Raw genomic sequence first — 55,966 nt, 5'->3', positions numbered from 1 at the left:
ACGCACTCCTGCTCGGTCGGCAGGCACCCGTGCCCGCAGGTGTTGTACGTCGCGATCCGCAGGTCGAGGGGGCGCCGGTCCGGCCGGGGCTGCGCGTTCGCGGGCGGCGCGAGCAGCGCCGCGCCGCACCCGGCGGCCGCGAGCACGGCGGCCAGCCGCGCGGCGGTCGAGCGGGCGGGGGGACGGGGTTTCCTCATGTCGCGTGGGGGCCTTCCCATGTCGGCTGCGTCACATTAACGTTAACGTGATCGTTCACATACCTTCGATGTCCTGCCGTCCGCCTGTCAAGAGCCGAAAAGGAATCGGCCCGGCCGTCCGAACGAGCAGACGGTCGGGCCATCGGCGTGCCCGGAAACGCGCGCGATCGGCCGTTGCGGCGCCGGAACGCGGAGCGGCCCGCGGCCGGCTCGGGGAGAGCCGGCCGCGGGCCGCCGGGAATCGGGGGACCGCTCAGGTGCTGCCGGTCATCTCGATCTCCTTGATCTTCGGGTCGTTCTCGTCGGCGAGGTAGTCGGCCTCCTTGGTCGCGTCCACCCCGTCCTTGAGGTTCGCCGCCCGGCAGACCACCGTGCCGACCACCGCGACGACCACGTTGACCAGCAGCGCGATGACGCCCACGTAGAGGGTCATCTTCGTGTCGAAGCCGAAGTCGCTCAGCGGGTAGGCGGAGCCGCCGAAGTGCTCCTTGCCCTTGGCCGGGTTCGGGATCTGGTACAGCAGCGCCAGGCCCACGAGCAGGCCCGCCGCCCACCCGGCGATGAGCGCGCCCCGGTGGAACCAGCGCGTCATCAGGCCGAGCGCGACCGCCGGCAGCGTCTGCAGGATGATCACGCCGCCGATCAGCTGCAGGTCGATGGAGAACTGCGGGTCGAGCATCAGGATGCACGCGACCGCGCCCGCCTTGACGACCAGCGACACCAGCTTGCTGACCGTCGCCTCCTGCTTCTCCGTCGCGTTCCGGTTGAAGTACTCCCGGTAGATGTTGCGCGTGAACAGGTTCGCCGCCGCGATCGACATGATGGCCGCCGGGACGAGCGCGCCGATGCCGACGGCCGCGAAGGCGACGCCGGCGAACCAGTCCGGGAACATCTGGTCGAACAGCACGGGCACGACCGTGTTGCCGTCCGCCTCGCCGTCGTGGCTGACCGGCTTCACCCCGGCGGCGATCGCCATGTAGCCGAGCAGCGCGATCAGGCCGAGCACGAGGCTGTACGCCGGCAGCGCCGCCATGTTCCGCTTGATCACGTTGCGGTTCTTGCTGGCCAGGACGCCGGTGATGCTGTGCGGGTACAGGAACAGCGCCATCGCCGAGCCCAGCGCCAGCATCGCGTAGTTCAGCTGGTTCGAGCCGTCCAGCAGGATGCCGTCCCCGGGGTTCTCCGACGCGTCGAACTTGGCCTGCGCCGAGTCGAAGATGTCGCCCCAGCCGCCGAGCTTCGCGGGGATGTACAGCACCGCGACGATGATCACCAGGTAGATCAGGATGTCCTTGACGAACGCGATCAGCGCCGGCGCCCGCAGCCCCGACTGGTAGGTGTAGGCCGCCAGGATCACGAACGCGATGATGATCGGCCAGTGCCCGTGCACGCCCATCGCCTTGAGCACGGCCTCGATCCCGACGAGCTGCAGCGCGATGTACGGCATCGTCGCGACGATGCCGGTGATCGCGATGGCCAGCGCCAGCGTCGGGGAGCCGAACCGCGCCCGGACGAAGTCCGCGGGCGTGACGAAACCGTGCACGTGCGACACCGACCAGAGCCGGATCAGCACGAGGAACACCAGCGGGTACACGACGATCGTGTACGGGACCGCGAAGAAGCCCGCCGCGCCGGCGCCGAACACCAGCGCGGGAACCGCGACGAACGTGTACGCGGTGTAGAGGTCGCCGCCGATCAGGAACCAGGTGATCCAGCTCCCGAAGCTGCGGCCGCCCAGCCCCCACTCGTCCAGGTTGTCCATCGTCTCGGCCTTGCGCCACCGCGCCGCGACGAAGCCCATCCCGCTGACCAGAAGGAAGAGCACCGAGAAGATGACGATCTCGGTGATGTGATCGCTCGCCACCGGCTCAGCCCCGCTTCCTGGTCATGCGGTACACGATGACGGTGCACGCCACGCCGAGCGGGATGAACATCATCTGCATCCAGTAGAAGGCGGGGACACCGGCCAGCCGGGGCGAGTCGCTGTTGTAGAAGAAGGTCAGCAGCGGCACGACGACCGGCACGATCAGCAGCCAGTTCCACGGGCTGCGGTCCGAGCGGGGCTCCCCGGCCGATGCCGGGGTCTCCGGTTCGTCGGGTCTTTCCTTCGAGGTCAAGGGGGTCCTCCTCGTCGCGGACGATCGGCGCCCGGCCCGTCCGGATGGCGAGACGGGGCCGTGTCACGGGTGAAACCGGGTGAGCGTACCGTGACGGGGGTCACGGGTCGATATCGGTCGCGCCACGACTTGAGTGGAGCGTTCCGGTCCGCGTCGCCGCAGGTGGCGCCGCACTTTCTCCGCCTGTCGACCCGGGGTGCCGCGACCCGGTAGGCTCGTCGCATGCGAACCGTGCCCCGCCGAATCACCGGCCAGTGGTGGTGGCGCCGCTAAGGCGGCGCCGGTTCGTGCACGTTCCAAAACCAGGCGACCGCCCTCACCCGGCGGTCGGTGACCTCTCGTCCGTCCGGTGCAGGGCCCGACGATGAGGGGCCACCGCGGTGGAGACCGTCTCACAACAGCCGACGACCGGCGAGTTCGTCACGGCCGGGGGCGTACGGGTGACCCGTACCGCCGCGCCCGTCGACCCCGAGCGCAAGTCCGACGTGCTGAACGCGCTCGTCGCCGCCGTGGGGGAGCGGCGCGGCGGGGTGCTCAGCTCCGGCATGGAGTATCCCGGCCGGTACAGCCGCTGGCACATGGCGTACGTCGACCCGTGCCTGGAGATCGTCGCGCGCGGCCGGACGGTCGCGGCGCGGGCCCTCAACGGGCGCGGCCGGGTCGTGCTGCCCGCGGTCGCCGAAGTGCTGCGCGGGACGGGCGAGGTGCGGGCCGACGGGCCCGGCGAGTGCGCGGTGTTCGTCCCGCCCACGGAGGAGTTCTTCCCCGAGGAGGAGCGCAGCCGGCAGCCGACGGTCTTCACCGCCCTGCGCGCCGTCGTCGACCTGTTCCGCTGCGACGACCCGCACCTCGGCCTGTACGGGGCGTTCGGCTACGACCTGTCGCTGCAGTTCGAGCCGCTGCGACCGCGCCTGGAGCGGCCGGACGACCAGCGGGACCTCGTGCTGCACCTGGCCGACGAGATGGTCGTCGTGGACCGCAAGCGCGAGACCTCGCACCGCATCTCCTACGACTTCGAGGTCGGCGGGACCGCCACCGCCGGGCTCCCGCGGGACACGGAGCCGACGCCTCCCGTCGTCCCGGCGGAACTCCCCCCGCAGCCCGTTCCGGGCGTGTACGCGCAGATGGTGCGGGACGCCAAGGAGCGGTTCGTCCGCGGCGACCTGTTCGAGGTGACGCCCGGCCACGCCATGCACGGCCGCTGCGACTCGCCCGCCGCGTTCTTCGAGCGGCTGCGCGAGACGAACCCGGCGCCGTACGAGTTCCTGTTCAACCTCGGTGACGGCGAGTACCTGGTGGGCGCGTCGCCCGAGATGTTCGTGCGGGTGACCGGCGACCGCGTGGAGACCTGCCCGATCGCGGGGACGATCAAGCGCGGCGGCGACGCGCTGCAGGACGCCGAGCAGATCCGCACGATCCTGGCGTCGGCGAAGGACGAGTCCGAGCTGACGATGTGCACGGACGTGGACCGCAACGACAAGTCGCGGGTGTGCGTGCCGGGCAGCGTGCGGGTGCTGGGCCGCCGGCAGATCGAGATGTACTCGCGGCTCATCCACACCGTGGACCACATCGAGGGGCGGCTGCGGCCGGAGTTCGACGCGCTCGACGCGTTCCTCACCCACATGTGGGCCGTGACGGTGACCGGGGCGCCGAAGACGTGGGCGATGCAGTTCATCGAGGACCACGAGGACTCGCCGCGCCGCTGGTACGGCGGCGCGGTCGGGTTCGTCGGGTTCGACGGGTCCATGAACACCGGCCTCACCCTCCGGACGGCGCAGATCCGCGACGGCGTCGCGACCGTGCGGGCGGGGGCGACGCTGCTCTACGACTCCGACCCCGACGAGGAGGAGCGCGAGACGCACCTGAAGGCGAGCGCGCTGCTGGGCGCGCTCGCGGCGACCGCGCGGGACGGCGCGGAGCCGGAGGCGGACCGGGAGCCGGAGCCCGCGCCGGAGCGCCCGGGGGACGGGCTGAAGGTGCTGCTCGTCGACCACGAGGACTCGTTCGTCAACACCCTCGCCGACTACTTCCGGCAGCACGGCGCCGGCGTGGTCACGCTCCGGCACGGCTTCCCCGCGCGGCTCCTGGACGAGCACGCCCCCGACCTGGTCGTCCTGTCGCCGGGGCCGGGACGCCCGGACGACTTCGCGACGCGGGACCTGCTGGACGCCCTGGACGCCCGGGGCCTGCCCGTCTTCGGCGTCTGCCTCGGCCTGCAGGCGATGGTCGAGCACGCGGGCGGCTCCCTGGACCTGCTGCCCGAGCCGTCGCACGGCAAGCCCGGCCAGGTGAAGGTGACCGGCGGCGGGCTGTTCGAGGGGCTCCCGGACGAGTTCACCGCCGCCCGCTACCACTCGCTGCACGCCACGCCCGACCGGGTGCGGGGCTTCCAGGTGACGGCGACCACCGGGGACGTGGTGATGGCGATCGAGAACGCGGAGCGGCGGCGCTGGGCCGTCCAGTTCCATCCGGAGTCGATCCTCACGGCGGCGGGCGGCGCCGGGCACCGCATCGTGGCGAACGTGCTGCGGCTCTGCCGCTGACCGTCTCCGGTCCCGGGCGGGCGGGCGGCCCGGTCCGCCGCCCCCTCCGGAGTGATGAACCGAACATCGTTCCGGAGGCGGATTGCGGACTGCCGAAAATGGTCCTTGAGGTGCTGACTTCGTCCGGTCCGGCACGGCAGAATCGGGGTTCGGCCACCGCGCCGCTCGCGGCGCGCGTGATCGCCGTTATCCCGGCGGAGGAGGGAGGCGCGCTCCCTCCTCCGCGTCGGCGGCCATGGCCCGGGGCCTCCTTTGCCGGGCACAGAACCCGGTTTTCGGTCGGCCGGATCGAGTTGGGTGTTTCGTGGTCATCTACCGGGGGACCCCGGAGCCATGATGTTCATTCTTTGGCTCATCGCGGTGATCCTCGTGATCGCCGGCGCTTACGTCCTGATCGCCCGTCGCGACCTCCTCTGGGGCATCGTCCTCATCGTCGTCGGCCTGCTCGTCGGCCCCGGCGGCGTCAGCATCTTCGGCTGACGCCGGAGAAGATCTCCGGCGGCCCGGCCGAAGACTGACGCGCGCTGTCAGGTTTCGCTGCCAGCATCGGCGGCATGAGCGAGCACGAAACCGAGAGCGCGCCGCTGGCGGGGAAGGTCGCGCTGGTCGCCGGCGCCACCCGGGGCGCGGGCCGCGGCATCGCCGTCGAGCTCGGCGCCGCCGGAGCCACCGTGTACTGCACGGGACGGACCACCCGGTCCGCGCGGTCGGAGATGGACCGTCCCGAGACCATCGAGGACACCGCCGAGCTGGTCACGGCGGCGGGCGGCGAGGGGATCGCCGTCCGGGTCGACCACCTGGACCCCGCGCAGGTGGACGGCCTCGTCCGCCGCATCGACGGCGAACGGGGCCGGCTCGACGTCCTGGTCAACGACATCTGGGGCAGCGACCACCTCTTCGAGTTCGGCAAGCCGCTGTGGGAGCAGTCGCTGGAGAACGGGCTGCGCATGCTGCGGCTCGCCGTCGACACCCACGCCGTCACCAGCCACACGGCGCTGCCCCTGCTGGTCCGCGAGCCCGGCGGTCTCGTCGTCGAGATCACCGACGGGACCGCCGAGTTCAACGCGGACTACCGCAAGGACTGCGGCTACTTCTACGACCTGGCCAAGACCGCCGTGATCCGCATGGCGCTCGCCCAGTCCGTGGAGATCGCCCCGTACGGCGGGACGGCCGTGTCGGTGACGCCCGGCTGGCTGCGATCGGAGGCGATGCTCGAGCACTTCGGCGTCACCGAGGACACCTGGACCGACGGGACGGCGAAGGACCCGCACTTCGCGATCTCCGAGACGCCCGCGTTCGTCGGCCGCGCCGTCGCGGCCCTCGCGGCCGACCCGGAGCGGGCCCGCTGGAACGGGACGTCGCAGTCCAGCGGCGGGCTCGCGAAGGTCTACGGGTTCACCGACGTCGACGGCAGCCGGCCGGACGCCTACACCTACATCACCGAGGTCGCGATGGCGGGCAGGCCCGCCGACGTCACCGGCTACCGCTGACCGGGCCCCGCGCCGTCGGCGCCACCGGCGGCACCGTCGTCGGCACCGTCCTTGGAACGCCGTCGCAGATACCGCCGTCCCCGCGGCCACCGCCGCCGCCCGGCCGCGCGTACAGCGCCGCGAGCCGGGCGGCGGTCTCGGCCATCCGCGCCCGCAGCTCCGGCGGGCCCAGCACCTCGACGTCCGCGCCGAGGATCCGCATCTCGGTCGCCGCGACGTCGAGCGACTCGACCGGCAGCACGGTCGTCCGCCACCCGTCCGCGTCGGGCTCCCCGGCCGCCTCGACGGCCCGGCGCACCGCGTGCTCGGTCGCCGCGAACCGCAGCCGGCGCATCCCCTCCGGGCCGAGCCGCACGGTGATCTCCTCGTGCAGCATCGACCGGGCGAACGCGTCCGCCTGCTCCCGCCAGTACCCCGCGAGGTCGAACCCCACGTCGCGGTCGAACGTCGCGCCCGTCGGCGCCACCGCCGCGATCCGGTCCACCCGGTACGTGCGGCCCCGCCCGTCGACGAGCGCCACCAGGTACCAGGTGCCGTTCTTCAGGACGAGCCCGTACGGGTCGGCCGTCCGCGTCACCTCGCCGTCCTTGCGCCGGTACCGCAGCTCGACCTCCGCGTCCGACCACACGGCGGCGGCGAGCCCGCGCAGCAGCGGCGGAGGCGCCGGGGCGTGGAACCAGCCGGGCGCGTCCAGGTGGAACCGCTGCCCGGCGCGGGCGGGCGCGTCCCGCAGCGGGCCCGGCAGCGCGGCGAGCACCTTCAGCTCGGCGGCGGCCACGGCGTCGGCGAGGCCCATGTCCCCGGCCGGGCCCGGCAGGCCCGACAGGAAGAGCGCCTCGGCCTCCTCCCGGCTGAGCCCGGTCAGCCGGGTCCGGTACCCGGCGACGAGGCGGTAGCCCCCGGCGCGGCCCTGCTCGGCGTACACCGGGACCCCGGCGGCCGAGAGCGCCTCGACGTCCCGGTACACGGTCCGCTCCGACACCTCCAGCTCCCGCGCCAGCTCGGCCGCCGTCATGCGGTCGCGCGACTGCAGAAGCAGGACGAGGGAGATCAACCGGGACGCGCGCACACCCCCATCGTGCCCGCTCCGGGGGAACTTCACAATTTCGTGGCAGGTTCGCCCGGTTTCCCTGTTCCGGCCGCTCGTGCCGCTGTTAGCGTCGCCGCGTGCTGACCCAGACCACGTCCATCGAGGCTTTCATCGACGCCCTGCCCAAGGTCGAACTCCACGTGCATCTCGTGGGCTCGGCGTCCGTCCCGACCGTCCTGGAACTCGCCCGCCGGCACCCCGACGGCGGGGTGCCCGTGGACGAGCGCGAGCTGCGCGCGTTCTACAAGTTCACCGACTTCCCCCACTTCGCCCAGGTCTACGACCGGGTGAACCACCTCGTCCGGACGCCCGAGGACGTCGCGACGCTCGTGCTCGGCGCCGCCCGCGACCTCGCCGCCCAGAACGTCCGGTACGTCGAGCTGACCGTCACCCCGCAGGCGCACACCCGCGCGGGGATCCCGCACCACGCGGTGCGCGAGGCGCTCGACATCGCCGCGCGGCGGGCGCGGGAGCTGCACGGCATCCAGGTCGCCTACATCTACGACATCCCCGCCGACTTCGGGATCGAAGGGGTGAAGGGCACCGCCACCGCCGCGCTGGAGCACCCGGCGGAGGCGCTCGTCGGCTTCGGGATCGGCGGCATCGAGCAGATGCGCGCCGCGATCCGCGACGAGATCCGGGACGCGTTCCGCGCCGCCCGCGCCGCCGGGCTCCGCAGCCTCCCGCACGCCGGCGAGATGACCGGGCCCGAGACGATGTGGGAGGCCATCGAGCACCTCGGCGCCGAGCGGCTCGGGCACGGCATCGCCTGCGTCCGCGACGAGCGGCTGATGGCGCATCTCCGCGACACCGGCACGCCCCTCGAGGTCTGCCCGACCTCCAACGTCTGCACCGGCCAGGTCGCCGCGCTCGCCGACCACCCGCTGCCCCGCATGCTGGAGGCCGGCCTGTTCGTCACGCTGAACAGCGACGACCCGCCCATGTTCGACACCACGCTGACCGGCGAGTACCGCGCCGCCGCCGCGGCGTTCGGGCTCGGCCGCGCCGAACTGGCCGCGCTCGCCCGCAACGCCGTCGCGGCGTCCTGCCTGGACGGCGCCGCCAAGCGGGCCCTCACCGCGGAGATCGACGCCCTCGCCTGAGGCCGCCGCCCGCGCCCGTCAGCCCCACGCCATGCGGCGCCAGGGGCTGGCGGGGTCTTCGGCGAGGATGCGGTGCCCGACCACCGAGCGCGCGTACCACTGGCCGAACTCGCCCTCGTCGAACCGCAGCATCCGGCCGAGCACGTACCCGGCGGAGAACGACTCCCACGACGAGTACACCTGGTGGGCGCGGCGCCCGGCCGTCAGGACGCACCGCTCCGCCTCGTCGGCCTCGCAGAACCCGGCGCCCAGACCCCAGCGGGCCATGTTCACGGCGCGCCCGAAGTCGTAGCCGTACACGCTCTCCACCAGCTCGTCCGGCCCGAGGAGACCGTCCGCGCGGAACCGCTCCTCGTACCGCAGGACCAGCCCCGACATCTCGATCACGTTCCGGGTGGTCGCCTCCGACACGTTCCGCTCGGCGCACCACCCGGCGATCGCGGCCCGCCACGAGGCCGGCTCCATGCCGGGCGCCCGCCGGTCGAGGACCATCTGGATGCCGGGGTCGGAGTTCTCCGCGTCCAGCAGCGCCCGGACCTGCTCCCGCCAGCCCGCCGCGTCGGTCACGCCCCAGTCGCGTTCCAGCAGCGCGCGGTCGTCCCGCGATCCCGGCTCGCCGAGCGTGTTCCACGCGACGCCGTTGCCGACGGCCAGGTGCGCGCCCACGCCGAGCGCCGCCGCGAGCGCGCCCCACCCCGCCCCGTTCGGGTCGGTGACGAGCACGTCGAAGTCGCGGTCGGGCCGCCGCTCGGCGTCCGCCAGCAGGCGCGCGACCCGGCGGTGCCCGTCGCCGTCCGGCGCCAGCCGCCCCAGCAGGTCGCGCAGCGGTTCCACCGCCGCGCGGGGCCCCGCGTCCTCGACGATGAGCCGCGCCGCGTGGACGCCCGCGACGTCCGCGCGGCGGTCGTCGCCCAGCGTGCGGAACGCGGCCATCGCCGCCCACGCCCGCCGCGCCGCCTCGCCCGCGCGCCCGGCCGCGGCCAGGACGTGCGCGGCGTGCCCGTCGAGCGCCGCGCGCAGCTCCCCGCCCGCCGGACCGGCCGCCTCCTCGGCGGCCGCGAGCACCCGGAGCGCGTCGTCGACGCGCCCGGCCGCCGCGAGCGCCCGCGCCCGGCGGGCCGCGACCCCGGCCGCGGCGGCCCGGTCGCCGCGCGCCGCCAGCCGTCCGGCGGCCTCCCCGAACGCCTTCGCGGCCTCCTCGGGGCGGCCCTGCCGCTCGTACTTCCGGGCCCGGTCGAGCAAGGCGCCCGGATCGGCATCGATCGTCATGGTTTCCTCCGGGCGACACCGTACCGAGCGGAGCCGCGCGGAGCGGCATTCTTCGCGGACGCGCCGTTCCGGACGTCCGCGCCGGGGGCCGCGGCACTGCGGTGCCGCGGTCAGGCGCGCGCGGTGATCTCCACGCGGGTGTCGTGGAAGACCGGTCCCGCGCCGAGGTCGGTGTCGCGCTCGGCGACGACCGCGTTGGCGTTCGAGCCGCCGGAGAACTTGGCCCAGTGCCCCTTGCTCGTCGCCGCGACGCCCGGCCTGACCTGGTCGGTCACCCGCAGGACCGCGTCGAAGCCGCCCCGGTCGTTGGCCACCCGGACCGGCTGCCCGTCCGCCAGGCCCCGCGCGGCGGCGTCGTCCGGATGGAGCCGGACGGCCAGGCCGCCCGACCGCCGCCGCAGCTCCGGGTTGTTCGCGAACTGCGTGTTCAGGAACTCGTGCGAGGCCGCCGAGATCAGCGCCAGCGGGTACCGCGCCGCCCGGTCCGGGTCGGCGACCTCCGCGGGCGGGACGTACGCGGCGTCGCGGGGGAACTCCAGCCGCCCGGACGGCGTCGGGAACCCCTCGGCGTACGGCAGGAACGGGTCCGGCACCGACATGCGCACGAAGCCCTCCTTGCGCAGCCGGTCCAGCGTGACGCCCGCCATCCACGGATGGCCGGACGCGACGAGCTGCTCGGCGAGGCTCTCGTCCGAGTCGTACAGGCTCGGCTCGGTCAGCCCCATCCGCCGCGCCAGCCGGCGGAACGTCTCCGTCGTCGGCAGGCACTCGCCGGGCGGCGCCACCGCCGGCTCGTTCCACGTCAGGTACAGGTGCCCGTAGCCCTCGTGCAGGTCCATGTGCTCGTGCTGCGCCGTCGCCGGCAGCACGATGTCGGCGTAGTCGACCGTGTCGGTCGGGAACTGCTCCAGCACCACGGTGAACAGGTCCTCGCGCGCCAGGCCCGCCCGCACCCGGTTCTGGTGCGGGGTGCTGCCCACCGGGTTCGCGGCGATCACGAACAGCGCCTTGACCGGCGGGTCCTGGACGTCCAGGAGCGCCTCGCCGAGCCGCGTCATTGACAGCGTCCGCACCGGCCCCGGCCGCAGGTCGTCGCGCCACAGCGCCGCCTTGTCCAGCCGGTTGTGGCCGGACGTGGAGAACGCCAGCCCGCCGCCGCGCCGCGCCCAGTCGCCGGTCACCGCCGCGAACCCCGCCAGCACCCGCAGCGCCGTCCCGCCGCCCGCGTGCCGCTGGAGCCCCTGCGTCGCGCGGATCGCGGTCGGCCGGGTGCGGGCGATCCGCTCGCCGAGCGCCGTGATCCGCTCCACCGGCACCCCGGTGATCCGCGCGGCCCGCTCCGGCGGGAACTCCGCGATCCGCTCGCGGAACTCGGCCCAGCCCGCCGTGTGCTCGCGCAGGAACCGCTCGTCCTGGCCGCCCGCCGCCACGACGACGTTCAGCAGCCCGAGCGCGAGGGCCGCGTCGGTCCCGGGGAGCGGCGCGAGGTGCTCGTCCGCCTGCTGCGCGGTCCGCGTCCGCACGGGGTCGATCGCCACCAGGTGCGCCCCGGCCTTCCGCGCGTCCTGCACGAACTTCCACACGTGGTGGCCGCTCGTCAGCGGGTTCGAGCCCCACAGCAGGATCAGCCGCGCGTGCGCGAGGTCCTCCGGGTCCATGCCGCCCGCCGAGCCGACGGTCGCCTCCATGCCCGCGGCGCCCGCCGCCGAGCAGATGTTGGCGTAGTGCGCGGACGCGCCGAGCACGTTGAAGAACCGGCGCCCCGAGTACCCTTCGAGGCCCTGCAGGTAACCCAGCGTCCCGGTGCCCCAGTACGGCCAGACCGCCTCGCCGCCGTGCTCCCGCACGGCGTCCCCGAGGCGCTCCGCGATCTCGTCGAGCGCCTCGTCCCACGAGATCCGCTCGAACCGCCCCTCGCCCTTGCGGCCCACCCGCCGCATCGGGTGCAGGATCCGGTCGGGCTGGGCCGCGCGTTCGAGCCACCGGTTCACCTTCGCGCACAGCGCGCCCCGCGTGTACGGGTGCTCGGGGTTGCCGCGCAGCCGCACCGCCTCGCCGTCCCGGACCGTGACCACCCAGGAGCAGCCGTCGGGGCAGTCCAGCGGGCAGGCTCCCAGCACCTTCAGTTCGGGCCCCATCAGCCGCTCCTCTCCGGGACGCGCCCCGTTCGTGCGACGTCCGTCGCGTCCCTCCGACCCCGGACGAATCCCTCCAGTGTGCGTCATACATCAGCAGCGTGGCACCTCGACGCACCTGACGACCTCTGGGGAGCCCATGTCGCGGGCACGCGGCGATGATGGTTTCCTTAGGGCGACCGAAGCGGAGCGTAGGGGGATGCGAGAGTGAAGAGCGTCGAGCCCGAGGTGTACCTCGTCGCACGGCCGGAGCTGGACTACGAGGAGGTCGCCCGGTACCTGCGGGACGTGGGCGGGGAGAGCTGGCTGGCGCGGCTCGACCGCGGCGAGCTCGACGCGGAGCTGAACGACCCGCAGAACCTCGCCGAGTTCGCGGGCCGCCTGTGCTACCGCTCGTGGGAGCCCGGCCTCAACCCCAACGTGACGAAGGTCCGGACCGACCAGGGGCAGTACCTCGAGAACATCCTCCGCAGCCTGCACGGGTCGGTGCTCGAGCACGTCAGCTTCAGCTTCGTCCTGCACAACTGCAGCCGTGTCCTCACCCACGAGCTCGTGCGGCACCGCCCCGGTGTGGCGATCTCGCAGGAGTCGCTCCGGTTCGTCCGGCTCCAGGACATCCCGTTCTGGTTCCCCGAGTGGGCCCGGGAGGACGCGGAGCTGATGGAGCGCGCCACCGCCCTGCTCGAGCAGATGGAGGAGTTCCAGGGCTGGATGGCCGACCGCTTCGGCCTGGACGACGAGGGCGTGCCGTTCAAGGAGAAGAAGCACAAGACCTCGTTCATGCGCCGCTTCGCCCCGGAGGGCGTCGCCACCGGCCTCGTGTGGACGGCCAACGTCCGCACGCTGCGGCACACCCTGGAGAACCGCACGGCCCCCGGCGCCGAGGAGGAGATCCGCCTGCTCTTCGGCAAGATCGGCGAGGTGATGCGCAAGGAGGCCCCCGACCTGTTCGGCGACTACGTCGTCGAGGACGGCGCGTGGGTCCCGCAGTGGCGCAAGGTCTGACCTCGTAATCCGCGGAAGACCGCGCCCGGGGGTGGGCGGCGGCTTCCGGGTGGGGGAGGCTTGGGCGGTATGACCGACGTCGAGATTCCCACCGGAGCACGCGACCTCCCCGGGTACCTGGCCGTCCCCGAGGGCGAGGGCCCCTGGCCCGGCGTGGTCGTCCTGTTCGAGGCCCTCGGGGCGACCGCGGACATGCGCGCCCAGGCCGACCGCTTCGCCGCGCACGGCTACCTCGCCGTCCTGCCCGACCTGTACGGCGGCGCGCCGTGGCTGCGGTGCGTGTCCAAGGCGATGCGGGACATGCGCGCCGGGCGGGGCGCGACCTACGACGCGATCGAGGCGACGCGGGCCTGGCTGGCCGGACGCGCCGACTGCACCGGCGCCGTCGGCGTGTGCGGCTTCTGCATGGGTGGCGGCTTCGCGCTCGTCGCCGCCGCCCGGTACGACTTCCGGGCCGCCGCGGTCAACTACGGCATGCTGCCCCGCCGTCCGGACGAGGCGCTGCGGGACGCGTGCCCGATCGTCGCCGGCTACGGCGCCGCCGACCCCACGCTCCGCGGGGCGGCGCGGAAGCTGGAGCGGGTGCTGGCGGACGCCGGCGTGCCGCACGACGTGAAGGAGTACCCGGGCACGGGGCACGGCTTCCTCACCGACAGCGAGCCGCCGGGCCCGCTCGGCCCCGTCTCGAAGATCGTCTTCGGTATGGGCAAGGGCCGCGAGAACGCGCCCGACGGCTGGTCCCGCATCCTCGCGTTCTTCGACGAGCACGTCCGCGAGTGACCCGGGGCGCGGATACCCCGGCCGGACCGTCAGGGGCTCAGGACGGCCTGGGTCTGCGTCACCTGCGCGACGCGGCGGCCCTCGCCGTCGTGCAGGTCGGTCTGGACGACGACGACCGTGCGGCCCGCGTGCAGCGGGCGGGACGTACCGCGGACGCGGCCCTCGCGGACGCCGCGGAAGAAGTTCGTCTTGGACTCGAGCGTCGTGGTGGACGCGCCGTCGGGCAGGTTGAGGAACGCGCACGCGGCGCCGAGGGTGTCGGCGAGGGCCATGAGGGCGCCGCCGTGCAGGACGCCGCCTGCGGTGCAGCGGTCGGGCGCCCAGTCGAGGCCGCCGGTGACCTCGTCGGGGCCCGCGGTGTCGATCTCGACGCCGAGGGCGCGGGCGAACGGCATCGCGTCGACGAGCAGGTCGGGACTGGGCTGCATGGTTCCTCCTCCGGACTGCGGACCGGGCCAGCCTCGCGACCGGGCGGCGGCGCGTCCATTACCTCCGACGTCATCGCCGCCGTGACGTGCGGGCCGGTAGCGTCGGTGCGGTGACGACGATCATGAACGAGGTGCGGCCGGTCGGGGAGCGGCTGCGGGCGTGGCGGCAGCGGCGGAGGCTGAGCCAGCTCGAGCTGGCGTCCGAGGCGGGCGTGTCGACGCGGCATCTGAGCTTCGTCGAGACGGGGCGGTCGGCGCCGAGCCGGGAGATGGTGCTGCGGCTGGCCGAGCACCTGGACGTCCCGCTGCGGGACCGCAACCTGCTGCTGGTGTCGGCCGGGTACGCGCCGGTGTTCGAGGAGACGCCGATCGAGGAGCCGCGGATGGACTCGGTCCGGGCGGCGCTGAAGCAGGTGCTGCGGGGGCACGAGCCGTTCCCGGCGGTGGTGGTGGACCGGTTCTGGAACCTGATCGACGCGAACGGCGCGGCGGCGCTGTTCATGGACGGCGCGCCGCCGGAGCTGCTGGAGCCGCCGCTGAACGTGCTGCGGCTCAGCATGCACCCGGACGGGATGGCGAAGAACATCCTGAACCTGGCGGAGTGGCGCGCCCACATGATCGACCGGGTGCGGCGGCACGTCCGGCTGACGGCGGACGCGTCGCTGGCGCAGCTGTACCGGGAGCTGCGCGACTTCCCGGGGGACGTCGGCGAGGCGATCGCGCCGCCGGCGGACCACGAGGTGTTCGTTCCGCTGCGGATCCGCGTGGACGACCGGGATCTGTCGTTCTTCAGCACGATCGCGACGTTCGGGACGCCGGTCGACATCACGGTCGCGGAGCTGGCGATCGAGTCGTTCTACCCGGCGGACGCGGAGACGAGCGCCTATCTGCGGGAACGCGCGGGCTGGTGAGGCGGCCGCGCCGGGTGCGCCCTCTTGCGGCGGGGGAGGCGGGACGACAGGGTGGGGGGACTCTCCTGACGGACGAGCCGCCCGGCCGCCGACACCGGCCGGGAGAGGGGAACGACCCATGTCAGAGCCCGGCCGGATGCCGCTCATCGGCATCACCGCGTGCCAGGAGCCGGCGCGCTGGGGCATGTGGGTGCGGGAGGCGGCGCTCCTGCCGGTCCCGTACCCGCGGTGGGTGGAGCGGGCCGGCGGCGTGCCGGTGCTGCTGCCCCCGGCGGCGTCGCTGCGCGGCGTGGGCGCGCTGGTCGAGCGGCTCGACGGGATCGTCCTCGCGGGCGGCGGCGACGTGGACCCGGAGCTGTACGGGGCGGAGCGGCACCCCGAGACGGATCCGCCGCAGCCGCAGCGGGACCGCTTCGAGCTCGCGCTGGCCCGGGCCGTGGTGGACGCGGACGTCCCGTTCCTGGGGATCTGCCGGGGCCTGCAGATCCTGAACGTGGCGCGGGGCGGGACGCTCGTGCAGCATCTGCCGGAGGCGGTCGGGCACGAGGGGCACGCGCCGGTGCCGGCCGCGATGGGGGCGCACGCGGTGCGGATCGCCCCGAACAGCCTGATCGGGAAGGTGCTCGGGGAGTCGGCGGACGTGCCGACGCTGCACCATCAGGCGGTGGGGCGGCTCGGGAAGGGGCTGGCCGCGGTGGCGTGGGCGGACGACCAGGTCGTCGAGGCCGCGGAGGTGCAGGGGCACCGGTTCGGGGTGGCCGTGCAGTGGCATCCCGAGGAGGGGGACGACGGCCGACTGTTCGAGGCGCTGGTGTCGGCGGCGCGCGGCGGGTAGCGGTTGGCGTCCCGAGGGCGGGGAAGACGAACCGGTAGTTTCCGTCGCTTCCCCCCGGAGGTCGCCGCATGCCGCTGCACCCGCAGACCGTGAGCTTCCTGCAGATGCTGCGCAGGTGGACGGCGGTGCCCCCGGGCGAGCCGGAACCCACGATCGAGGAGATGCGGGAGCGGGTCGGCGCGGTGTTCCCGGTGGGGCGCCGCGAGCTGCCCTTCGTGGACGACCTGGCCGTGCGGGGCCCGGACGGTCCGGTGCCGGTGCGGCTGTACCGTCCGGCGGAGGGGCCGCTGCCCGCGGTGGTCTACCTGCACGGCGGCGGCTGGGTGCTGGGCGGGGTCGAGAACGTGGACGGCCTGTGCCGCGGTCTCGCGGCGGACGCGGGCTGCGCCGTGCTGAGCGTCGGGTACCGGCTGGCGCCCGAGCACCCGTTCCCGGCCGCGGTGGACGACGCGTGGGCCGTCGTCGCGGCGGCCGTCCGGGAGCCGGGGCGGTTCGGGATCCGGCCGGGACCGGGGGCGGTGGCGGTGGCCGGGGACAGCGCGGGCGGCAACGTCGCCGCGGCGGTCGCGCTGCTCGCCCGCGACCGGGGCGTCGGGCTGGCGCACCAGCTGCTGGTCTACCCGGTGACGGACACGGCGCGGGACGCCCCGAGCTGGCGGGAGTACGGCAGCGGGTACGGGCTGGACGCCGCCGCGCTGTCCCGGTTCATGGACCTGTACCGCGGCGGCGCCGACCCGCGGGATCCGCGGCTGGCGCCGCTGCGCGCCCCCGACCTGCGCGGGGCCGCGCCCGCGACGGTGATCACCGCGGAGTACGACATCCTGCGGGACGAGGGCGAGGCGTACGCGCGGCGCCTCGCGGCGGCGGGGGTGCCGGTCGAGCTGCGGCGCTACGACGGGGTGGTGCACTCGTTCTTCCTGATGCCGGAGGTCTTCGACGCCGGTGCCGAGGCGGTGGCGTACGCCGTGGCACGATTGCGAACGGCATTCGGTCACTGCGAGCGGGAGGCGTCATGAGCGACCGGTACGGGACGTACGAGCGGCTGCGGATCGACTGGGCGGCGCCGGGGGTGCTGCGGGTGACGCTGAGCGCGCCGGGGCGGCTGAACGCGGTCGACACGGTGGGGCACGGGGAGCTCGCGCGGATCTGGCGGGACGCGGACGCCGACGACGAGGTGCGCGCGATCGTGGTGCGCGGCGAGGGCGAGGCGTTCTCGGCGGGCGGCGACCTGTCCATGATCGAGGAGATGATGGGCGACCACGCGGCGCGCCGCCGGATCATGCGGGAGGCGCGCGACATCGTGATGAACGTGATCGACTGCGCGAAGCCGGTGGTCAGCGCGATCCAGGGCCCGGTGGTCGGCGCGGGGCTCGCGGTGGCGCTGCTCGCGGACGTGTCGGTGGCGGGCCGCTCGGCGAAGATCATCGACGGGCACACCCGGCTGGGCGTCGCGGCGGGCGACCACGCGGCGATCGTCTGGCCGCTGCTGTGCGGGATGGCGAAGGCGAAGTACTACCTGCTGCTCAACGACGTCCTGACGGGCGAGGAGGCCGAGCGGATCGGCCTGGTGTCGCTGTGCGTGGACGACGCCGAGGTGCACGACCGCGCGCTGGAGATCGCGGGGCGGCTGGCCGCCGGGCCCGCCGAGGCGATCCAGTTCACCAAGCACGCGCTCAACAACTGGCTGCGCTCGGCGGGACCGGCGTTCGACGCGTCGCTGGCGATGGAGTTCTTCGGGTTCACCGGACCGGACGTGCGCGAGGGCGTGGCGGCGCTCCGCGAGAAGCGCTCGCCCGAGTTCGGCTGACCGCCGGTCCGGGCACGCCCGCCGGTCCCGCGTCAGCCGAACCGGCGGGCGAGCGCCTCCAGGCCCGTCGCGTAGATGCCGAGTTCGAGCGTCCGGCCCATGGCCAGTTCGTCGGCCGTGTCGGCGGAGAAGTCCGCCGACCACTCCACGAACGCGCGCCCGGCGCCGGCGGAGGCCGCGGGCCCGCCGGGTGGGCCGGCGACGGGGGAGACCCGCAGCCGGCCGCGCACGTCCCGCACCGGCAGCGGGCACTCGAGGATCTCGTAGCGGTAGGCGCGGCCGGCGTCGTCGAGGGCGGTGAGGCGCTCGCGGAACACCGAGTCGCCGGGGCCGATGAGGCGGCGGACGCAGCCGACCCGGTCGGCCGGGCCGCCGTCCTCGATGACCCCGGTCTCCACGCCCGGCAGCCACTCCGCGGCGTTCCCGAAGTCCCGCAGGTAGGCCCACACGTCGTCGGCGGTCGCGTCGATCACGGCGCTGGCGTAGGACCTGGGCATCGCGGTCTCCTCGGGCGACGGGGGCGCTGGTGCCCCTCATGCTCGCCCCGCCGGTGTGATCTTGGCAACACCCGGCGGCACCGGATCTCAGTACGAGCGCGGCAGCCCCAGTTCGTGCTGGGCGATGTGGGCCAGCACGAGCTCCTCGGCGACGGGGATGTTCTTGGCGATGCGGGCGTCGCGGAACATCCGCGCGACCGGGTACTCCAGCGAGTACGCCATCCCGCCGTGCGTCTGGAACGCGCGGTCGGCCGCCTGCCACGCCGCGTCCGCCGCGGTGAGCTTGGCGATGTTGGCCTCCGACCCGCACGGCCGGCCGCGGTCCCACAGCCAGGCGGCCTTGTAGGTCATCAGCCGGGCCAGCTCGACCTGCGCCTTGATCCGGGCGAGCGGGAACGCGATGCCCTGGTTGGCGCCGATCGGCCGCCCGAACGGCGCCCGGTCCCGCGCGTAGTCGCACGCGATCCGCAGCACCAGCTCGCCGGAGCCGACGCCGCCGGCCGCCGCGAGGATGCGCTCGGGGTTGAGGATGTCCCACAGGACGGCGAAGCCCTGGTCGGGCTCGCCCAGCACCCGGTCGGCCGGCACGCGCACGTCGTCCAGGAAGACCATGCTGGACGCGACGGTGTTCGTGCCGAGCTTCGGGATCGGCTGGTAGGTCAGCGTGCCCGCCTCGACGGCCTCCTTGATGTCCACGAGCAGGACGGTGAAGCCCGCGGTGCGGGGGCGCGCCTCGGCGGCCGGGATCGTCCGGGTCACGAGCACGAGGAAGTCGGCGCGCTCCATGCCGGAGATCCAGATCTTCTGGCCGGTCACCAGGTAGCCGTCGCCGTCGCGGCGGGCTTGGGTGGAGATGTTCATCGCGTTGCTGCCCGCGTCGGGCTCGGTGATCGCGAAGCAGGTCTCCAGCTCCCCGGCGGCGATCTTCGGCAGGAACTCGGCGCGCTGCGCCTCCGTCCCGTGGCGGGCGATGGTCAGCCCGCCGAACGCGGGGGTGAGCAGGTACATGAACGACGCGGCGCCGCCCGCGCCGCCCTCGGCGAGCGACTCCAGCGCGACCGCGAGCTCGAGGAGGCCCTGCCCGGCGCCGCCGTGCTCCTCGGGGATCGCGAGGCTGTGCCAGCCGCCCGCGACCAGCTCCCGCCACACCTCCTCGGGCCACCGCTTCTCGGCGTCGCACCGGCTCCAGTACTCCTGGTCGTACTTCCCGGCGATGGCCCGCACGCCGTCGCGCACCGCGATCGCGCTCTCCGGCAGGTCGAAGTCCACGCAAGCCTCCTGGCGTCTGTCCTGTTCGGCGTCCGATCAGGCCGGGCGCCCGATCAGGCCCCCCACCGTAGCCGATGTGGTAAGTGGTCACTGACATCGGGGCGGCGGCCATTGAACCCTCCCGTCCCGGGTAGGCGGGACGCGACGACAGGGGACCGGGGAGACGACGCGGAGGTTCGGATGCGGGTGCGGGACGGCTGGACGCTGGCGGGCGGCCGGTGGAGCGGCGGCACCGGGGACGAGACGTTCACGGTGGCCGACCCGGCGACCGGCGAGCCGGTGGGGGAGGTGCCGGTCTGCTCCGCCGCCGACGTCGAGGACGCCGTGTCCGCCGCGGCCGCCGCCGCGCCCGGCTGGGCCGCCGTCCCGGCCGCCGAGCGCGGCGCCGCGCTGCACGCCGCGGCGGACGCCGTCGAGGAGCGGGCCGACGAGCTGGCCGCGCTGGTCACGACCGAGATGGGCAAGCCCGCGGACGACGCGCGCGGCGGCGTCGAGGCCGGGATCGGCACCCTGCGGCAGTACGCCGAGCTGGGGCCGCTGCACCGCGGCCGCAGCCTGCAGGGCGGCCCGACGGCGACCGACCTCATGGTCCGCGAGCCGCGCGGCGTCGTCGCGGTGATCACCCCGTGGAACGATCCGGTCGCCATCGCCTGCGGGCTGATCGGCGCCGCAGCCGTCACCGGCAACGCGGTGGTGCACAAACCGTCCGAGCGGACCCCGCACGCCGGCGCGCTGCTCGCCGAACTGCTCGCGGGCGCCCTGCCGGACGGCGTCCTCAACCTCGTCACCGGCGACGGCCGCACCGGCGAGGCGCTGGCCGCCGACCCGCGCCCGGACGTCGTCGCGCACGTCGGCTCCACCCGCGCGGGCCGCCGCATCGCCGAGCTGGCCGCCCGCAACGGCGCGAAGGCGCTGCTGGAGAACGGCGGCACCGACCCCCTCATCGTCGACGCCGGCGTCGACCCGCACCGGGCCGCCGAGCAGGCCGCCGTCGGCTGCTTCGCGAACGCCGGGCAGATCTGCACGTCCGTCGAACGGATCTACGTGCACGAGTCGGTGCACGCCGGCTTCCTCGACGCGCTCGCCGAACGCGCCCGCGCCATGCGCACGGGACCGGGCTTCGACCCCGCCACCGAACTCGGGCCGCTCGTGGACGAACGGCACCGCGCCCGGGTGCACGAGCACGTCGAGAAGGCCGTCGCCGACGGCGCCCGGGTCCTGGCCGGGGGCGCGGTCCCGGACGGCCCCGGCGCGTTCTACCCGGCGACCGTGCTGGACGGCTGCACCGACCAGATGGCGGTCATGGCCGAGGAGACGTTCGGGCCCGTCGCGCCCGTCCGCGCCGTCGCGTCCTTCGACGAGGCCCTCGACGCCGCGCGCCGCGCCCGGCACGGCCTCGCCGCGACCGTCCTCACCCGGGACATGGCGCACGCGCGGCGCGCCTGGCGGGACCTGCCCGTCGGGACCGTCAAGGTCAACGCGGTGTTCGGCGGCGCCCCCGGCGGCGCCGCCACCCCGCGCGGCGCCTCAGGGGAGGGCTTCGGGTACGGGCCCGAACTGCTCGACGAGATGACCGCGGTCAAGGTCGTCCACATCGAGGCCGCGCCCTGACCCCGGCCGGGCCTCACCCCTTCACGGTGAGCAGCGGCCGCAGCTCCGCGACCGGCGACGCGACGCCGCCGCCGTGCAGCGCCGACACGACCGGGCCGATGTCCTTGTAGGCCCACGGCGCCTCCTGCTTCAGGTCGCGCCGCCACGCGGCCATGACGTCCGCCCGGCGCGCCGCCCGCGGGTCGCGGTGGTCCAGCGGCGTCACCACCCGGAACTCCCGCAGGAACGCGTCCAGCTCGGCGTCGCCGCCGCGCGCCGCCGCTCCGCGCGGCACCCGCCGTCCGGCGCCGTGGCACGCGCTCGCGACCGTCCGGGCGTCGCCGTGCCCGCGCAGCACGAAGCTGGACGCGCCCATCGACCCGGGCACGATGACCGGTTCGCCCCACATCGCATACGGTCCGCCCGCCATCTCCGCGTGGCCGCCCGCCGGGGTCGCGCCCTTGCGGTGCACCGCCCGGCCGCCGTCCCGCCAGAAGAGGTTGTGGGGCGCGTCGTACAGGAGCCGGGCGTCCGGGCCGCCGCACTCGGCGGCGAGCCCGGCGCGCATCGTCAGCGCGAGGAAGAACCGGTTGCCGAGCGCGAAGTTGGCGGCGTTCCCGAACGCCTCCAGGTAGCGGCGCCGGTCCGGCTCCGAACGCTCGTCCAGCAGGAACGGCAGGACGCCGTTGCGCGGGCGCGGCAGGCCCTTCGGCCACCGCGCGCGGAGCCGGTCGAGCGCGGTCGCGTTCGCCTGGTGCCCCAGCGACAGCGACCCGCTGTGCACCATCACCGTCACGGTGCCCGGCGCCAGCCCCCACGCGTGCGCGGCGGCCGCGTCGTGGACGCGCGCCACGTACTGCAGCTCGGCGAAGTGGTTGCCGCCGCCGATCCCGCCGATGACGCCGTCGTGGCTCGGCTCGTCCGGCGCCCCGCCCGCGCTGCCGATCCAGTCGGCGAACGCCTCCGCCGTCCCGACGGGCAGCCCGGCGCAGTGGACGCGGTCGAGGCAGTCCTCGGCGTCCTCCGGGCGCAGCCCCGCCCAGGGCGCCGGGCCGGTCGTCAGCAGCCCGGGCAGGCCGTCGCGCAGCAGCGCCTCCCGCTGCAGCGGGGTGAGCGCGATCCGGCGGCCGCCCTCGAAGAACAGGTGCCGCAGCCGCCGCTCGAGCCCGTCCAGCCGGGCCCGCACGCGGTCGGCGTCCAGGCCGGTGACCTCCAGCCGCATGCCGCAGTTCACGTCGTTGCCGACGGCCTGCGGGAGCAGCGCGTCCCGCACGTCCAGGACCGTCCCGATCGGGATCCCGGCGCCCTTGTGGAAGTCGGGGGTGAACGCGGCGCGGGCGATGCGCGGCTCCCCGACCGGGCCCGGCGCGGCCTCGGCGAGCCGCTCGAGGGTCCGCGCCGTCTCCAGCAGGTCCAGCGCCTCGGTGACGGCGGCCGGTTCCAGCGGGACGTCCGCCCCCGCGCAGATCTCCGCGGGGACGCCGTGGGGGTTGGGCAGCGTGAGCCAGTGCCCGCCCGTGCGGACGAGTCGATGATCTTGACGTGCGGAATGGACCGCGGGCATGGAAGCCTCCGGGTGACGGCCGAACACGGAAAGGAGCCGTCCGCGCGAAGGGCGCGACGGCGGGACGGGCGCCCGTCCGGGGCGCACCGGTCTCCTCGGGTTCAGCAGCCGCGAGGCGGGGGAGACGCTACCGCGCGCCCCCGGCGCCGTCATCCGGTTTTCCGGCGGCCAGGTAGCCCGTCACCATCCGGGCGACGGAGCGGGCCGCGCGCTCGGGCGGCCCGGACGGCAGCATGAGGTGGCTCATCGTCAGCCGGACGGCCGCGTCCGCGACCTCGGCCAGCGCCGCCGCGTCCAGATCCGGCCAGTGCCGCATCGCGTGGTCGGCGAGCCGCGCGCTGGCGGTGAACAGCAGCGGCTCCGCCTGCGTCGTCAGCAGCGGCAGCAGCTCCTCCCCGCCGGCCCCCGTCAGCACCGCCTTCTTCAGCTGGTCGTCCGCCGACGTCTCCAGGGTGTACCGCACGGCCGCGACCACCGCGTCGAACAGGTCGGCGTGCTCCGACAGCACCCGGTCGATGCCGTCGAGGTACCGGTCGTTGTCGCGGATCACCACCGCCTGCGCCAGGCCCCACTTGTCGCCGAACTCGTTGTAGACGGTCTGCCGGCTCACCCCGGCGGCGGCCGCGACGTCCCGCATGCGCAGTCCCCGGTACCCGCGCTCGACCAGCAGCGCGGCGGCGGCGTCCAGCAGTGCTTCGCGCACGGGACGGTCGGCGGTGCCCATCAGCGTTCCTCCGGATGCTGGACGCGTCGACCGCGACGCGGTCGGCGGTCGGTGGGCCCCCATTATCACCCGGCCCGCTTCCCCGGTCTCCGGCCAGGCGCCCGCCGCCCGGAACGCGGGCGGGCGGTGCGGTCAGCCGGCCGGGAGGCGCGCCTCCGGTGCGCGCGTGCCCCGGTACGCGCCGCGTGCGCGGGCGTCGGCCCGGACCTCGGCGGGCGGGCCGCTCGCGACGACCCGGCCGCCGTCCAGGACGTGCACGACGTCGCAGACGCCGAGGACCGGTTCGAGGTCGTGCCCGGCGACCAGGACCGCCAGGCCGTCGGCGGCGAGATCGCGCAGCAGCACCTCCAGCGCGCGGGACCGCCGCTCGGGCAGGCCCGTCCACGGCTCGTCGAGCAGCAGGACGGACGGGTCCGCGGCGAGAGCGCGCGCCAGTTCGGCCAGCCGGGCGACGTCCGGCGGGACGGCGCGCGCGGAGCGGCGGGCGTACTCGCCGATGCCGACGCGGGCGAGCAGCTCGTCGGCGCGTCCGGCCGCGTCCCGGCGGGCCGCGCGGCGCCGCCGCCACCGGTCCCGCGCCGTCCGGCCGGGCTGCTCGCGGGCCGCCGCGTGCCGGACCGCGGCCGTCCGGACGGCGTCCCGCACGGTCGCGCCGCCGAGCGGGCCCGGACGCTCGAACGTGCGGGCGACGCCGCGGCGGGCGCGCTCGCGGGCGCCGCCGGTGAGGTCGGCGCCGCCGAGTCGGACGGTGCCCTCGCTGGGGCGGCGCAGCCCGCTGATGACGTCGCACAGGGTGGTCTTGCCCGCGCCGTCCGGGCCGATCAGGCCGGTGACCGCGCCGGCGGGCGCGGCGAGCGCGGCCCGGTCCACGGCGGTGAGCGCGCCGAACCGGACGGTCACGCCCGACACGAGCAGTCCTCCGGCGGTCGGGGACATGGCGGTGGGGAGCATCCGCACCTCCCGGCGGGGCACGAGGACGGCCGTGACCCGGATCATGTGATCTAGATCACCGGTTCCTCACCTTACTGAGGAGGCGGCGCGGCGGCAACGCCCTCCGCGGGGCCCGCGGCGGCGCCGGAACCGGCGATCTCGCCGAGCCGTTCGCGGCGCCACTCCTTGACCCCGGCGACGAACCCCTCCACGTCGGCGGCCTTGCCCGAGGCCATCTGGTCGAACCAGTCCGGGACGTACCGCTCGAACCGCCCGTCGCCGATGACCTCGAGGACGGCCGCCGCCACATCGCCCGGCGGGCGGGCGTCCGCGAGGTCGCTCAGCGGCTCCTCCTCGCCGGGCCGCGCGTCGAACAGCTCCGTGCCGCCGATGAGCGCCGGCTGCACCACGTGAACCTGCACGCCCGTGCCGTCCAGGTCGACGGCCATGCTCTCCCAGAACGCGGTCAGCGCGGCCTTCGACGCGGCGTACGCGGCCTCGTGCGGCGGGCCGAGCCGCGCCGCGACCGACCCGATCGCCACCAGGTGCCCGCGCCCCCGCGCGACCATGCCGGGCAGCACCGCGAGGGTGAGCCGCACGGCCGACAGGTAGTTCAGCCGCAGCACCTCCTCGGCGTCGGCGGGCGCCAGGTCCAGGACGTGCCGCCGCTTCGGCGCCCCCGCGTTGTTGACCAGCACGTCGACGCCGCCGAACTCCGCCTCGGCCGCCGCGGCCAGCGCCGCCGCGGCGTCCGGGTCGGCCAGGTCGGCCGGCCACATCGCCGAGCCCGGCGCGTGCTCCCGGCACCGGGCCAGCACGTCCGCCAGCCGGTCCGCGCGCCGCGCCGTCAGCCCCACCCGGGCGCCGGCGGCGGCGAGCGCCTCCGCGACCGCCGCGCCGATCCCCGACGAGGCGCCCGTGACCAGCGCCGACCGTCCCGCCAAAGTCACCATGCGGCGAACGTGGCACAGCCGCGGGCGGCCCGGCAAGGCGCATCGCCGGGCCGGACCCTGCCGTTACCCTCGCGCCCGCCTCCGGTGCCCGGGCCCGCCCGGACGGGGTGCCCCTGTTGACGCCCGTGCGCGCGGGTTCCTAGGGTGGACCTGCCATACCGACCGGTTGGTATGTCCGATGGCGACGCCGCGCCGCCCGACACGCGGCGCCGCCCGACACCGCGCGGAGGTCCGCCCTGTGAGCACAGCACCGCCCGACGCCGACGAGCTGGACAGGAGGGTCGACGCCTTCCTCGCCGAGCACGACCCCGCGGCCGCCGAGCCGGGAGAGTTCCTCCGGGCCCGCTACGACGCCGGCCTGGCGTGGGTCCACTACCCGGAGGGGCACGGCGGCCTCGGCGCCCCCCGCGCCCTCCAGCCCGCCGTCGACCGGCGGTTCCGCGAGGCGGGCGCCCCCACCAACCAGCCCGAGCGCAACGGCATCGGCCTCGGCATGGCGGCCCCCACGGTCCTCGCGTTCGGCACCGAGGAGCAGAAGCGCCGCTTCCTGCGCCCCCTCTGGACCGGCGAGGAGATCTGGTGCCAGCTGTTCAGCGAGCCCGGCGCCGGCTCCGACCTCGCCGCGCTCGGCACCCGCGCCGTCCGCGACGGCGACCACTGGATCGTCAACGGCCAGAAGGTCTGGACGTCCATGGCCCACGAGGCCCGCTGGGCGATCCTGGTGACCCGCACCGACCCCGACGTCCCCAAGCACCGCGGCATGACGTACTTCGTGTGCGACATGACCGCGCCCGGCGTCGAGGTCAGGCCGCTCCGGCAGATCACCGGCGAGGCCGAGTTCAACGAAGTCTTCCTCACCGACGTCCGGATCCCCGACGAGCACCGCCTCGGCGAGGTCGGGGACGGCTGGCGCGTCTCCACGACCACCCTCATGAACGAGCGGGTCGCGATCGGCGGCGCCGCCGCGCCCCGCGAGGGCGGCATGATCGGCGTCGTCGCGAAGCTCTGGCGGGACCGCCCCGAGCTGCGCACCGCCGGGCTGCACGACGCCCTGCTGCGGCTGTGGGTCGAGTCCGAGGCCGCCCGCCTCACCGGCGAGCGGCTCCGCCAGCAGCTCGCGGTCGGCAAGCCCGGCCCCGAGGGCTCGGCCGCCAAGCTCGCCTTCGCCGACATCAACCAGCGCACGTCCGGGCTCGAGCTGGAACTCCTCGGCGCCGACGGCCTGCGCTACGACGACTGGACGATGCGCCGCCCGTCCGAGGTCGACTTCACCCGCCGCTCGCCCGGCTACCGGTACCTGCGCGCCAAGGGCAACTCCATCGAGGGCGGCACCTCGGAGATCCTGCGCAACATCATCGCCGAACGCGTCCTCGGCCTGCCCGGCGAGATCCGGGTCGACAAGGACGTGCCGTGGAAGGACCTGCCGAAGTGACCGACCTCCTCTACACCGAGATCGAGAACGACCTGCGCGCGAGCGTCCGCGAGGTCCTCGAGGACAAGGCCCCCTGGACGGCCGTGCTCGCCGGCACCGAGAAGGACGAGCCGCACGACGCCGCCCTGTGGACGGCCGTCGCCGCGCAGCTCGGCTGCGCCGGGCTGCCCGTCCCCGAGGACCTCGGCGGCGCGGGCGCGAGCTGGCGGGAGACCGCCGTGGTGATGGAGGAGCTGGGCCGCGCCGCCGCGCCCGTCCCGTTCCTCACCAGCTCCGTCGTCGCCACCGCGGCGCTGCTCGCCGCGGGCGAGCGGGACCTGCTCGGCCGGCTCGCCGCCGGGGAGGCGATCGCCGTCCTCGCCGTCCCGTTCGCCGCCGCGCCCGGCGCCGACCCGGCGGCCGGCCCCGGCGCGCCGACCCTGTCCGGCGGCGCGCTCACCGGCGCGGTCGCGGGCGTCGCCGACGGCATGGCCGCCGACGTGCTCCTCGTCCCGGCCGCCGGCGGGCTGTACGCGGTGGACGCCGCCCACGCGCGCCGCACCGCCGTGACGTCCCTGGACATGACCCGCCGCCTCGCCGACGTCGCCTTCGACGGCGCCCCGGCCCGGCCGGTCGCCGACGGGCCGGACGCGGTCCGCGCCGCGCTGCTGACCGGTGCCGCGCTGCTCGCCTCCGAGCAGCTCGGCATCGCCGAACGCTGCCTGGACGACACCGTCGCCTACGTCAAGACCCGCTACCAGTTCGGCCGCCAGATCGGCTCCTACCAGGCCCTCAAGCACCGCCTCGCGGACCTGTGGACGTCGATCACGCAGGCCCGCGCCGCCGCCCGCTACGCCGCGTCCTGCGCGGCCGCCGCGGACCCCGACCTGCCGGTCGCCGCCGCCGTCGCGCAGGCGCACTGCTCGGCCGTCGCGGTCAAGGCCGCCGAGGAGTGCGTGCAGATGCACGGCGGCATCGGGTTCACGTGGGAGCACTCGGCGCACCTGTTCCTCAAGCGGGCCAAGGCCGACTCGATCGCGCTCGGGTCGCCCGACCGGCACCGCGCGGCGCTCGCCGCGCTGGCGGACCTGCCGCCCGCCTGACGCCGCCCCGCCGCGGGGCCGCCGGTGGGACCGGCCGGGCCGGTCCTACCGGTCGAGCCCGAGCCGGCGGCCCAGCCGCCGGAACCGGGACTCGTCCGGGACGTGCTCCGGGCTCGCGCCCCCGGCCGCGAGCCGCTCGAGCAGCGAGTCGAACGCGGGCGGGCCGACGCACACCAGCGTCGCCCGGGAGCGGCGGGCGCAGTGCAGCCGCACCGACGGGCGCACCAGCCGCGACAGCACTCCCCGGCGGCCGTGCCCGACGACGAGGATGTCGTCCTCGCCCGCGAGCCGCACCAGCGTCGCGCCCGGCTCGCCGACCAGGGCCAGCGCCGTCATGTCCACGCCGTCCGGCGGGCCGTCGCACACGTCCGACAGCAGCCGGGCGATGAGGTCCGCGCCGGAGCCGCGCAGCGCGTCGGTGACGCCGCAGCCGAGCTGCCCGGCCGCCGACACGTGCGGGGGGAGCGGGGCGGCGTGCGCCACCAGCAGGGGGAGCCGCCGCAGCCGCGCCTCGCCGATCGCCCAGGAGAGCGCACAGCGCGCGCCGGCGGAGTCGTCGACCCCCACCACGACACGGGGGCCGCCCTCCGGCCTCACGATCACGGTCCCTCCTGAAGCCTGCGGGGTGAGGTGGTTCACCTTACATTGAAGGAATACCCGCCTCCGCGGAAGTGTTTCGCCTCGGTTCACCTCCGGTTCTCGGCGATTCCGCCGTTCCGGGCGGCGGCGCGCGCCCCGCTGGACCGCCGGGCGGCGGCCCGGCAGACTTCCGCCATGGGCACACCGACGCCGGCCGCATCCGGCGCCTCCGACGAGCACGTGCGCGGCGGCGCGGACGACGGCACCGCGTGCGCCGTCGCGCACGGCGACGTCCGTCCCGGGACCGGCGACCGCACCCTCGTCGCCGTCTTCGCCACCCCGGTGGCCGAGCACCTGCTGAGGTACGGCGCCGACCTCGGGTACCGCACCTTCCTCGTGGACCCCGACGAACGGCGGGACGGCGCGGCGGCGCTCCCGCCGCTGGACGCCTCGGCCGACGTCGTCGTCACCGACCACCACCGCCCCGAACTCGGGCGGGTGCTGGCCGCCGTGCTCACCCAGCCCGTCCGCTGGGTCGGCGTGATGGGCAACCCGCGCCACCCCGCCCCGCACATCCCCGCGCTCACCGAACTCGGCGTCCCGTACGACGACATCGCCCGGGTGCGCCGGCCCATCGGCCTCAACATCGGGTCCCGGACGCCCGCCGAGATCGCCGTCGCGACCCTCGCCGGGCTGATCGCCGACCGCAACGGCCGCCCCGGCGGGTTCGAGTTCTGACCCGTCCACCGGCTGCGCCGCAGGTCAACCGCGTAGGATGGAGCGGCGCACGGGTTCTGTCGGTGGGGCGGTCTACGGTCGGGACGAACGGGCGGCCGCCGGCCCGCGCCGCCGCGAGGTACATCGCCGAGCGAAGGTGACGACGACCATGCCAGCCGACCGCACGCAGCAGAAGAACGCCGCCGCGACCGTGGACGACCGCGCCCCCGCGGGCGGCCGCGCCGCCGCGGACGACCGCGCGTTCCTCGACCAGGCCGACCCCTACCGGCGCGAGCTGCTCGCGCACTGCTACCGGATGCTCGGGTCCATCCACGACGCCGAGGACCTCGTCCAGGAGACCTACCTGCGGGCCTGGAAGTCCTACGAGCGCTTCGAGGGCAGGTCCTCGCTGCGGACGTGGCTGTACCGCATCGCCACCAACGCCTGCCTCACCGCGATCGACCAGCGCGGCCACCGGCCCATGCCGTCCGGGCTGGGCGCCCCGAGCGACGAGCCCGAACGGCCCGTCGTCGCGTCCCCCGAGGTGCCGTGGCTGGAGCCCGCCCCCGACGCCGTCGTCGCCGCGGACGCCGCCGACCCGGCCGCCATCGTCGCCGCCCGGGAGAGCACCCGGCTCGCGTTCGTCGCGGCGCTGCAGCACCTGCCCGCCAAGCAGCGGGTCGTGCTGATCCTGCGGGACGTCCTGAAGTGGCGGGCCGCCGAGGTCGCCGAACTGCTCGGCACCAGCACCGCCGCCGTCAACAGCGCCCTGCAGCGGGCCCGGGAACGCCTGGAGCAGGACGGCCCCGCCCGCGACGAGCTCGTCGAGCCCACCGACCCGTCCGTCCGGAACCTGCTCGACCGCTACGCCAAGGCGTTCGAGGACGCCGACATCGCCGCGCTCCTCGAACTGTTCAAGCAGGACGCCGTCTGGGAGATGCCGCCGTTCCCCGAATGGTTCGTCGGCGCCGAACCCATCGTGCGGCTCATCACCGCGCAGTGCGCCCCCGAGCCGGGGGAGCTGCGCATGCTCCCGTCCGCCGCGAACGGCCAGCCCGCGTTCGGCCTCTACCGGCGCGACGAGGAGGGCGTGCACCGGCCGTACCAGCTGCAGGTCCTCTCGATCACCGCCGACGGGGTCGCGCACGTCTCCGCGTTCTTCGACACGTCCCTGTTCCCGCTGTTCGGCCTCCCGCAAAGCGCCTGACCGGAGCGCTGTTCTTCCGTTCAGCGGAAAACGATGTCCACGGCCTCCGCCGCCGGCTGCCACTGTGGTGACCGGCGGTTCCGGCGGCATGGCCGGGCGCCGCCGGAGCGGAATGGGAGGCACATGGACAAGGTCGTGCCCTCGGCGGCGGACGCGGTCGCCGGCATCGGCGACGGGGCTTCGCTGGCCGTCGGCGGATTCGGGCTGTGCGGGGTGCCCGCGGTCCTGATCTCCGCCCTGTACGAGCGGGGCGCCGGGAACCTGACGGTCGTGTCGAACAACTGCGGGCTGGACGGCCGGGGCCTCGGGCAGCTCCTCGCCGCGGGGCGGATCGCGCGGGCGATGGGCTCCTACGTCGGCGAGAACAAGGAGTTCGCCCGCCAGTACCTCGCCGGCGAGATCGAGGTCGAGCTGATGCCGCAGGGCACGCTCGCCGAACGGCTCCGCGCGGGCGGCTCGGGCATCCCCGCGTTCTACACCCCCGCGGGCGTCGGCACGATGGTCGCCGAGGGCGGCATGCCCTGGCGGTACGCCCCGGACGGCACCGTCGCGGTCGCGTCGCCGCCCAAGGAGGTCCGCGAGTTCGGCGGCCGCCGGTACGTGCTCGAGGAGAGCATCACCACCGACTTCGCGCTGGTGCGCGCCGCCGTCGGCGACCGGCACGGCAACCTGGTCTTCGACAAGGCCGCCCGGAACTTCAACCCGCTCGCCGCGATGGCCGGGCGGATCACGGTCGCGGAGGTCGAGCGGCTCGTCGAACCCGGCGAGCTCGACCCCGACGCCGTCCACCTGCCCGGCGTGTTCGTCCAGCGGGTGCTGGAGCTGACGCCCGAGCAGGCGGCGGACAAGCCCATCGAGAAGCGGACGGTGCGCCCCGCCGCGCCGGCGGACGGGGAGGGCGCCTGATGGCCTGGTCCAGGAACGAGATCGCCGCGCGCGCGGCGGCCGAGCTGCCCGACGGCGCGTACGTCAACCTCGGCATCGGCCTGCCCACCCTGATCCCCGGGTACGTCCCCGAGGGCCGCCACGTGACGCTGCACGCCGAGAACGGCGTCCTCGGCGTCGGCCCGTACCCGGCCGAGGACGAGGTCGACCCCGACCTGATCAACGCCGGCAAGGAGACGGTCACGGCCCTGCCCGGCGCGGCCTGCTTCGACTCCGCCCTGTCGTTCGGCATGATCCGCGGCGGCCACATCGACATCGCCGTGCTGGGCGCCATGCAGGTCTCCGCCCGCGGCGACCTCGCCAACTGGTCCGTCCCCGGTAAAATGATCAAGGGCATGGGCGGGGCCATGGACCTGGTGCACGGCGCCCGCAAGGTGATCGTCGTGATGAGCCACACCACCCGCGACGGCGAACCGAAGATCGTCGAGGAGTGCGCGCTGCCGCTGACCGGCGCGGGCTGCGTCGACCGGATCATCACCGACCTCGGTGTCGTCGACGTCGTCCCGGACGGCTTGGCGCTGGTCGAGACGGCGCCCGGCGTGACCGCCGACGAGATCCGCGCCGCGACCGGACCGCGGCTCCTCGCGCCCGCCGCAGCAGAAGGGACCCCGGCATGACCCACCCCCCGTACCTCCACCCCGGGTACAAGAGCACCGCCCTGCGCGCGCCCGGGCGCGAGCTCGCGATGCCCGGGCTCGGGCCCGACAGCGTCGAGCTGACCTCCCCCGTCTTCGGGCACCAGGAGCTCGGCCGCCTCGACTGGGACCTCACCCGGCAGCACCCCGGCGAGCCGCTCGGCGAGCGCATCATCGTCACCGGCCGGCTGCTGGACACCGCCGGACGCCCGATCCGCGGCGCCCTCGTCGAGGTCTGGCAGGCCAACGCGGCCGGACGGTACCTGCACGCGGGCGACCAGCACCCCGCGCCGCTCGACCCCAACTTCACCGGCGCGGGCCGCTGCCTCACCGACGACGACGGCCGCTACCGGTTCGTCACGATCAAGCCGGGCGCCTACCCGTGGCGCAACCACCGCAACGCCTGGCGGCCCGCGCACATCCACTTCTCGGTGTTCGGGACGGCGTTCACCCAGCGCCTCGTCACCCAGATGTACTTCCCGGGCGACCCGCTGTTCCCCTTCGACCCGATCTTCCAGTCGATCCCCGAGCAGCGGGACCGGGAGAACCTGATCTCCCGGTTCGACATGGAGACCACCGAGCCGGAGTGGGCACTGGGCTACCAGTGGGACATCGTGCTCGGCGACACCCCGATGGAGGACCGATGACCGAGTCGACTCCGCTCCGCCCGTCCCCGGTCACCCCGTCGCAGACGGTCGGCCCGTTCTTCGGGTACGCGCTGCCCTACGAGGAGGGCCCCCGGGTCGTCCCCGACTGGCGGCCGGACGCGATCCGGGTCCGCGGCACCGTGTACGACGGGGCCGGCGAGCCGGTCCCGGACGCGCTCGTCGAGATCTGGCAGGCGGACGGGAACGGCGTGATTCCGGCCGGGCCCGGCGGCCGGGTCCGCGACGGCCACGACTTCTCCGGTTTCGGCCGGTGCGCCACCGACCCCGCGGGCGGCTACTGGTTCAGCACCGTCAAGCCCGGCGCGGTCGGCGGCGGCGCCCCCTACATCGCCGTGCTGGTGTTCGCGCGGGGCCTGCTCAAGCCGGTGTTCACCCGCCTGTACTTCCCGGAGGACGAGGCCGCGCACGCGTCCGACCCGCTGCTCCGCGACGTCCCGGCCGAGCGCCGCGGCACGCTGGTCGCCGAGCGGACGGCCGAACGCGAGTACCGGTTCGACGTCCGCCTCCAGGGCGACGGGGAGACGGTCTTCCTTGCCTTCTGACCACCGGCCGGAACAGGGGACGGCGCCCGGCACCGTGTCGCCCGACGCGGGGCTGCTGTCCCCGGTCCGCGCCGCCACCCGGACCGAGGCGGCCACCGGCGACTCCGCCTACCTGGCGGCCATGCTGGACGCCGAGGCCGCGCTCGCCCGCGCGCAGGCGGGCCTCGGGATCGTCCCCGCGGACGCGGCCGCGGCGATCGCCGCGGCCGCCGACCCGGCCCGGTTCGATCTCGCCGGCGTCGCCCGCCGCGCGCGCGGCGCCGGCAACCCGGTCGTCCCGCTGGTCGCCGACCTGCGCGCCCTCGCCGGGGCCGCGGGCGAGCACGTCCACCGGGGCGCCACCAGCCAGGACATCGTCGACACCGGCGCGATGCTCGTCGCGTCCCGCGCCCGCCGCGTGATCCTCGCGGCGCTCGACGACGCCCTCGCCGCCCTGGCGGACCTCGCCGGGCGGCACCGCGACACCCCGATGGCCGCCCGCACCCTCGGCCGGCACGCGCTGCCGACCACGTTCGGCGCGAAGGCCGCCGGCTGGCTGCTGGGCTGCCTGGAGGCCCGCGACCGGCTGGCCGCGGCGGCGCTGCCCGTCCAGCTCGGCGGCGCCGCCGGGACGCTCGACGCGTTCGGCGACCGCGGCGCCGACCTCGTGGCCGCGTTCGCCGCCGAGACCGGCCTCGACGCGCCGGTCCTGCCCTGGCACACCCGCCGCACCCCGGTCGCGGACCTCGGCGCCGCGCTCGCGGTCACCGCGGGGGCCCTCGGCAAGGCCGCCACCGACGTGTGGCTGCTCGCGCAGAGCGAGGTCGACGAGGCGGCCGAGGCCGCCGGACCCGGCCGCGGCGGCTCGTCGGCGATGCCGCACAAGCGCAACCCCGCCCTGTCCGCGCTGATCCGGTCGGCGGCGCTGCAGGTCCCCGCGCACGTCCAGATCCTGCACGCGGCGCAGGCCGCGCCGCACGAGCGTCCGGCGGGGGAGTGGCACGCCGAGTGGCAGCCGCTGCGCGAGGCGCTGCGGCTCACCGGCGGCGCCGCCGAGACCGCCGCCGAACTGCTCGGCGGCCTCGAGGTCGCGCCGGACCGGATGCGGGCCGGCCTCGACGCCCTCCTGGCCGTCCTCGGCCGTGACCCCGGGCCCGGCGCCGCGCCCGCGCTCGTCGACCGGGCCCTCGACACGTACCGCAGGAGCCGCGCATGACGCCCACCGACCCGTCCGCCGACCCGTCCGCCGGCCGCACCCCGCCCGGCCCCGCCCGCGGCGGGCGGGCCGCGTACGTCCCGCACCACCGCGTGGAGGGCCCGCCCGGAGCGCCCGTCCTCGTCCTCGGGCCGTCGCTCGGCACCACCATGGACCTGTGGCAGCCGCAGCTCCCCGAACTGACCCGGTCCTGGCGGGTGCTGCGCTACGACCTGCCGGGCCACGGCGGCTCGCCCGCGCCGGGCGGACCGTTCACCGTCGCCGACCTCGCCGACGGCGTCGCCGCGCTGCTCGACCGGATCGGCGCCGCCGAGGCCGCCTACGCCGGGGTGTCGCTGGGCGGCGCCGTCGGGACGACGCTCGCGCTGCGCCACCCCGGACGGGTCGCCAGCCTCGTCCTCGTGTGCACCTCGCCCCGGTTCGGCGACCCGGCCGCCTGGCGGGACCGGGCCGCGCTCGTCCGCCGCGAGGGCGTCGAGCCGGTCGCGCGGACGGCGGCGGACCGCTGGTTCACCCCGTCGTTCACCGGCGCGGAGCCGTACGTCGCGATGCTGCGCGGCACCGACCCCGAGGGCTACGCCGGCTGCTGCGACGCCCTCGCGGAGTTCGACGCCGCGGCGCGGCTGCCGGAGGTGTCCGCGCCCACCCTGGTGATCGCCGGGGCGCAGGACGGGCCGACGCCGCCCGCCGGGCACGCCGACCGGCTCGCGGAGGGCATCCCGGACGCCGGGCTGGTCGTCGTCGAGGGCGCCGCGCACCTGGCCGGGGCCGAACGGCCGGGTCCGGTCACCGAGGCGATGACCGCGCATCTGGACCGCACATGGAAGGGACTGGGACGATGAGCGACTCCATGACCGGGGCGACGGGCGACGCGGAACGGCGCGCGGACGGCATGACGGTGCGCCGCGCGGTGCTCGGCGACGCCCACGTGGACCGCGCCGAGGCCCGCAAGGACGGCTTCACCGCCGACTTCCAGGACATGATCACCCGCTACGCGTGGGGCGAGATCTGGACCCGGCCGGGCCTGGACCGCAAGACCCGCAGCTGCATCACCCTCACCGCCCTGGTCGCGCACGGGCACCTGGACGAGCTGGCGATGCACGTGCGGGCCGCCCTGCGCAACGGGCTCACCCCGGACGAGATCAAGGAGGTGCTCCTGCAGACCGCGATCTACTGCGGGGTGCCCGCCGCGAACTCGGCGTTCGCGGTCGCCCAGCGGGTACTGGCCGAGCAGGAGTGACGGGAGTGACCGGATGACCGGGGCGACCGGCCGCGGCGGACCGATCAGGGCGGTCGGCGGGAAGGGCGAGGGCGGGGGCATGGCCGAGGGGGCGCGCCCGGTCAGCGTGGCCGGCAAGGTGATGGCCATCCTCAACGCGTTCGCCCAGGGCGAGGTCCGCCTCAACCTCACGGAGATCTGCCGCCGCGCCGGGCTGCCCCCGGCGACCGGGCACCGCCTCGTCGGCGAGCTGGTCGCGGGCGGGTTCCTGGAGCGGGTGCCGGACGGCACGTACCGCATCGGCACCCGGCTGTGGCGGATCGGCAGCCAGGCGCCCGCCGTGACCGGCCTGCGCGAGCTGGCCCTGCCGCACATGGAGGACCTCTACGAGGCCACCCACGACAACGTGCAGCTCGCCGTGCTGCGCGACGACCACGTGCTGGTCGTCGAACGGCTGCGCGGCACCCGGTCGGTGCCCGTCCTCACGCAGGTCGGGGCGTCCCTGCCGCTGCACACCACCGGGGTCGGGAAGGTGCTGCTGGCGTTCGCGCCGCCGGACGTGCGGGAGGCGGTGCTGGCCGCGCCGCTGTCGCGCCGCACCGCCCGCTCCATCACCGACCCCGCGGAGCTGCGGCGCTGCATCGAGCAGGTCCGCCGCTCCGGTTACGCGCTGACCCGCGACGAGATGACGCTCGGCGCGTCCTCTGTCGGCGCGCCCGTGCGGGACGGGTCCGGGCAGGTCGTCGCGGCGCTGTCGCTGGTGTCGCGCACCCGCAGCGCGGACCTGCGGCGGCTGCTGCCGCCGCTCACCACGGCGGCGCGCGCCCTCTCGCGGGACGTCGCCGTCCACTGGCGCGGGCAGCCCGAGTCGTTCTCCGCCGAGCGGAAGACCGGCGCCTGAGCCGCCCCCCGCGCGCCCCCGGGACGGCGGGGCCCGCATTGCACGCATTGACGAACAGGAGACATGATGCGCACCCAGGTCGCGATCATCGGCGGAGGGCCCGCCGGGCTGCTGCTGTCCCATCTGCTCCACCTGCAGGGGATCGACTCGGTGGTCCTGGAGAGCCGTGATCGCGGCTACGTGGAGCGGCGGCAGCGCGCCGGGATGCTGGAGCAGGGCACGACGGACGTGCTCCGCGAGACCGGAGCCGGGGAACGGCTCGACCGCGAGGGGCTCGTCCACCACGGGCTGGAGCTGCGGTTCGACGGGGCGGGGCACCGGATCCCGCTCACCGACCTCACCGGCCGGACGGTCACCGTCTACGCGCAGACCGAGATCGTCAAGGACCTCATCGCCAAGCGGCTCGAGGACGGCGGCGACATCCGGTTCGAGGCCGAGGTCGTGGAGCTGGACGCGTCCGCGCCGAGCGTCGCGTTCCGCGGCCCGGACGGCGTCGTCCGCACGCTGGAGTGCGACTACATCGCGGGGTGCGACGGGTTCCACGGCGTCAGCCGCCCGGCCGTCCCGGACCTGCGGACGTTCTCCCGCGAGTACCCGTTCGCGTGGCTCGGCGTCCTCGCGGACGTCCCGCCGTCCACCGACGAGCTGATCTACGCGAACCACGAGCGCGGGTTCGCGCTGCACAGCCTCCGCTCGCCCAAGGTCAGCCGCCTGTACCTGCAGGTCGCCCCGGACGAGGACCTCGCCGCCTGGTCCGACGCCCGGATCTGGGACGAGCTGGCGACGCGGTTCGCCACCGACGACGGCTGGGAGCTGCACGAGGGCCCCATCACCGACAAGTCGGTCACGCCGATGCGCAGTTTCGTGGCGGAGCCGATGCGCCACGACCGGCTGTTCCTCGCGGGCGATGCGGCCCACATCGTCCCGCCGACCGGCGCGAAGGGCCTCAACCTGGCCGTCTCGGACGTCATCGTGCTGGCGCGCGCGCTCACCGAGCGGTACGCGAACGGGTCCGAGACGCTGCTGGACGGGTACTCCGAGGCGTGCCTGCGGCGGGTCTGGCGCGCCGAGCACTTCTCGTACTGGATGACCACGCTGCTGCACGTCGACCCGGCCGCCGACGCGTTCGACCGCCGCCTGCAGCGGTCGCACCTCGCGTACGTGGCGTCCTCCGAGGCCGCGAAGGCGTCGCTGGCCGAGAACTACGTCGGCCTGCCCATCGCCTGACGCGCCCGGACGGCCCCGCCGGGGGAGGGGCCGGCCCGCGCGGTCAGGTCTCCTCCGGCTCGGCCCCCAGCGTCTCCAGCAGTTCCAAAACCGGCTGCAGCTTCTCGTACAGCAGCAGGACGGGCTCGCCGGGCTCGGCCATGTCGAGCGCCGACGTCAGCGCGCCCTTCAGGTCGCCCGCCGGATGGTGCCGGACGTCCGGGCGGGCCTCCCGCAGCCCCCGGACGATCAGCCGGGTCATCTCGCCGGAGCGGCGGCCCCGCAGGTCCTCGTCCTCGTAGACGACGACGCGCCCGAACGCGCGCCCCAGGATCCGGGCGGTCTCGACGACCAGGTCGTCGCAGCGGTCGCCCGGCAGCGTCACCGCCGCGACACCCGGACCGGCGGCCGCCGCGCCGCCGGGGCCGCCGGGGCCGCCGCGGTCGGGCCCGCCCCAGCGCGCCGCCGTGAACGCGCCCATCGCCGCGACCGCCGCCGGGTTGTGCGCGTAGTCCACCAGCACCGGGTTCTCCCCGACCCGGTACACGCAGCCCCGCCCCGGATTGCGGGTGTGCGGCTCGAACGTGCGCAGCGCCCGCGCCACCACGTCCAGCGGCACGCCCAGGCCCCGGGCCGCCGCGACGGCCGCCAGCGCGTTCGCCACCACGTGCGCCGCGCGCCCCCCGAACGCCCCGGCGATCTCCTCGACCGGCAGCACGCGGGTGCGGCGGTCGCCGGTCGCCTCCGTCACCCAGCCGTGCTCGACGCAGTACCCGACCCCGCCGTGCCGCAGGTGCGCGGCCAGCACCGGCGCGTCCGGAGCCTGCGCGAAGTACCGCACCGACGGGTCCCGGTCGCGGACCGCGGGCCGCTCCGCCAGCCCCGCCGACGCGGGGTCCTCGGCGTTCAGCACGAGCCGCCCGCCGCGCCGCACCTCCTCGGCGACCAGCGCCTTGATGTCCACCAGGTCGTCCAGCGACTCGGTGTCGTCCACCCCGAGGTGGTCGCGGGTGACGTTGGTGACGACCGCGACGTCCGCCCGCTCGTAGCCGAGGCCGCGCCGCACGATCCCGCCGCGCGCCGTCTCCAGCACCGCGGCCTCCACCGTCCGGTCGCCGAGCACCATCTCCGCCGACCGCGGGCCCGACGCGTCCGACATGTGCACCAGCCGCCGCCCGACGTACACGCCCTCGGTGCTCGTCATGCCGGTGCGGCGGCCGTCCAGTTCCAGCATGTGCGCGATCATCCGCACCGTCGTGGTCTTGCCGTTGGTGCCCGTCACCGACACGATCGGCACCCGCGACGGCGCGCCGTCCGGGTACAGCAGGCCGATGATGTCGCCCGCGACGTCCCGCCCCTCGCCCTCGCTGGGCGCCAGGTGCATGCGCAGGCCGGGGGCGGCGTTCACCTCCAGGATCCCGGCGGCGCCCGGCTCGGGCGGGGGCGGCGCCGCGATGTCGGGCAGCCGCAGGTCGATGCCGCACACGTCCATGCCGACCGTCGCGGCCGCCCGCACGCACAGCGCGGCCACCTCCGGATGCACGTCGCCGGTCACGTCCCGGCTGGTGCCGCCGGTCGACAGGTTCGCGTTCCGGCGCAGCCACACCGTCTCCCCGGCGGTCGGGATCGCGGCGGGGCCGTGCCCCTGCCGCGCCAGCAGCCCCAGCTCGGCCGGGCCCAGCACCAGCCGGGTCAGCGGCCGGTCGTGGCCCTCCCCGCGCGCCGGGTCGGCGTTCACCCGCTCCACCAGCTCCGCCACGGTCGCGGCGCCGTCGCCGACGACCCGCGCCGCGGTCAGCTCCGCGGCGGCCGCCACCCGGCCGCCCACCACGAGGACCCGGTAGTCGCGGCCCGGGACGTACGACTCGACGATCACCGCGGCCCCGTCGCCGCCGGCGGCCGGCCCCGCGCCCGCGCCCGCGGCCGTCGCCGCGCCTCCGGCGGCCGCCGTGAACGCCGCGACCACCTCCTGCGGCTCCGTCAGCTCGATGTGGACGCCCTCGCCCTGGTGCCCGGCGACCGGCTTGACGACCACCGGCCCGCCGATCTCCCGCAGCGCCTCGAGCGCCTCCGCCGGGGACGACGCCACCCGCCCCGCCGGCACCGGCAGGCCCGCGTCGGCCAGCAGCCGGTGCGCCAGCCGCTTGTCGCCCGCGACCTCCATGCCGATCGCCGACGTCGCGTCCGTCATCGCCGCCCACACCGTCCGGCGGTGCCGCCCGTACCCCAGGCGCAGCAGGTTGAGGCCCCCGACCCGGCGGACCGGGACGCCCCGCCGCCGCGCCGCCGCGGCCAGCGCGGCGGTGCTCACCCCGAGCCGCTCCGCCTCGTGCTCGGCGGCGATCTCCGCGAGCTCGTCCGCGGTGTCCGGCACCCGCCCGGCCAGCGCGCCCTGCACCACCCGCAGCGCGACGCCGACCAGCCGCTCCACGACCGTGCTGCCCGCCGGCTCGTCCCGCGGGCACTCCAGCACCACGTCGTAGCGTCCCGGCGGACCCGCCAGGACCGTCCGGCCGAAGAACGCGTCCCGGCCGATCAGCCCGGACAGCTCCAGCGTGACGTGCTCGGTGACGTGCCCGAAGTAGGTGCCGCGCGCCATCGCGTCCAGCAGCCCGCCGGGACGGCCCGCCGCGCAGTGGTGCGACGCCAGGCCGGGCAGCGCCGCCACCAGCCGCTCGGCGAACCCGGGATGGTCGGTGGTCTCGTGGCCGGTCAGCCCCTGCAGGTCCAGGTGCGCGATCGCGACCGGACGGGACAGGTAGACGTTCGGGCCGCTCAGGCGGCGCACGTGATCGAGCCGCACGGTCAGTCCCCCTTCGGGCCGCGCATCGTGCCGACGGCCGGCAGCCTGTCGTTCATCTGGAAGGTGCACCCCGCCGGGAGGAGGTGCAGCGCGACGTCGAGCATCGCCATCGGCTCGTCGTCGGACGCGGCGTAGGCGACCGTGCACTGGCTCGCGTCCACGACCGTCACCACGCCCGTCCCCACCACCGTGAACTGGCCGTCGCCCACGCAGATCGCGGTGTCCTCGTCGATGCCGACCCCCAGCAGCCGCGTCTCCAGCGCTATCCCGCTCAGCAGCCGCGGCAGCCGGCCCCGCTCGTTGAAGTGCATGTCGATCAGGACGTCGGGCAGCAGCGACAGGCCCGGCCCCACCTTGACGCTCGACGCCGCCACCTCGTGGCCGCCGCCGCCGAGGATCATCCAGTGGCCCATCGCGGTGGCGCCGGCGCTCGTCCCGGCGATCACCAGGCCCTCCTGCTCGAACCGCCGCTTGAGCAGCTCGTTCGTCCGCGACCCGACCAGCGTCCGCAGCCGCGACTGGTCCCCGCCGCTGAACAGCACGCCGGTCGCGGTCTCCAGCGCCCGCAGCGTCGCCGGGTCGTCCGCGGCCCGCCGGCCCAGCAGCCGCAGCTCGCGCACCGACGGCACCCCGAGCCGGCCGAACACCGCCGTGTACTCCTCGGCGACCTCGTCCGGGACCTCCGTCGCCGTCGTGATCACCACGATCCGCGCGTCCTCGCCGCCGGCCAGCTCCGCGAACGTCTCGAGCGGACCGGCCCCGCACGTCCGGTTCTCGGCCCCACCGATGATCAGCAACCGGCCCTTGCGTCCGGCATCCGTGTCGTTCACATCAGCCAACTACCCCCCATCACTCTGGGTAGTCCAATGGGCGCGTCATGTCATATCCACCCGTGCCGGGTACGTTCCGCCGCGCCTCCGGGGAATCTTCCGGCCCGCGCGTACGCTGAACCTTTACGGGCGGACGACCGTTCCATGGTGTCCGACGCCCGTCAGAAGCTTTCATTGGACGTAGCGTCGAACAAGGGACGACCGGCCGTGAGCGACATTCCCCGCCGCGCGGTGACGCGCACCGCCAAGCTCGCCTCCCTGCCGCTCGGCTTCGCCGGGCGCACCGCCGTGGGGTTCGGCAAGCGCACCTTCGGCAGGCCCGCCGAGACCGTGGCCCTCGAGGTGCAGCGCCGCACCGCCGAGCAGCTCTTCAGCGTGCTCGGCGAACTCAAGGGCGGCGCGATGAAGGTCGGGCAGCTCCTGTCCATCTTCGAGGCCGGGCTCCCCGAGGAGGTCGCCGGCCCCTTCCGCGCCAGCCTCACCCGGCTGCAGGAGGCGGCGCCGCCGATGCCCGCCGAGACCACCCACCGCGTCCTGGCCGAGGGGCTCGGGGACGACTGGCGCGAGAAGTTCGCCGAGTTCGACGACGTCCCGGCCGCCGCCGCGTCCATCGGCCAGGTCCACAAGGCCGTGTGGCACGACGGCCGCACCGTGGCCGTCAAGGTGCAGTACCCGGGCGCCGCGCAGGCACTGATGAGCGACTTCGCGCAGATCTCCCGGCTCAGCCGCCTGTTCACGCCGCTGTTCCCCGGCGTCGAGGTCAAGCCCGTGATCGCCGACCTGAGGCGGCGGCTGGAGAAGGAACTCGACTACGTCGACGAGGCGCGCGCGCAGACCGCCTTCCATGACGCCTACGCCGGCGACCCCGACTTCCTGGTCCCCGCCGTCGTCGCCCAGTCGGGCAACGTGCTGGTCACCGAGTGGCTCGAGGGCGCCCCGCTCGCCCGCGTCATCGCCGAGGGCGACCAGGACGACCGCGACCGCGCCGGGCTGCTGCTGTTCCGCTTCCTGCTGTCGGGCCCCGCCCGCTGCGAGATGATCCACATCGACCCGCACCCGGGCAACTTCCGGCTGCTGGACGACGGCCGGCTCGGCGTCATGGACTTCGGCGGCGCCGCGCGCGTCCCCGCCGAGCTGCAGTGGTCCATCGGACGGCTGCTGCGCATCGGCACCCTCGGCGACCCCGACGCGATCGTCGACGCCCTCTGGGAGGAGGGCTGGCTCGCCGAGGACGCCGAGGTCGACCCCGACGAGGTCGCCGACCTCATCGCCCCGCACGCCGCCCCGTTCGCCGTGGAGCGCTTCCGCTACAACCGCGAGTGGATGCGCGAGCAGACCGCGCGCGGGCTCGGCCTGGCCTCCGACATGCGGCCGGGCGCGCTCGCCCGCCAGTTCCGGCTGCCGCCCCAGTACCTCGCCGTCAGCCGCGCCCTCGCCGGGGGCGGCGGCGTCCTGTGCCAGCTCGAGGCCGAGGGCGCCTACCGCGCCGAGGCCGAGCGGTGGCTGCCCGGCTTCGCCGACGACGACCCCGGCACCGACGCCCCGGAGGAGATCACGGCCTGACGGCCCCACGCGAAGGCGGGCGAAGGCCCGCCACGCGCCGGACGCGTGGCGGGCCTTCGTGCGGAGGTCTTCGGACCGGGCCCGCGCGGCACGGGCCGGGGCGTCAGGCGAGCGCCCGGGCCTCTTCCTCCTCGACCTGCCGGTTCCACTCGCGCTTGGACGACTGCCAGCCGTCCTCGTCGCGGCCCAGCCGCCAGTAGCCCGAGATCGACAGCCGCTCCATCGGGATCTGCCGCTCGACCCGAAGGTACCGCCGAAGCGTCTTGACGAAGTTCGCCTCGCCGTGGACGAACGCGTGCACCTCGCCGTCCGGCCAGGCGAGCTTCTGCACCGCGTCCACCAGCAGGTCGCCGACCTTCTCGCCGCCCCGGTACAGCCACGTCACCTCGACGCCGCCGGGGAGGTCCTGCCGCTCCTCCGGCCCGGCCACCTCGACGAGCACGCGGGCGGGGACGCCCGCGGGCAGCCGCTCCAGCGACGCCGCGATGGCCGGCAGCGCGCTCTCGTCGCCGGCCAGCAGGTGCCAGCCCGCGTCCGCGCTCGGCGCGTACGCCCCGCCCGGCCCGAGGAACACCAGCTCGTCGCCCGGCTTCGCGTTCGCCGCCCACGGGCCCGCGACGCCCTGGTCGCCGTGGTACACGAAGTCGATCGTCAGCTCGCGGGCGTCGGCGTCCCACGCGCGCACCGTGTAGGTGCGGGTCATCGGCCACTGCTCGCGGGGCATCTCGGCGCGGATCCGCTCCATGTCGAACGGCTCCGGATACTCGACCCCGGGACGCGGAAACTGGAGCTTCACGTAGTGGTCGGTGAACTCGCCCGCGTCGAAGTTCGCGAGCCCGTCGCCGCCCAGGACGACCCGGATCATGTGCGGGGTGAGCCGCTCGGTGCGCAGTACCGTGCCCACGTGGAGCCTCGCCTTCCTGCGCGCCGGGCCCCGGTTGAGCTCCGGCTTCCCGCGCACCGGTTCCGTCGCCATGCATCCTCCGCTGTTGTCGGCCAATCCCGTTAGGTAAGCCTAACTTGCGGAAGATCCTGATTGTTCCCGCCGTTCGGGATACCGTCGGCCGGACGGCGTTCCGGCGACCCGGCGGGTGGGCTCATGGCGGTCGGCAGGCACACGATGACGGACGAGCAGCGCAAGTCGGTGGCGCTGGAGTACCTCAAGGGGTTCGACAACGGCGGCGTGGCCTCCGACGGGTCGCCGATCCTCGACCTGTTCGCCGACGACGCGCAGGTGTACTTCCCGAAGTGGGGCCTCGCCACCGGCAGGGACGAGATCGCCCGGCTGTTCGGCGACGTCGGCGGGACGATCACCTCGATCCGGCACCACTACGCCATGTTCAACTGGATCTTCTCCGGCGGGGACACGCTCGTGTGCGAGGGCACCAGCCACGGCGAGCACCGCGACGGCCCCTGGCGCGCGGGCGTTCCCGAGTGGGGCGCCGGACGCTGGTGCGACGTCTTCGAGATCCGCGACTGGAAGATCCAGCGCGTCTTCATCTACCTGGATCCCGACTACGCGGGCGGCGACACCGCCCGCTACCCGTGGCTCGCGGGGGAGGCCGGGCGGGAGTGACGGCGCGCCGGCGCCCGCGAACGCCCGTCAGCGCGCGGGGGCGGCGGTGCGGGCCGCGCGGGTGCGGGCCACCTCGGCGGCGACGGCCTCGAACGCGGCTTCCGTCTCGTCCTCGCCCGCCAGGGTGTAGAGGGTCGACTTCACGATCACGACGCCGTACTCGGGCGACACCCAGATGCGCTGCCCGCCGAGGCCGTTCGCGGAGAAGTCGCCGTCGTCCTCCAGCCACCACTGGAACCCGTACCCCCGGTTGAAGGACGCGGACGGGCTCGTCGACCGCTCCACCCAGGACTCGGGCACGACCTGCCGCCCGTTCGCCCGGCCGCCGTTCAGGTACAGCAGCCCGAACCGGGCGAAGTCGCGGTCGGTCGCGTAGACGCAGCAGTAGCCCATGCTGTTGCCGCTGGAGTCGTTGCCGAGGAACGCCTTGGCGCCCATCCCCGCCGGGCCCCAGATCTTCTCCTGCACGTAGGTGTGGAAGGGGACGCCCGTCGCCTCGGCGACCGTCCAGGCCAGCACGAACGAGTTCATGCTCGTGTACTCGAACCGGGTGCCGGGCTCCCAGCCGCGCTTCTGCCGCTTCGCCAGTTCGGGCAGCGGGTAGCCGAGGCTCGCGGCGACGTGCACGAACGGGACGTCCTGCGCCTCCTCCCAGTCGATGCCCGACGTCATCCGGAGCAGGTCGCGCAGCGAGACGCCGGCGAAGCCGGAACCCGCGAGCTCCGGCAGGTACTCGGTGACCGGATCGTCGATCGAGTCGATGGCCCCCTCGCCGAGCGCGACGCCGACCGCCGCCGAGGTGAACGACTTGGCGACCGACCACGACTGGAACAGCGAGTCCCGGTTCGCCGCCGTGTACCGCTCGAAGACGACGTCCCGCCCGTCCAGGACGACGAAGCCCTGCGTGCCCGTCCGGGCCAGGTAGTCGTCGAGCGTGCGCTCCGCGCCGTCGTGGGTGTAGGTCACCGACAGCGGCCGGTGCGCCTCGCGCAGCTCCACCGGGTCGGACGACGGGCGCAGCGGGTCGAAGCCGCGCGCCGGTTCGGCGTCCGCGGAGAGCGCCGCCGGGCCGGACGGGCGGAGCGCGGACGGGGCGGGACCGGGCGCGGCCGGGTCGGCGGCGGCCGGCGCGGCGGTCAGCGTGAGGGCGACCGTCACGGCGGCGGGGGCGAGCGCGAACGTCCAAGGCGTGCGGCGCATCGGGTCTCCCTGGGGGTGCGGGATCGGCGGGCTGCTCTGATCATGATCGATATTGGACGACGCGTCGATATATTCGGCGACATTTTTCTGTCTCCGGGCGGTGCGCGCCGCGGCGGGTCCGGCGCCGTGACCCGCCGCGGGGGGACGAGGGGGCCGCGGCGGCGGCCTCGGGGCGGTGAGGTGCGGCGGGACGGGTGCGCGCGGGCCGTGTAGCGGCGGCGCGCCGGGGAATGCCCGTCTCCGCGGACGATCTTCGTGCGTGGCGCGGGCGGCCGGTGCGACGAAATCATCCGTCCGCGACGGTTGACCATGTCCGTGATGATTATTTACGTTCGCGTCAGTTGTGTTCCACGTCACACTCCGAGGAGGCGCGGATGACGAAAGGGCCGAAGGTCCCCGAACTGGCCCGGGAAATGGCCGCGGAATTCGCCGGCACGCTGATCCTCATACTGTTCGGTCTCGCGGTCGTCGCGCAGGTCGCGGCGGCCGGGATCGGCGACCACGACAGCATCTCCTGGGCCTGGGGACTCGCCGTCACCCTGGGCGTCTACGTCTCGGCCCGGATCAGCGGCGGCCACATCAACCCGGCCGTGACGGTCGCGCTCGCCGTCTTCAAGGGCTTCCCCTGGCGCAAGGTCCTGCCGTATATCGCCGCGCAGATGCTCGGCGCGTTCATCGCCGCGCTACTCGTCCGCTGGAACTACACCGAGGTCCTGCACGCGTTCGACCCGGGCCTGACACAGAAGTCGCAGGCCGTCTTCTCCACCATGCCCGGCAACGGCGAGCTGCCCGTCGGGATGTGGGGCGGGTTCCGCGACCAGGTCATCGGCACCGCGATCCTCCTCTTCCTGGTGCTCGCCCTCACCGACCTGCGCAACTCGCCGCCGCTGGCGAACATGACGCCGTTCATCATCGGGCTCGTGGTGGTGGCGATCGGGATGGCGTGGGGCACCAACGCCGGCTACGCGATCAACCCGGCGCGCGACTTCGGCCCGCGCCTCGCCCAGTTCCTCACCGGCTACGGGGAGGCGTGGCGGGATCAGTACGGTGATCTCTACTTCTGGGTGCCGATCGCCGGACCGATCATCGGGGGGATCATCGGCGCGGGGCTCTACATCCTGCTCATCGGGCGCATGCTCCCCGCCGAGGGGCCCGGTGACGGCGAGCCCCGCCCCGAGTACGACGTGGACTGAGCGGACGCGACCGAGAAAGACGCGTCCGGACAAGAGGCGACCGAGCAAGACGCGACCCGTGCGGGACGCGACCTGGCACGGCACCGCGAGGCGGACGGACGCGAGGTGGCGAGGGCCTCGGCCCTCCAGCAGAAAGGCAGGCATCGATGGCCGACTTCGTCGGAGCGCTCGACCAGGGGACGACCAGCACCCGTTTCATGATCTTCGACCACGGCGGGAACGAGGTCGCCCGCCACCAGCTCGAGCACGAGCAGATCCTGCCGCGGGCGGGCTGGGTCGAGCACAACCCCACCGAGATCTGGGAGCGCACCCGCGCGGTCGTCCAGACGACCCTGAACAAGGCGCACCTCGACTACGGCGACCTGGCCGCGTTCGGCATCACCAACCAGCGGGAGACCACGCTCGTCTGGAACCGCCGCACCGGACGCCCGTACCACAACGCGATCGTGTGGCAGGACACCCGCACCGACCGGATCGCCTCCGCCCTGGACCGGGACGGCCGCGGCGACGTCATCCGGCACCGTGCGGGGCTGCCGCCCGCGACGTACTTCGCCGGCGGCAAGATCCAGTGGATCCTGGAGAACGTCGACGGGGTCCGCGAGGCCGCCGAGAAGGGCGAGGCCGTCTTCGGGACCATGGACACCTGGGTGCTGTGGAACCTGACCGGCGGGCGGGACGGCGGCGTGCACGTCACCGACGTCACCAACGCCAGCCGCACCATGCTCATGGACCTGGAGACCCTCGACTGGGACGACGAGCTCCTGTCCTTCTTCGGCGTGCCCAGGGCGATGCTGCCGGAGATCCGCTCCTCGTCCTCGCCGGAGCCCTACGGCGTCACGCGGGCGGCCTCGCTGGGCGGCGAGGTGCCGCTGACCGGGATCCTCGGCGACCAGCAGGCCGCCACGGTCGGGCAGGTGTGCTTCGCGCCCGGCGAGGCCAAGAACACCTACGGCACCGGCAACTTCCTGCTCCTCAACACCGGTGAGGAGCTGGTGAGGTCGGAGGCCGGGATGCTGACGACGGTCTGCTACCGGTTCGGGGACGCCAAGCCGGTGTTCGCGCTGGAGGGGTCGATCGCGGTGACGGGGTCGGCGGTGCAGTGGCTGCGCGACCAGCTCGGGATCATCTCGGGCGCCGCGCAGTCCGAGGCCCTCGCCCGCCAGGTCGACGACAACGGCGGCGTCTACTTCGTGCCCGCCTTCTCCGGGCTGTTCGCCCCCTACTGGCGCTCGGACGCGCGCGGCGCCATCGTCGGGCTCTCCCGGTTCAACACCAACGCGCACCTCGCCCGCGCCACCCTGGAGTCCATCTGCTACCAGAGCCGGGACGTCGTCGAGGCCATGCACGCCGACTCCGGCGTCTCCCTGGACGTCCTCAAGGTCGACGGCGGCGTCACCGCCAACGAGCTGTGCATGCAGATGCAGGCCGACATCCTCGGCGTCCCCGTCTCCCGCCCCGTCGTCGCCGAGACGACCGCCCTCGGCGCCGCCTACGCGGCGGGCCTCGCCACCGGTTTCTGGTCCGGCACCGACGAGCTCCGCCGGAACTGGAACGAGGACAGGCGCTGGGAGCCCACCTGGAGCGAGGAGCGCCGCGCCGAGGGCTACGCCGGCTGGAAGAAGGCCGTGGAGCGCACCTACGGCTGGGTGGACGTCGACTGAGCGCCGCCCGCCGGCCGGTCCGCGAACGACGCGGTGAACCGCGCGGCGATCTCGTCGAGGGTCCGCAGGATCGCGACGGTCTCGTCCAGCGGCATCAGCGGCGACTCGGTGAGGCCCGCGCGCAGGCAGCGCGCGACCTCCTCGGCCTCGTAGGTGAACCCGTGCCCGGGGACGTCCGCGGTGATCTTCTCGGGCGCGGCGCCGGCCCGCATCAGGGTCATGGCGGACGGCCGGTAGAACGGGGCCGCGACGTCGACGCGGCCCCGCGTGCCCACGACGGTGGCGGTGTGCGGGGAGAACCCGGTGAGCCCGCAGTGCAGCAGCGCGACCGCGCCGGACTCGTAGCCGAACATGATCCCGGTGTTGGCGTCCACGCCGGTGGGCGCGGGGCTCGCGGCGACCTGCACGGTCGCGGGCGGGCCGAGCAGCGGCCAGGTGAACGACACGGGGTAGCAGCCGAGGTCGAGCAGCGCGCCGCCGCCGAGCGCGGGGGACCACTGCCGGTGCGCCGGGTCGAACTCGGCCGCGACGGAGAAGTCCGCGTACACGGACGTCACCTCGCCGATCGCGCCGTCCGCGACCAGTTCGCGGAGGCGGCGGACGAGCGGGTTGAACCGCGTCCACATGCCCTCCATGGCGAACACGCCGTGCTCGCGGGCGATCGCCGCGAGCTTCTCGGCGTCGTCGGCGGACGTGGTGAGGGGCTTCTCCACCAGCACGGCCCGTCCGGCCTCCATGCACAGCCGCGCGGGCTCGAAGTGCAGGGGATGCGGGGTGGCGACGTAGACGACGTCGACGCCGTCGTCGGCGGCGAGACCGGCGTACGACGCGTGCGCGCGGGGGATCCCGAACCGCTCGGCGTACGCGGACGCGGAGGCGGCCGACCGCGACCCGACGGCGACGACCTCGTGGTCGGGGAGGAGGCCCAGATCCTCGGTGAACGTCGCGGCGATTCCGCCCGTACCCAATATGCCCCAGCGCACCGTTGATCCCGCCATGGGGTGATCGTAACGGCGATCAAGTCTTTTGGAGACGCCGCGGCCGATTTAACATCAAGTCACGGACAGTAGTGAATCGACTGCGGAGGGAAACACATGCTCGGACGTCTCGGCACGACCGGCCTGACGATCGGCTTCACGATCGGCCTCGTCTCCACGGCCCTGCTCGCCGTCCCGCCCGCCGCCGCGGCGGCCCGGACGGTGCCGGAGGCGGGGGGACCGGCCGGGTACGCCCGGCAGGCCGCGGTCGACTTCACGGGCATCGTGGCCCTGGACAACTGCTCGGGCTCGCTGGTGCGCGGGCCGCGGTCCCGCGACGGCGACCCGGCCCTGGTGATGACGAACGGGCACTGCCTGAGCACCGGGATGCCGGGGGCGGGCGAGGTGATCGTCGACCGGCCCTCCGCGCGGACGTTCACGCTGCTCGACCGGACGGGCCGCCGGAACCTCGGCACGCTGCGCGCCGACAACCTCGAGTACGCCACGATGACCGGCACCGACGTCGCCGTGTACCGGCTGGACGCCAGCTACGCCGAGATCCGGCGGCGGTACGGCGTCCCGGCCCTGCGGCTGTCGGCGGCCCGGCCGCCGGACGGCACCCCGATCCGGGTCGTGTCCGGGTACTGGCGGCAGATCTACGCCTGCTCGATCGGCGGGACCGTCCACCGGCTCCGCGAGGCCGAGTGGACCTGGGCCGACTCGATCCGCTACACCTCCGCCTGCCGGACGATCGGCGGCACGTCCGGCTCCCCGGTGGTCGACGCGTCGACGGGCGCGGTCGTCGCCGTCAACAACACGGGGAACGAGGACGGCGAGCGCTGCACCCTGAACAATCCGTGCGAGGTGGACCGCAACGGCCGGGTGACCGTGCGGCCGGGCGCGTCGTACGGGCAGCAGACGTACGCGCTCGCCCGCTGCCTCGCCCCGGGCGGCGACGTCGCGGTCGGCGGGACCTGCGCGCTGCCCGAGCCCGCGCGGACCTGAGGGGGCGCCGCGCCGGGCCGCCCGCCGACCCGCTCACCGCTCGGCGAGCAGCCCGGCGCGGAGCTTGTCCAGGGTGCTGCGCAGCAGCCGCGACACGTGCATCTGGGACAGGCCGATCTGCTCGGCGATCTGCGTCTGGGTCTTGTTGCCGAAGAAGCGCAGCAGCAGGATCGTGCGCTCCCGCTCGGGCAGCTCGTCGATGAGCGGGCGCAGCGCGTGCCCGTCGATGAAGGCGTCCAGCTCCGGGTCGTCGGAGCCGAGGTACTCGCCGACGGTGCCGCCGCCGTCGCCGCCCTGCCCGCCGTCCGCCGGGGCCTCCAGGGACAGCGGGCGGTAGGCGTCGCAGGCCACCAGGACCTCGACGGCCTCGTCCTCGCCGATCTCCATGAGCGCGGCGATCTCCCGGGTCGTGGGGGAGCGGCCGTGCTCCCGGGTGAAGTCCTGGACGGTGCGCTGCAGCACGGGGCGCAGTTCCTGGATGCGGCGCGACACCCGCAGGCCCCACGTCTTGTCCCGGAAGTGCCGCTTCACCTCGCCGGTGACCACCGGGTAGGCGTAGGTGACGAACCGGTCGCCGACCTCGGGGTCGAACCGGTTGATGGCCTTGACGAGGCCGAGGTAGGCGACCTGCACCAGGTCGTCCATCGGCTCGCCGCGGTTCGCGTACCGCCGCGCCACCCCGCGGACGAGCGCGGCGTGCAGGTCGACGAGGCGGGCGCGCAGCCGCTCGCGGCGCGGGTCGTCCTCGGCGAGCCGGTTCATCTCGGCGAGCAGCGCCTCGGCCTGCCCGTCGTCCGCGCGGCGGGGGGCGTCGGGGCGCGCGGCCGCGCCGGGACGTCCGGGCGGTTCGGGGTCCGCGGCCGGGCGGCCGGAGCCGGGGGCGGGCGCGGCGGTCTCCGCGGCGGCCGGGTCCGCGGGCGCCGCGGCGTGTTCGGGGGCGGGGGCGGGGGAGGGGGCCGGGAGTTCGGTGCCCGAGGCGTGCTCCTGCGGAGTGCCGGGACGGTGCCGTTGCGTTCGGCGGTCGAGGGGCGCCGACGTGATCAAAATGTCTCCTTAGCGCACAAGTGCGGCATGCGGGGGGATGCGGTGCTCCGCCCCCTCTACCCGGCAGAGTCGGCCTCACACCGGATCCCGCCTTCCCGCGGGCGGGGCGCGAATCGACGCGGGACGGCGGGGAAAAGGGGGTGCATGGCGCTTGAGGTGGTCACGGAACTGGAGAGGCTGGCGGAGCTCCTGGAGGCGCGGCCGGAGCTGTACGTGCGCTGGTCGCCCGACCCGGAGGCCGATCGGGACCGGCCGCACAGCGTGGACGGGCTGACCGGGGCGCGACTGCCGGGGCTGTCGGCGAATCCGCTGGCCGTGGAGCCGTGGTGGGGCGAGCGGTCGACCGTCCTGTGGGTGGCCCGGCGCCTGCACGACTACTCGCACCTGCGGAACGCGCGGGCGCACGGCGCCCGGCCGTGGGTGCTGGAGGGCGAGGAGGTGGGCCGGGGCCCCGACAACGAGCCGATCGTCGCGCGTCCGGTGCCCGTCGCGCTGGTCGACCGGCGCGTCCTCGACCAGGCCGCGGACGTCCTCGAGCGGGACCGGCGCGGCGCGTGGGGGCCGCTGGACCGGGGCGGCGGGGGAGAAGGGCGGTGAGCCGTGGGCACGATCACCGAATCGGTCAACGTCACCGTGCCGGTGGCCGTCGCGTACCGGCAGTGGACGCGGTCGGAGACCTTCCCGCGGTTCATGGCGGGGGTGCGGGAGGTCCGGCGGATCGACGAGGCCACGACGCGCTGGGCGGCGCGCGGCGGCGGCGTCGTCCGGGAGTTCGACGTGACGGTGGTGGAGCGGCTCCCGCAGGAGCGCATCGCGTGGACGTCGCCGGACGGCCCGCTGCACTCCGGCGTCGTGACGTTCCGCCGCCTGGACGCCACGACGGCGCGGGTGACGGTGCGGCTGGAGTTCGACCCCGAGCGGATCGCGGCGCGCACCGGCGACCGGGCGGGCGCGCTCACCCGCCGGCTGAAGGGGGACCTGCAGCGCTTCAAGCGGCTGGTCGAGGGCCGTGCCCGGGACGTGGACGGCGTCACCGTCTGAGCGGGCGCCCGCCCGCGGGCCCGGGTGCGTCCGGCCCGGCGCCGTCGGGGGCGGCCGGGCCGCATAGTCGGCCGGAGCGCGGGAACCGGGAGGGGAGGAGTGGTGCGGCCCAGGCTCACGGCTCCGAGCACGTGGCTCCGAGGTCGCGACTGGGCCGCTCACTGACTCTGCCCGCGCGGCGTCCTCGGTAAACCGGCAGGTTTTTGAACCGTCACCGCGGCGTCACACGCACTGGAGAGACCCATGACGCGCACCCGTCCGCCCGCCGCCGCGCCCCCGGCCGCCGGCCCCGGTCCGGCGCCCCCGCCGCGGCGGAAGCGGGCCGCCCCCGGCCGGCGGTGGGCGGAGGGGCGGTGAGCGCGCCCCGCGTCCTGGTGACCGGGTGGCCGAGCTTCCTGCACGGCGAGGCCACCGCAGGGGACGTCCTGGCGATGGAGGCGGTCCGGCGGGCGCTGACCGGCGCGGGGGTGGCGTGCGACCTCGCCTGGAGCCCCGTCTTCCGGCCGGGCGGGCTCGATCTGGAGGGAGCCGACCCGGACGACTACACCGACGTCGTGTTCGTGTGCGGGCCCGCGCACGGCGAGCAGGTCCGCGGCCTGCACCGCCGGTACGCCCGGTGCCGCCGCGTCGCCGTCGGCGTGTCGGTGGTCGACCCGGACGACCCGGCGGTCACCGGGTTCGACGCCGTCCTCGCCCGGGACGCCCCCGCGGCGGGCCCGCGGCAGGACCTGGCCGCGCTGCCGCCGACCGTGTCCGTGCCCGTGGTCGGGGTGGTGCTGGCGCCGGGGCAGCGCGAGTACGGCGACCGGCGGCGGCACGGCGCCGTCGAGGAGGAGCTGACCGGGTGGCTCGGGGAGCGGTCCTGCGCCCGGCTGGTCCTGGACACCCGGCTCGATCCGCGCGACTGGCGGCTGTTCACCGCGGCGGCGGAGCTGGAGTCGGCGTTCCGGCGGCTCGACCTCGTCGTGACGACCCGGCTGCACGGCCTCGTCCTGGCGCTGAAGAACGGCGTGCCCGCGCTGGCCGTGGACCCCGTGGCGGGCGGCGCGAAGGTCGCCGCGCAGGCGCGGGCGTGGGGGTGGCCGGCGGTCGTGACGGTCCCGCGCGGCGCCCCGCCGGGGGACGGCGCGCCGCTGCTGGACCGGGCGGAGCTGGACCGGTGGTGGGACTGGGCGCTGTCGGCCGAGGGCGCCGGGCGCGCGTCCGCGGAACCGCCGTCCGGGACGATGCTCGGCGAGCTTCTGGACGTCCTCGGCGCACGTTAACGGCCCGACATATCGGGCAGTTTCTGCATTTCAGGCACATCACTGCAGGCAGGACAGGAAGGAGTCCGCCATGCGGCACGAGGAGTTCATCGGCCAGGTGCAGGACCGCGCCCGCCTCTCCGGCTGGAGCCAGGCGGAGCGGGCGACGCGCGCCGTCCTGGAGACGCTCGGCGAACGGGTCCCGGAGGGCCTCGCCGACAACCTCGCCGCGCAGCTGCCACACGAGATCGGCGAGCACCTGCGCCGGACCGAGGTCTACGGCGGCGGAGGCAGCGGGGAGCGGTTCGACCGGCACGACTTCGTCGAACGGATCGCCTCCCGCGCCGGCACCGACGATCCGCGCGCCGCCTACCTGGCGCGGGTGGTGCTGGAGGTCACCGACGAGGCGACCGAGGGGGCCACCATGCGCAAGGTCGGGGACGCGCTGCCCGCCGACATCAGGGACCTGATGACCGCCGGCCACTCCGGCTGAAACGGGACCGGCGGACCGGCCGGCCGGAGACGGGCGGACGGTTCGGAAAGCGGAACGGCCGCGACGAGGAGCATCCTCGCCGCGGCCGTCCGCTTTCCACCGCTCGCCCCCGCGTCCCGGGGGCGGGCGCGGCCGGTCAGGCCGGGCGCGCCACCGGCAGCTCGCGGGCGAACCACTCGATCGTGGTGCGCAGCCCCTCCTCGACGCCGATGCGCGGCCGCCAGCCGAGCACCTCCTCGGCCAGCGTCGTGTCGGGCCGCCGCACGCGCGGGTCGTCCTCCGGCCGGTCCACGAACCGCAGCGTCGACCGCGACCCGGTCAGCTCGATGACCAGCCGGGCCAGCTCCGCCATCGACACCTCGTACGGGCTGCCGATGTTCACCGGCCCCGGATGGTCCGACAGCGCCAGCGCGACGATGCCGCGGACGGTGTCGTCGACGTGGCAGATCGAGCGGGTCTGCGAGCCGTCCCCGGTGACGGTCAGCGGCTCCCCGGTCAGCGCCTGCCGCAGGAACGTCGGGACGGCGCGGCCGTCGTCGGGCCGCATCCGCGGGCCGTAGGTGTTGAAGATCCGCACGATCGCGGCGTCCAGCCCCCGCGCGTGCCGGAACGCCGACGTCAGTGCCTCCCCGAACCGCTTCGCCTCGTCGTACACGCTGCGCGGCCCGACCGGGTTGACGTTCCCCCAGTACGACTCGGGCTGCGGGTGGACGAGCGGGTCCCCGTAGACCTCCGACGTGGACGCCAGCACGAACCGGGCGCCCTTGCTCTCGGCGAGGTCCAGCGCGTGGCGGGTGCCCTGGCTGCCGACCTCCATCGTCTGGACCGGCAGCCGCAGGTAGTCCGCGGGGGACGCCGCCGACGCGAGGTGGAACACGTAGCCGACGTCGCCCGGCACGTGCACCGGCTCGGTGAGGTCGCGCTTGACGAACCGGAAGTCGCCCCGCTCGGTCAGATGCGCGATGTTGCGGGACGTCCCGGTCAGTAGGTTGTCCATGCACACCACGGAGATCCCTTGGGCCAGCAGCGCCTCGCACAGGTGCGAGCCGAGGAAGCCCGAGCCCCCGGTCACGACGGCGCGTGGATGTCTCATCATGTCCCCCTCAGCAGTGCGGTGTCGCGGTGCCCTGTCCGGCGGTCGTGCGCCGCGAGGGCCCGGACGGACGCGCGGACGGCCTCGTCCGCGCCGATCTCCAGCAGGCCGGGATCCGGCGCCGCGCCGTGCGGGTCGCCGCGCCGCCCGGCCCACAGCACCGTGTGCTCGGACCGGTCCGGCGGCGGACCCCACAGATCCGGCGGCGTCGGGCCGAACAGGACGACCGACGGCGTGCGGTACGCCGTCGCCAGGTGCGCCACGCCCGTGTCCCCGCACACCACCAGGCGCGCGCCGGCGATCAGCGCGGCGAGCGCCGGGAGCGGGGTGCGCCCGGAGAGATCGGCCGCGGCGCCGGGCCCGGCCCCTTCCGCGACGCGCCCGGCGAGGGCCGTCTCGCCGGGGCCGCCGGTCACGACGACCCGCTCCCCGGCGTCCCGCAGCGCCGCCGCGACGGCCGCGAACCGCTCCGCGGGCCAGCGGCGCGCCGGGTAGGCCGCGCCGGGGTGGACGACGACGGCGCCGGGCGCCGGGGACGCCGTCCGCGGGCGCGGCAGGTCCAGGTCGCCGGGATCGGCGTCGAACCCGTACGCGTCGACGAGCCTGCACCAGCGCGCCACCTCGTGCTCGCCGGCGTCCCACTCCGGCCCGCCGGACTCCGGCAGGCCGGGGCGGGCG

55 protein-coding genes (1 of these 55 cut by a window edge) are annotated in these 55,966 nt (G+C 75.1%); 33 read left to right on the top strand and 22 right to left on the bottom strand.

What is annotated here, in order from left to right:
- The 3 genes from H505_RS0138285 to H505_RS0138275 form a co-directional block, all read right to left on the bottom strand.
- A protein-coding gene (locus H505_RS0138285) for an exonuclease/endonuclease/phosphatase family protein (protein WP_034521864.1) crosses the window boundary here: on the bottom strand, positions 1-197 show its start. The gene continues 916 nt to the left of window position 1, outside the view; the window shows 197 of its 1,113 coding nt (coding positions 1-197); it begins with the start codon at positions 195-197; the stop codon falls past the left edge of the window.
- Between the two features lie 253 nt (positions 198-450).
- Complete coding sequence (gene mctP, locus H505_RS0138280) at positions 451-2,061, bottom strand: monocarboxylate uptake permease MctP (RefSeq protein WP_026406191.1); 1,611 nt, start codon at positions 2,059-2,061, stop codon at positions 451-453.
- Between the two features lie 4 nt (positions 2,062-2,065).
- Positions 2,066-2,314 carry a DUF3311 domain-containing protein gene (locus H505_RS0138275; RefSeq protein ID WP_026406190.1) on the bottom strand — a complete coding sequence of 83 codons (249 nt, stop codon included), beginning with the start codon at positions 2,312-2,314 and terminating at the stop codon, positions 2,066-2,068.
- 380 nt (positions 2,315-2,694) lie between these two features.
- Between H505_RS0138275 and H505_RS0138270 the strand changes: the two genes are divergently transcribed.
- The 3 genes from H505_RS0138270 (at position 2,695) to H505_RS0138260 (ending at position 6,347) form a co-directional block, all read left to right on the top strand.
- On the top strand, positions 2,695-4,857 hold the full coding sequence (locus H505_RS0138270) for an anthranilate synthase component I (RefSeq protein ID WP_026406189.1): 2,163 nt from the start codon (positions 2,695-2,697) through the stop codon (positions 4,855-4,857).
- A gap of 333 nt (positions 4,858-5,190) precedes the next feature.
- Positions 5,191-5,337 carry a GPGG-motif small membrane protein gene (locus H505_RS50855; protein ID WP_169528911.1) on the top strand — a complete coding sequence of 49 codons (147 nt, stop codon included), beginning with the start codon at positions 5,191-5,193 and terminating at the stop codon, positions 5,335-5,337.
- Positions 5,338-5,411: 74 nt separating this feature from the next.
- Positions 5,412-6,347 (top strand): SDR family oxidoreductase, encoded by a 936-nt coding sequence (locus tag H505_RS0138260; RefSeq protein WP_034521861.1) that lies wholly within the window; start codon positions 5,412-5,414, stop codon positions 6,345-6,347.
- Here H505_RS0138260 and H505_RS46995 read toward each other — a convergent pair.
- Positions 6,331-7,416, bottom strand: coding sequence for a helix-turn-helix transcriptional regulator (locus tag H505_RS46995; RefSeq protein WP_084551301.1), 1,086 nt, complete (start codon positions 7,414-7,416; stop codon positions 6,331-6,333). The two genes, H505_RS0138260 and H505_RS46995, sit on opposite strands and share 17 nt — an antisense overlap.
- Before the next feature lie 98 nt (positions 7,417-7,514).
- Here H505_RS46995 and add point away from each other — a divergent pair, with 98 nt between their 5' ends.
- Positions 7,515-8,540: an adenosine deaminase gene (add, locus tag H505_RS0138250; protein ID WP_026406187.1), complete on the top strand. Its 1,026-nt coding sequence runs from the start codon at positions 7,515-7,517 to the stop codon at positions 8,538-8,540.
- An 18-nt stretch (positions 8,541-8,558) separates the two neighbouring features.
- Here add and H505_RS49590 read toward each other — a convergent pair whose 3' ends face one another.
- Both H505_RS49590 and H505_RS0138240 read right to left on the bottom strand, forming a co-directional pair.
- Complete coding sequence (locus tag H505_RS49590; protein ID WP_051301623.1) at positions 8,559-9,809, bottom strand: DUF1266 domain-containing protein; 1,251 nt, start codon at positions 9,807-9,809, stop codon at positions 8,559-8,561.
- A 110-nt stretch (positions 9,810-9,919) separates the two neighbouring features.
- Positions 9,920-11,947, bottom strand: a complete 2,028-nt coding sequence (locus tag H505_RS0138240; protein ID WP_034521857.1) for a molybdopterin-containing oxidoreductase family protein — start codon at positions 11,945-11,947, stop codon at positions 9,920-9,922.
- A 204-nt stretch (positions 11,948-12,151) separates the two neighbouring features.
- Here H505_RS0138240 and thyX point away from each other — a divergent pair, with 204 nt between their 5' ends.
- Both thyX and H505_RS0138230 read left to right on the top strand, forming a co-directional pair.
- Positions 12,152-12,949, top strand: coding sequence for an FAD-dependent thymidylate synthase (gene thyX, locus H505_RS0138235; RefSeq protein ID WP_026406185.1), 798 nt, complete (start codon positions 12,152-12,154; stop codon positions 12,947-12,949).
- 69 nt (positions 12,950-13,018) lie between these two features.
- Positions 13,019-13,729, top strand: coding sequence for a dienelactone hydrolase family protein (locus tag H505_RS0138230; protein WP_026406184.1), 711 nt, complete (start codon positions 13,019-13,021; stop codon positions 13,727-13,729).
- Positions 13,730-13,758: 29 nt separating this feature from the next.
- On the opposite strand, the gene H505_RS0138225 is transcribed toward H505_RS0138230, so the two are convergent.
- Entirely contained in the window at positions 13,759-14,157 is a 399-nt protein-coding gene (locus tag H505_RS0138225; RefSeq protein ID WP_026406183.1) for a PaaI family thioesterase, read from the bottom strand.
- A 110-nt stretch (positions 14,158-14,267) separates the two neighbouring features.
- On the opposite strand from H505_RS0138225, the gene H505_RS0138220 reads away from it, so the two are divergent.
- From H505_RS0138220 to H505_RS0138205, 4 genes are all read left to right on the top strand, one after another.
- Positions 14,268-15,068, top strand: a complete 801-nt coding sequence (locus H505_RS0138220; protein ID WP_026406182.1) for an MmyB family transcriptional regulator — start codon at positions 14,268-14,270, stop codon at positions 15,066-15,068.
- A 118-nt stretch (positions 15,069-15,186) separates the two neighbouring features.
- On the top strand, positions 15,187-15,903 hold the full coding sequence (locus H505_RS0138215; protein WP_026406181.1) for a gamma-glutamyl-gamma-aminobutyrate hydrolase family protein: 717 nt from the start codon (positions 15,187-15,189) through the stop codon (positions 15,901-15,903).
- 68 nt (positions 15,904-15,971) lie between these two features.
- Positions 15,972-16,919, top strand: coding sequence for an alpha/beta hydrolase (locus H505_RS0138210; RefSeq protein ID WP_026406180.1), 948 nt, complete (start codon positions 15,972-15,974; stop codon positions 16,917-16,919).
- Entirely contained in the window at positions 16,916-17,710 is a 795-nt protein-coding gene (locus H505_RS0138205) for an enoyl-CoA hydratase/isomerase family protein (protein ID WP_026406179.1), read from the top strand. Before H505_RS0138210 ends, H505_RS0138205 begins: the two co-directional genes overlap by 4 nt.
- A gap of 32 nt (positions 17,711-17,742) precedes the next feature.
- Here the strand turns inward: H505_RS0138205 and H505_RS0138200 are convergent, their stop codons facing one another.
- Together H505_RS0138200 and H505_RS0138195 are read right to left on the bottom strand one after the other, a co-directional pair.
- Positions 17,743-18,207 carry an SRPBCC family protein gene (locus H505_RS0138200; RefSeq protein WP_026406178.1) on the bottom strand — a complete coding sequence of 155 codons (465 nt, stop codon included), beginning with the start codon at positions 18,205-18,207 and terminating at the stop codon, positions 17,743-17,745.
- 87 nt (positions 18,208-18,294) lie between these two features.
- Entirely contained in the window at positions 18,295-19,476 is a 1,182-nt protein-coding gene (locus H505_RS0138195) for an acyl-CoA dehydrogenase family protein (RefSeq protein WP_026406177.1), read from the bottom strand.
- Between the two features lie 180 nt (positions 19,477-19,656).
- On the opposite strand from H505_RS0138195, the gene H505_RS0138190 reads away from it, so the two are divergent.
- The gene (locus H505_RS0138190) at positions 19,657-21,087 is read left to right on the top strand and encodes an aldehyde dehydrogenase family protein (protein ID WP_034521850.1); all 1,431 of its coding nucleotides are present in this window, start codon (positions 19,657-19,659) and stop codon (positions 21,085-21,087) included.
- 13 nt (positions 21,088-21,100) lie between these two features.
- On the opposite strand, the gene H505_RS0138185 is transcribed toward H505_RS0138190, so the two are convergent.
- From H505_RS0138185 to H505_RS46975, 4 genes are all read right to left on the bottom strand, one after another.
- Entirely contained in the window at positions 21,101-22,630 is a 1,530-nt protein-coding gene (locus tag H505_RS0138185) for an RtcB family protein (RefSeq protein WP_026406175.1), read from the bottom strand.
- 127 nt (positions 22,631-22,757) lie between these two features.
- A complete protein-coding gene (locus H505_RS46985) occupies positions 22,758-23,354 on the bottom strand; it encodes a TetR/AcrR family transcriptional regulator (RefSeq protein WP_051301622.1) in 597 nt (198 codons plus the stop codon).
- A 132-nt stretch (positions 23,355-23,486) separates the two neighbouring features.
- Positions 23,487-24,350 carry an ATP-binding cassette domain-containing protein gene (locus H505_RS46980; protein WP_245592737.1) on the bottom strand — a complete coding sequence of 288 codons (864 nt, stop codon included), beginning with the start codon at positions 24,348-24,350 and terminating at the stop codon, positions 23,487-23,489.
- A gap of 26 nt (positions 24,351-24,376) precedes the next feature.
- Positions 24,377-25,237 carry an SDR family NAD(P)-dependent oxidoreductase gene (locus H505_RS46975; protein ID WP_084551297.1) on the bottom strand — a complete coding sequence of 287 codons (861 nt, stop codon included), beginning with the start codon at positions 25,235-25,237 and terminating at the stop codon, positions 24,377-24,379.
- 238 nt (positions 25,238-25,475) lie between these two features.
- On the opposite strand from H505_RS46975, the gene H505_RS0138165 reads away from it, so the two are divergent.
- Positions 25,476-26,669 (top strand): acyl-CoA dehydrogenase family protein, encoded by a 1,194-nt coding sequence (locus H505_RS0138165; RefSeq protein ID WP_026406174.1) that lies wholly within the window; start codon positions 25,476-25,478, stop codon positions 26,667-26,669.
- On the top strand, positions 26,666-27,751 hold the full coding sequence (locus H505_RS0138160) for an acyl-CoA dehydrogenase family protein (RefSeq protein WP_026406173.1): 1,086 nt from the start codon (positions 26,666-26,668) through the stop codon (positions 27,749-27,751). Before H505_RS0138165 ends, H505_RS0138160 begins: the two co-directional genes overlap by 4 nt.
- Before the next feature lie 45 nt (positions 27,752-27,796).
- Here the strand turns inward: H505_RS0138160 and H505_RS48445 are convergent, their stop codons facing one another.
- On the bottom strand, positions 27,797-28,354 hold the full coding sequence (locus H505_RS48445; protein ID WP_051301621.1) for a universal stress protein: 558 nt from the start codon (positions 28,352-28,354) through the stop codon (positions 27,797-27,799).
- A gap of 171 nt (positions 28,355-28,525) precedes the next feature.
- Between H505_RS48445 and H505_RS0138145 the strand changes: the two genes are divergently transcribed.
- The 11 genes from H505_RS0138145 (at position 28,526) to H505_RS0138095 (ending at position 37,586) form a co-directional block, all read left to right on the top strand.
- Complete coding sequence (locus H505_RS0138145; RefSeq protein WP_084551294.1) at positions 28,526-29,068, top strand: XdhC family protein; 543 nt, start codon at positions 28,526-28,528, stop codon at positions 29,066-29,068.
- Positions 29,069-29,216: 148 nt separating this feature from the next.
- Positions 29,217-30,254 carry a sigma-70 family RNA polymerase sigma factor gene (locus tag H505_RS0138140; RefSeq protein ID WP_034521846.1) on the top strand — a complete coding sequence of 346 codons (1,038 nt, stop codon included), beginning with the start codon at positions 29,217-29,219 and terminating at the stop codon, positions 30,252-30,254.
- 123 nt (positions 30,255-30,377) lie between these two features.
- A complete protein-coding gene (locus tag H505_RS0138135) occupies positions 30,378-31,160 on the top strand; it encodes a CoA transferase subunit A (protein WP_026406170.1) in 783 nt (260 codons plus the stop codon).
- Positions 31,160-31,816 (top strand): CoA transferase subunit B, encoded by a 657-nt coding sequence (locus H505_RS0138130; protein WP_026406169.1) that lies wholly within the window; start codon positions 31,160-31,162, stop codon positions 31,814-31,816. The genes H505_RS0138135 and H505_RS0138130 overlap by 1 nt, the downstream gene beginning before the upstream one ends.
- Entirely contained in the window at positions 31,813-32,481 is a 669-nt protein-coding gene (pcaH, locus tag H505_RS0138125; protein ID WP_026406168.1) for a protocatechuate 3,4-dioxygenase subunit beta, read from the top strand. The genes H505_RS0138130 and pcaH overlap by 4 nt, the downstream gene beginning before the upstream one ends.
- Positions 32,478-33,044 (top strand): protocatechuate 3,4-dioxygenase subunit alpha, encoded by a 567-nt coding sequence (gene pcaG / locus H505_RS0138120; RefSeq protein WP_026406167.1) that lies wholly within the window; start codon positions 32,478-32,480, stop codon positions 33,042-33,044. Before pcaH ends, pcaG begins: the two co-directional genes overlap by 4 nt.
- The gene (gene pcaB / locus H505_RS0138115) at positions 33,034-34,239 is read left to right on the top strand and encodes a 3-carboxy-cis,cis-muconate cycloisomerase (RefSeq protein ID WP_245592736.1); all 1,206 of its coding nucleotides are present in this window, start codon (positions 33,034-33,036) and stop codon (positions 34,237-34,239) included. Before pcaG ends, pcaB begins: the two co-directional genes overlap by 11 nt.
- Complete coding sequence (pcaD, locus tag H505_RS46965) at positions 34,236-35,081, top strand: 3-oxoadipate enol-lactonase (RefSeq protein WP_084551292.1); 846 nt, start codon at positions 34,236-34,238, stop codon at positions 35,079-35,081. The genes pcaB and pcaD overlap by 4 nt, the downstream gene beginning before the upstream one ends.
- Entirely contained in the window at positions 35,078-35,479 is a 402-nt protein-coding gene (pcaC, locus tag H505_RS52235) for a 4-carboxymuconolactone decarboxylase (RefSeq protein WP_233617509.1), read from the top strand. Before pcaD ends, pcaC begins: the two co-directional genes overlap by 4 nt.
- Positions 35,480-35,492: 13 nt before the next feature.
- Positions 35,493-36,359, top strand: coding sequence for an IclR family transcriptional regulator (locus H505_RS46960; RefSeq protein WP_233617508.1), 867 nt, complete (start codon positions 35,493-35,495; stop codon positions 36,357-36,359).
- Between the two features lie 66 nt (positions 36,360-36,425).
- Positions 36,426-37,586 carry a 4-hydroxybenzoate 3-monooxygenase gene (locus H505_RS0138095; protein WP_026406164.1) on the top strand — a complete coding sequence of 387 codons (1,161 nt, stop codon included), beginning with the start codon at positions 36,426-36,428 and terminating at the stop codon, positions 37,584-37,586.
- Positions 37,587-37,629: 43 nt separating this feature from the next.
- Here H505_RS0138095 and cphA read toward each other — a convergent pair whose 3' ends face one another.
- Positions 37,630-40,368, bottom strand: coding sequence for a cyanophycin synthetase (gene cphA, locus H505_RS46955; RefSeq protein WP_034521842.1), 2,739 nt, complete (start codon positions 40,366-40,368; stop codon positions 37,630-37,632).
- A gap of 2 nt (positions 40,369-40,370) precedes the next feature.
- Positions 40,371-41,198, bottom strand: coding sequence for a cyanophycinase (locus tag H505_RS0138085; protein WP_026406163.1), 828 nt, complete (start codon positions 41,196-41,198; stop codon positions 40,371-40,373).
- A gap of 207 nt (positions 41,199-41,405) precedes the next feature.
- On the opposite strand from H505_RS0138085, the gene H505_RS0138080 reads away from it, so the two are divergent.
- Positions 41,406-42,761, top strand: coding sequence for an ABC1 kinase family protein (locus tag H505_RS0138080; RefSeq protein WP_026406162.1), 1,356 nt, complete (start codon positions 41,406-41,408; stop codon positions 42,759-42,761).
- A gap of 103 nt (positions 42,762-42,864) precedes the next feature.
- Here H505_RS0138080 and H505_RS0138075 read toward each other — a convergent pair whose 3' ends face one another.
- A complete protein-coding gene (locus tag H505_RS0138075; protein ID WP_051301619.1) occupies positions 42,865-43,737 on the bottom strand; it encodes a siderophore-interacting protein in 873 nt (290 codons plus the stop codon).
- Positions 43,738-43,860: 123 nt separating this feature from the next.
- On the opposite strand from H505_RS0138075, the gene H505_RS0138070 reads away from it, so the two are divergent.
- Positions 43,861-44,337, top strand: coding sequence for a nuclear transport factor 2 family protein (locus H505_RS0138070; protein WP_026406160.1), 477 nt, complete (start codon positions 43,861-43,863; stop codon positions 44,335-44,337).
- A 27-nt stretch (positions 44,338-44,364) separates the two neighbouring features.
- On the opposite strand, the gene H505_RS0138065 is transcribed toward H505_RS0138070, so the two are convergent.
- On the bottom strand, positions 44,365-45,537 hold the full coding sequence (locus H505_RS0138065; protein ID WP_026406159.1) for a serine hydrolase domain-containing protein: 1,173 nt from the start codon (positions 45,535-45,537) through the stop codon (positions 44,365-44,367).
- A 374-nt stretch (positions 45,538-45,911) separates the two neighbouring features.
- Here H505_RS0138065 and H505_RS0138060 point away from each other — a divergent pair, with 374 nt between their 5' ends.
- Positions 45,912-46,730, top strand: coding sequence for an MIP/aquaporin family protein (locus H505_RS0138060; protein ID WP_026406158.1), 819 nt, complete (start codon positions 45,912-45,914; stop codon positions 46,728-46,730).
- A 146-nt stretch (positions 46,731-46,876) separates the two neighbouring features.
- Positions 46,877-48,391 (top strand): glycerol kinase GlpK, encoded by a 1,515-nt coding sequence (glpK, locus tag H505_RS0138055; protein ID WP_026406157.1) that lies wholly within the window; start codon positions 46,877-46,879, stop codon positions 48,389-48,391.
- Here the strand turns inward: glpK and H505_RS46950 are convergent.
- Positions 48,367-49,389: a Gfo/Idh/MocA family protein gene (locus H505_RS46950; RefSeq protein ID WP_051301618.1), complete on the bottom strand. Its 1,023-nt coding sequence runs from the start codon at positions 49,387-49,389 to the stop codon at positions 48,367-48,369. The two genes, glpK and H505_RS46950, sit on opposite strands and share 25 nt — an antisense overlap.
- 96 nt (positions 49,390-49,485) lie before the next feature.
- Here H505_RS46950 and H505_RS0138045 point away from each other — a divergent pair, with 96 nt between their 5' ends.
- The gene (locus H505_RS0138045; protein ID WP_051301617.1) at positions 49,486-50,373 is read left to right on the top strand and encodes a S1 family peptidase; all 888 of its coding nucleotides are present in this window, start codon (positions 49,486-49,488) and stop codon (positions 50,371-50,373) included.
- A 33-nt stretch (positions 50,374-50,406) separates the two neighbouring features.
- Here the strand turns inward: H505_RS0138045 and H505_RS46945 are convergent, their stop codons facing one another.
- Complete coding sequence (locus tag H505_RS46945) at positions 50,407-51,417, bottom strand: SigB/SigF/SigG family RNA polymerase sigma factor (protein WP_051301616.1); 1,011 nt, start codon at positions 51,415-51,417, stop codon at positions 50,407-50,409.
- Between the two features lie 144 nt (positions 51,418-51,561).
- Between H505_RS46945 and H505_RS0138035 the strand changes: the two genes are divergently transcribed.
- The 4 genes from H505_RS0138035 (at position 51,562) to H505_RS0138020 (ending at position 54,195) form a co-directional block, all read left to right on the top strand.
- Positions 51,562-52,014: a DUF6098 family protein gene (locus H505_RS0138035; protein ID WP_026406155.1), complete on the top strand. Its 453-nt coding sequence runs from the start codon at positions 51,562-51,564 to the stop codon at positions 52,012-52,014.
- Between the two features lie 3 nt (positions 52,015-52,017).
- Positions 52,018-52,458 carry an SRPBCC family protein gene (locus tag H505_RS0138030; RefSeq protein WP_026406154.1) on the top strand — a complete coding sequence of 147 codons (441 nt, stop codon included), beginning with the start codon at positions 52,018-52,020 and terminating at the stop codon, positions 52,456-52,458.
- Between the two features lie 353 nt (positions 52,459-52,811).
- On the top strand, positions 52,812-53,723 hold the full coding sequence (locus H505_RS0138025; RefSeq protein WP_026406153.1) for a polysaccharide pyruvyl transferase family protein: 912 nt from the start codon (positions 52,812-52,814) through the stop codon (positions 53,721-53,723).
- 70 nt (positions 53,724-53,793) lie between these two features.
- Positions 53,794-54,195: a DUF2267 domain-containing protein gene (locus H505_RS0138020; RefSeq protein ID WP_026406152.1), complete on the top strand. Its 402-nt coding sequence runs from the start codon at positions 53,794-53,796 to the stop codon at positions 54,193-54,195.
- A gap of 136 nt (positions 54,196-54,331) precedes the next feature.
- On the opposite strand, the gene H505_RS0138015 is transcribed toward H505_RS0138020, so the two are convergent.
- Positions 54,332-55,288, bottom strand: coding sequence for a UDP-glucuronic acid decarboxylase family protein (locus H505_RS0138015; protein WP_199747661.1), 957 nt, complete (start codon positions 55,286-55,288; stop codon positions 54,332-54,334).
- On the bottom strand, positions 55,288-55,966 hold a 679-nt coding region (locus H505_RS48440), incomplete at its 5' end, for a glycosyltransferase family 9 protein (RefSeq protein ID WP_211238641.1). The genes H505_RS48440 and H505_RS0138015, both read right to left, overlap by 1 nt.

The organism is Actinomadura rifamycini DSM 43936 (genome assembly GCF_000425065.1).
Lineage (GTDB): Bacteria > Actinomycetota > Actinomycetes > Streptosporangiales > Streptosporangiaceae > Spirillospora > Spirillospora rifamycini.
The sequence above is the reverse complement of the archived record's forward strand: the minus strand, read 5'-3'. Positions and strand labels throughout refer to the sequence as shown.

Excerpts from the sequence above, each read along its gene's own strand:
- H505_RS0138095 (WP_026406164.1), top strand. The coding sequence starts at position 36,426 with ATGCGCACCCAGGTCGCGATCATCGGCGGAGGGCCCGCCGGGCTGCTG.
- H505_RS46950 (WP_051301618.1), bottom strand. The coding sequence starts at position 49,389 with ATGGCGGGATCAACGGTGCGCTGGGGCATATTGGGTACGGGCGGAATC.
- H505_RS0138240 (WP_034521857.1), bottom strand. The coding sequence starts at position 11,947 with ATGGGGCCCGAACTGAAGGTGCTGGGAGCCTGCCCGCTGGACTGCCCC.
- H505_RS0138060 (WP_026406158.1), top strand. The coding sequence starts at position 45,912 with ATGACGAAAGGGCCGAAGGTCCCCGAACTGGCCCGGGAAATGGCCGCG.
- H505_RS0138015 (WP_199747661.1), bottom strand. The coding sequence starts at position 55,288 with ATGAGACATCCACGCGCCGTCGTGACCGGGGGCTCGGGCTTCCTCGGC.
- pcaH (WP_026406168.1), top strand. The coding sequence starts at position 31,813 with ATGACCCACCCCCCGTACCTCCACCCCGGGTACAAGAGCACCGCCCTG.
- H505_RS49590 (WP_051301623.1), bottom strand. The coding sequence starts at position 9,809 with ATGACGATCGATGCCGATCCGGGCGCCTTGCTCGACCGGGCCCGGAAG.
- H505_RS0138140 (WP_034521846.1), top strand. The coding sequence starts at position 29,217 with ATGCCAGCCGACCGCACGCAGCAGAAGAACGCCGCCGCGACCGTGGAC.
- H505_RS50855 (WP_169528911.1), top strand. The coding sequence starts at position 5,191 with ATGATGTTCATTCTTTGGCTCATCGCGGTGATCCTCGTGATCGCCGGC.
- H505_RS46980 (WP_245592737.1), bottom strand. The coding sequence starts at position 24,350 with ATGATCCGGGTCACGGCCGTCCTCGTGCCCCGCCGGGAGGTGCGGATG.
- H505_RS0138045 (WP_051301617.1), top strand. The coding sequence starts at position 49,486 with ATGCTCGGACGTCTCGGCACGACCGGCCTGACGATCGGCTTCACGATC.
- H505_RS0138145 (WP_084551294.1), top strand. The coding sequence starts at position 28,526 with ATGGGCACACCGACGCCGGCCGCATCCGGCGCCTCCGACGAGCACGTG.
- H505_RS0138020 (WP_026406152.1), top strand. The coding sequence starts at position 53,794 with ATGCGGCACGAGGAGTTCATCGGCCAGGTGCAGGACCGCGCCCGCCTC.
- H505_RS0138215 (WP_026406181.1), top strand. The coding sequence starts at position 15,187 with ATGTCAGAGCCCGGCCGGATGCCGCTCATCGGCATCACCGCGTGCCAG.
- H505_RS0138210 (WP_026406180.1), top strand. The coding sequence starts at position 15,972 with ATGCCGCTGCACCCGCAGACCGTGAGCTTCCTGCAGATGCTGCGCAGG.
- H505_RS0138185 (WP_026406175.1), bottom strand. The coding sequence starts at position 22,630 with ATGCCCGCGGTCCATTCCGCACGTCAAGATCATCGACTCGTCCGCACG.
- pcaC (WP_233617509.1), top strand. The coding sequence starts at position 35,078 with ATGAGCGACTCCATGACCGGGGCGACGGGCGACGCGGAACGGCGCGCG.
- H505_RS0138135 (WP_026406170.1), top strand. The coding sequence starts at position 30,378 with ATGGACAAGGTCGTGCCCTCGGCGGCGGACGCGGTCGCCGGCATCGGC.
- H505_RS0138075 (WP_051301619.1), bottom strand. The coding sequence starts at position 43,737 with ATGGCGACGGAACCGGTGCGCGGGAAGCCGGAGCTCAACCGGGGCCCG.
- H505_RS46960 (WP_233617508.1), top strand. The coding sequence starts at position 35,493 with ATGACCGGGGCGACCGGCCGCGGCGGACCGATCAGGGCGGTCGGCGGG.
- H505_RS0138200 (WP_026406178.1), bottom strand. The coding sequence starts at position 18,207 with ATGCCCAGGTCCTACGCCAGCGCCGTGATCGACGCGACCGCCGACGAC.
- H505_RS0138260 (WP_034521861.1), top strand. The coding sequence starts at position 5,412 with ATGAGCGAGCACGAAACCGAGAGCGCGCCGCTGGCGGGGAAGGTCGCG.
- H505_RS0138205 (WP_026406179.1), top strand. The coding sequence starts at position 16,916 with ATGAGCGACCGGTACGGGACGTACGAGCGGCTGCGGATCGACTGGGCG.
- H505_RS0138065 (WP_026406159.1), bottom strand. The coding sequence starts at position 45,537 with ATGCGCCGCACGCCTTGGACGTTCGCGCTCGCCCCCGCCGCCGTGACG.
- H505_RS0138130 (WP_026406169.1), top strand. The coding sequence starts at position 31,160 with ATGGCCTGGTCCAGGAACGAGATCGCCGCGCGCGCGGCGGCCGAGCTG.
- H505_RS46985 (WP_051301622.1), bottom strand. The coding sequence starts at position 23,354 with ATGGGCACCGCCGACCGTCCCGTGCGCGAAGCACTGCTGGACGCCGCC.
- H505_RS0138230 (WP_026406184.1), top strand. The coding sequence starts at position 13,019 with ATGACCGACGTCGAGATTCCCACCGGAGCACGCGACCTCCCCGGGTAC.
- H505_RS0138070 (WP_026406160.1), top strand. The coding sequence starts at position 43,861 with ATGGCGGTCGGCAGGCACACGATGACGGACGAGCAGCGCAAGTCGGTG.
- pcaG (WP_026406167.1), top strand. The coding sequence starts at position 32,478 with ATGACCGAGTCGACTCCGCTCCGCCCGTCCCCGGTCACCCCGTCGCAG.
- H505_RS0138035 (WP_026406155.1), top strand. The coding sequence starts at position 51,562 with ATGGCGCTTGAGGTGGTCACGGAACTGGAGAGGCTGGCGGAGCTCCTG.
- H505_RS0138225 (WP_026406183.1), bottom strand. The coding sequence starts at position 14,157 with ATGCAGCCCAGTCCCGACCTGCTCGTCGACGCGATGCCGTTCGCCCGC.
- H505_RS46975 (WP_084551297.1), bottom strand. The coding sequence starts at position 25,237 with ATGGTGACTTTGGCGGGACGGTCGGCGCTGGTCACGGGCGCCTCGTCG.
- H505_RS0138190 (WP_034521850.1), top strand. The coding sequence starts at position 19,657 with ATGCGGGTGCGGGACGGCTGGACGCTGGCGGGCGGCCGGTGGAGCGGC.
- glpK (WP_026406157.1), top strand. The coding sequence starts at position 46,877 with ATGGCCGACTTCGTCGGAGCGCTCGACCAGGGGACGACCAGCACCCGT.
- pcaD (WP_084551292.1), top strand. The coding sequence starts at position 34,236 with ATGACGCCCACCGACCCGTCCGCCGACCCGTCCGCCGGCCGCACCCCG.